Genomic DNA, 57,671 nt, shown 5'->3' with positions numbered 1-57,671 from the left:
AGAAGAGTTTGTACTGACGAAGGGATTGGACGGATGCCTTTCCATTTACCCAAACGACGAATGGGCTGCCTTTGAAGAGAAGCTGAGAGCCTTACCACTTACAAACAAAAACGCCAGAACTTTTTCCCGTTTCTTTGTAGCAGGTGCTACGTCATGTGAACTGGACAAGCAGGGGAGGATTCTCGTACCGGCAACGCTGCGGGAATTTGCTGGTCTGGAAAAAGATGTAGTCCTTACCGGAAATATCAACCGGATTGAAATCTGGAGCAAGGAAAAATGGAACGAAAACAGCAATTATGATGATATGGATGCCATCGCCGAATCAATGGAAGAGATGGGCATTGTGATCTGATCTGTTTCGTTGGGATACAGGAGATGACCATGGAATTTTCGCATACATCAGTATTACTGAAGGAAACCATTGAAAACCTTAAGATAAAACCGGACGGAATCTACGTGGACGGGACGTTGGGAGGCGCTGGACATTCCAGTCATATATGTGAGCGCTTATCTGCCACGGGGAGATTAATAGGCATAGATCAGGACGAAGCTGCGATAGCTGCTGCGGGTAAACGCCTGGAACCATATCAGAACCAGGTCACGATTATCCGCAGCAATTATTGCGATATGGTTCCGCGTCTTGCCGAAATCGGAGTCACCGGGGTAGACGGAATCCTGCTGGATCTTGGAGTTTCATCCTATCAGCTGGATAATGCAGAGCGTGGATTCACATACCGTGAGGATGTTCCGCTGGATATGCGGATGGATCAGAGAAATGCTCTTTCCGCGTACGAAGTCGTGAACGATTACAGTGAAGAGAATCTTTCGCGTATTCTCCATGAATATGGAGAAGAGCGTTTTGCAAGAAAAATTGCACACAATATATGCGTAAGCCGGCAGCAGGCGCCGATTCGAACAACTGGGGAGTTAATCGAAATCATCAAGCGCTCGATTCCGGCAAAAATAAGGGCGACGGGCGGCCATCCGGCCAAGAGAACCTTTCAGGCAATCCGTATCGAAGTGAACCAGGAACTTACCGTTCTGTCGGAGTCACTGGACGGCATGATTGATCTCTTAAATGACGGTGGAAGACTTTGTGTCATCACCTTTCATTCTCTGGAAGACCGTATCGTAAAAAACATTTTCAGAAAAAACGAGCATCCATGTACGTGTCCGCCGGAATTTCCGGTCTGTGTATGCGGAAAGAAGTCCAAGGGAACCGTAGTAACTCGGAAACCGATCTTGCCGGGAGAAGAGGAAATGGAAACAAATCCCCGTTCCAAGAGCGCAAAACTGCGCGTCTTTGAACGAAAAGTGTGACGGCTCGGCACGAAGGAGACAGAGAAGTTATGGCCAGACGGGCAGATGGAAGGGTAAATTCGACAGATAGAACGAAACGTTATACGCCAGATACGTTTGAGGACGGAAGTGCGGTACGGCGTCTTGCAGCACAGCCGCAGGAAGCACCAAAAGAAGCACGGCCTCTGAAATCGGGTGTGAGCAGCCAGACAAGAAGAAACCGGGCACGGGCGACACAGATCAGCGCGGGCTACGCTGTTTTTCTTGCCATTGTCTGCACACTGTGTATCGCGGCGTGTGTTGCGTATGTCAAGTTGCAGACCGTGGTTACCACGCAGGCGGAAGACATTACCAGCAAAGAAAAAGAATTGAGCGATCTGAAGGCGGACAATGACGCCTATTACAATACAACGGTTGCCTCCGAAGATCTTGAGGCAGTCAAAGAAGCAGCACAGAACCGGCTCGGCATGAAATATGCAGATGAGTCCAGGTAATTTATTTCGATGATTCAGAAAACAGCTATGTGAGACAGTATCAGGATGTTCCGGATGCGAAATAGGTGAAAACGTGAGTAAACAGAAAAAAAATAAAAAACGAAGCGGGGCATTCCGGAGACGGAAGACAAGTGGGCGTATGAGCAGAAAACTGGTAGCACTCTTTTTGGGAGTGATGCTGGTTTTTGTTGCTTTAGCGATTGACATTACGTATGTGAATGCCACAAAGGGAGAAAAATACGAAAGACAGGTTTTAAGCCAGACGCAGCAGTCCTACGACAGCAGGACAATTCCATTCCAGAGGGGAAGTATCACCGACCGGAACGGAACGATTCTGGCAACGAGTGAGAAGGTTTACAACGTTATTCTCGACTGTAAACTTGCCAATACGACGGTAAAAGATGAAGAAAAGAACGATACCCATCCGTACGTCGATCCGACCGTAGCAGCACTGGTTGAATACTTCGGACTCGACGAGACGGATATCCGGGATCGTCTGACCGGCGAAACGACAAAAGAAAGCCAGTACCAGGTTCTCGCCAGAGAGGTCTCGATGGACGCGAAAAAAGCGTTTGAGGCCTATGTGGACGAGTACGCGGACAAAAAGAACAAGGAGCTCGATGAGAACGAGCAGGCGGAAAAAGCATACCGTGCCAACATCCGCGGCGTCTGGTTCGAGGAATCCTACCACAGAACGTATCCGTTAAATTCACTTGCCTGCGATCTGATCGGCTTTACGTATTCAGGAGACACGGCAGACTGGGGAATCGAAGGGTATTATTCCAGTATCTTAAATGGCGTGAATGGCCGCCAGTTCGGCTATTACAACGAAGATGCGGATATGGAACAGACGATCATCGAGCGCAGCCGGGCAAAAACGTGGTTACAACGATTGATGTAAATATTCAGAAGATCATCCGCACGGCGATCGAGAATTACAATGAGCGGATTCATGTCCAGAACGGCGCGGACGAATCGGACACTGAGACGAACCGTCAGACAAAAGCGGCAAAGAATATCGGCGTTGTCGTGATGGATCCGAACAATGGAGAGATTCTTGGTATGGATTCTTCCGACTGGTATGACCTGAACAATCCAAGAGATCTGACACCGTTCTATTCGAAGGAAGAAATTGATGCGATGAACGATAACGAGACAATGGAGGCTTTGAGTGCCATCTGGAAAAACTACTGTATTTCCGATGCATATGAGCCAGGTTCCACGGCAAAACCGATGAACGTGGCGGCGGCATATTCCCTCGATGTAATCGATGATGATACCCTGTTTGACTGTGAGGGGTTTGAGACGATTGCAGGGCAGATGATCCGCTGCGGAGCTTATCCGGGAACACATGGCGTACAGACACCGGCCGATGTACTGAAAAACTCCTGCAACGCTGGTATGATGCAGATCGGACAGAAGATGGGAGCAGCGGAATTTCTCCGCTATCAGGATATTTTCGGTTTCGGCAGTCTGACAGGAATTGACCTGCCGGGTGAGGCGTACGGCCTGGTTCACACGGAGGATACCATGGGACCGACCGAGCTTGCAACGAGTACATTCGGACAGGGCTATACCGTGACGATGGTACAGCAGGCAGCTGCGTTTTCCTCTCTGATCAACGGAGGCAATTATTACCAGCCGCATGTGATGAAGACGATCACGGACAGCACAGGAGCTGTTGTTGAGAGCAATGAGCCGAATCTGGTGCGTCAGACGGTTTCCGCGGAAATCAGCGATAAAATGAGAAGTTTCCTCCAGGGAGTCGTGACCGATGGAAGCGGCCAGAGTGCAAAGGTTGCCGGTTACACGATGGGAGGAAAAACAGGTACTGCACAGAAGTATCCGCGAGGCAATGGAAAATATCTCGTTTCCTTTATCGGATTTGCACCGGTAGAAAACCCGAAAGCTGTTGTTTACGCGATTGTGGACGAGCCGGATGTAGAAAATCAGGCGAACAGTGTGCTGGCACAGGAGATCGTAAAAGAGATCTACACAGAACTGCTGCCGTATTTGAACGTATTCCCGGATGATACGGACGGTGTGACGGGCGAAGGCTCCGAGACCGGAACGGATGATCCAAACGTAGCGGCACCGGTACAGGAAGACGATACGGAAAACAGTGCTGAAAACAGCAATATCGAGAACGGCGGTCTGACAAACGCCGAGCTGGATCTCATCAATGAAGAGTAAAAAAACATAAAAAACAAAAGACATAACCCCATAGCAGTTTCCATATAGTGTTATCATAATGGATTCGGCTATGGGGTATTCTATGCGTAAAAACAAAACGTATCACCGGAAAAAGACGGTTCTTCTGTGGGTACTCTGCATGGGAATGATGGTCGGACTTGCCGGGCGGCTGGTGTATCTGTGTGTGTTCCGGTCCGTCTATTATTCCGAGAAGGCGGATGATCTGCACGAGCGGGAGCGCGGGATCAAGGCGGCGCGCGGCCGGATTCTTGATGCAAACGGGGAAGTTCTCGCGGCAAACCGCACGGTCTGTACGATTTCCGTGATCCACAGCCAGATTGAGGAGCCGGAGGCGGTGATTGCGATGCTGGTAAAAGAGCTTGGAATTTCGGAGGAGACGGCGCGGAAACGCGTGGAGAAGCGGTCTTCAATCGAGCGTGTCAAGACGAATGTGGACAAGGAGACGGGTGATACCATCCGGTCGTACGGATACGCGGGGGTAAAAGTGGATGAGGATTTCAAGCGGTATTACCCCAAAGGGAAGCTGGCGTCGCGCGTTATCGGCTTCACCGGAGGCGATAATCAGGGCATCATCGGACTGGAGGTGGAATATGAGGAAATTTTAAAAGGAATCAACGGAAAAATCCTGACGACAACGGATGCGCGCGGGATTGAGCAGAACGGCATCGGGGAGAGCCGCCAGGAGCCGGTGGCGGGAAGGGACTTAAAGGTCAGCCTGGATGTCAATATCCAGGCGTACTGCCAGCAGGCAGCGGAAAAGGCGATGGCAGAAAAACAGGCGGACAGCGTCTCGATTCTTCTTATGAATCCGCAGAACGGAGAAATCTATGCCTGTGTCAATGTGCCGGAGTTCGACCTCAACGATCCGTTCACGCTGCAGCAGGATACAACGGGACTTTCGGAAAAAGAAATTCAGGATCTGCTGAACCAGATGTGGCGGAATGCCTGCATCAACGATACGTACGAGCCGGGATCTACCTTTAAGATCATCACGATGTCGGCGGGACTTTCGGAGGGCGTTGTGTCGCCGAACGATTCGTTTTTCTGTCCCGGCTACAAAATCGTGGAGGACCGCCGGATCCACTGCCACAAGCGGACGGGACACGGAGCCGAAAACTTCGTGCAGGGCGCGCAGAACTCGTGCAACCCGGTGTTCATTGAAGTGGGGCTGCGGCTCGGTGTGGAAAAGTTCTGTGATTACTTCCGGAATTTCGGCCTGATGGAAAAGACGGGGATCGATCTGCCGGGCGAGGCATCGACGATTATGCACAAGGAGGAAAACATCGGAGAGGTTGAGCTTGCGACGATGGCATTCGGCCAGTCCTTCCAGATCACGCCGATCCGCCTGGCGGCGACGGTCTCTGCGCTCGTCAACGGCGGAAAAATGGTGACGCCGCATGTCGCAACGGATGTGCTCGATGAAGAAGGAAATGTTGTAAAGCATCTGAATTTTCCGGAAAAGAAGGGGTTCTTTCGGAAGAAACTTCCAGGACGGTGCGCGAAATTCTGGAAAGCGTCGTTTCAGAAGGGTCTGGAAAGAATGCGTACCTCGAGGGATATTCCATCGGCGGAAAGACGGCAACTTCGCAGACACTTCCGCGGAGCGCCAACCGCTATATTTCCTCATTCCTCGGCTTCACCCCGGCGGAGCATCCGACGGTGCTGGGGCTTTGCATTATCCGCAATCCGCAGGGCGTCTACTACGGCGGAACGATCTGCGCGCCGGTGATCCGCGATATCTTTTCCAATGTACTTCCGTATCTCGGTATTGGACACAATTCTCAGGAAACCTGAGAATTGTGTCCTTCGCAGCCCTCATTTAAAGTTTTGCTTCGCAAAAGGAGGGCTGCTCACACCTGAATCACTTTCTTACGCAGCGAAACAGCAAGTGTTTCACTGCTGAGCGAACCGTAACTTGGATTATAAAAGAAGGTTGCGAAACAGAACAAAAAGCTATATACTGAATAGGCTGGAGAAAATATTTTGACATGCCTGTTCCGTACACAATCCGTACAAAAAGGAAGAGGTGCGTCTATGAAAAGAGAAATGATCCTGCCGGTTCTTCTTTCCTTTGGCATCAGCCTGGCGCTGGGGCCGGTTCTGATCCCGTTTCTGCGAAAAGTCAAAGCGGGGCAGAAGGAGCGGGAAGAGGGTGTGCCGAGCCACCAGAAAAAAGCGGGAACCCCGACGATGGGCGGCGTGATGTTTCTGGCGGCGTTTACCGCAGTTTCCCTCCTTTTCCGGAAAGAGGGAGCGGAAGTGGTTCCGGTGCTGTTTCTGACGCTTGGTTTTGGCCTGATCGGCTTTCTCGATGACTATCTGAAAGTCGTGCTGCACCGCAGCGACGGGCTGTACCCGAAGCAGAAAATGGCACTGCAGGCAGTGATTACAGCAGTCTTTCTGTGGTATTTGGCGCGTTTTTCCGGAATTTCCCTCCGGATGCGCATTCCGTTCCTTCCAGGCAAAGAGCTGGACGCAGGGATTTTTACGATTCCGTTTCTCGCCTTTGTGATTCTTGGAACGGTCAACGGTGTCAACTTTACCGACGGCCTTGACGGACTGGCGGCGAGTGTGACGATTTTAAATGCTGTTTTCTTTTCCGTGGCATCGATCGGCCTCGGAAACGGTGTTTCCCCGTCCCCGCTTGCGGTTATCGGGAGTCTGCTGGGGTTTCTGGTATTCAATGTATTTCCTGCCCGCGTCTTTATGGGTGATACCGGAAGTCTGGCACTCGGCGGTTTCGTCTCGGGAATGGCGTGTTTCTTACGTCTCCCCTTATTTCTGCCGCTTGTGGGATTCATTTATATGATGGAGATTCTCTCTGTGATCCTGCAGGTGTCATTCTTCAAACTGACGAAGGGAAAACGGATCTTCAAGATGACGCCGATCCATCACCATTTCGAGCTGATGGGCTGGTCGGAGACACAGATTGTGACGGTGTTTGCTACAATCACAGCGATATTATGCCTGATCGCATTGATGGGGCTTTAAAATATGGAGGTAATCAAACATGATTTTCGCAGGAAAAAAAGTACTGGTTTTCGGAACCGGAAAGAGTGGAATTGCAGCGGAGGAGCTGCTGCACAAGAAAGGTGCTTCTGTCGTTCTTTACGATGGAAATGACAAACTCGAAAAAGAAGAAATCTTAAAAAAATTAGAGAGCCGTGACAGCGTGGAAGTTGTCTTAGGCGAGCTCCCGGAGGAGATGCTCGACAGCCTTGATCTTGTCGTTTTAAGCCCGGGCGTTCCGACGGATCTGCCGGTTGTCCTTAAAATGAAAGAAAAAGAGATCCCGGTCATCGGTGAAGTGGAGCTGGCGTATCAGGTAAGCCGCGGAAAAGTGCTTGCGATTACCGGTACCAACGGAAAGACCACCACAACATCGCTGCTCGGCGAGATCATGAAAGCATATCAGCCGGAAGTAAAAGTGGTCGGAAACATCGGAACCCCGTACACATCCGCAGCACTCGACACGACAGATGATACCGTAACGGTTGCCGAGATCAGCAGCTTCCAGCTGGAAACCATCAAAGAGTTCCATCCGGCGGCAAGTGCGATCACAAACATTACCGAGGATCATCTGAACCGCCATCACACGATGGAAGAGTATATCCGCGTGAAAGAGTGTATCACCGAAAATCAGACGATGGATGATCTCTGTGTGCTGAATTATGAGGACGAAATCCTGCGCCCGTTCGGCGAAAAACTGATGGCAGAGAAGAAAGTACAGGTGATGTACTTCTCAAGTCTGCGTGCGTTAAAGGACGGCATCTATTATCAGGACGGCGAAATCCGCATTGCAAAGAACGGCGAGACGGAGCTTCTGACCAGAACCGACGACTTAAAACTGCTCGGCCTACATAATTTTGAAAACGTCATGGTTGCTTCTGCAATGGCACTTCATGCAGGCGTGCCGATGGAAACTGTCCGCAAAGTCATTCAGGAGTTTGCAGGGGTAGAGCACCGCATCGAGTATGTCTGCGAGAAGGACGGCGTGGCATATTACAACGATTCCAAGGGAACGAATCCGGATGCGGCCATCAAAGGCATCCAGGCGATGAACCGCCCGACTCTGCTGATCGGCGGCGGCTACGACAAGCAGTCCACCTACGAAGAGTGGATTCAGGCATTCGATGGAAAGGTACGTTTCCTGGTTTTGATCGGAGATACGAAAGAGAAGATCGCAAAAGCGGCAAGAAGCGTCGGATTCAACGACATTATCATGGCAGACAACTTAAAAGAAGCCGTACAGATCTGCCACGACAAGGCAAATGCAGGGGATGCGGTTCTTCTTTCCCCGGCCTGCGCAAGCTGGGATCAGTTTAAGAGCTACGAGCAGCGCGGTGAGCTGTTTAAGGAGTACGTAAGAGCACTGTAAAAATGGTTACTGTTCACTCAGCAGTAAAACACTTGCTGTTTTACTGCGTAAGAACTGTAACTAAAAACGTCATATCAGGAAACTATCCCGCATAAGCTGAAAAAGAGCGAACGGCGGGTGTGGCGCGGATGCGGAAGGAAAAAGAGAAAAAAATAGATGGGACGCTGCTGGTGACGGTATGGATTCTGCTTGGCCTTGGACTTGTGATTCTGTACAGCGCCAGCGCGTATAACGGCCGGGTCAGATTCCATGACCCGGCTTATTATTTCAAGAAGCAGCTCTTTGCAAGTGCGCTCGGTGTGATCGGTATGTATGCGGTTGCAAAAATAGATTACCGGCGGCTGTTTGCACTGGCACCGTGGTTTTATGCGGCTTCCCTTGCGCTCTCGACGGCGGTGCTCTTTTTCGGAAGTGAGTACAACGGCTCGAAGCGGTGGTTAAAGCTTGGCCCCTTATCGTTCCAGCCCTCGGAATTTGCCAAGATGGCGGTGATTCTCTTCCTGCCCTGGGTGATGGAGCACACGAAAGGCCGGTCCGACAGTCTCTGGTTTATGACAAAGGCGGTGCTGTGCACTCTGCCGATTGCAGCGCTTGTCGGAAGCAATAACTTAAGTACGGCGATTATTTTGCTCGGAATCTGTGCGTTTCTGATCTTTATTTCACATCCGGGCTACCTGCCGTTTCTCGGAATCGGAGGCGCCGGCATCGGGTTTATTGCCGTTTTTCTAATGATAGAGAGCTACCGCCTTGAACGCCTTGCCATCTGGCGCAACCCGGAGGCGTACGAGAAGGGGTTCCAGACCATTCAGGGACTCTATGCGATCGGCAGCGGGAGAATCTTTGGCTGCGGGCTTGGAAAAGGGCTGCAGAAGCTTGGCTTTGTGCCGGAAGCGCAGAATGATATGATCTTTTCGATTATCTGTGAGGAGGGCGGACTGTTCGGCGCCTGCCTGGTGATCGCCGTGTTTGCGGTGCTGATCTGGCGCCTGATGGTCATTTCGATCCATGCGCGGGATCTTGGCGGAGCACTGATTGCGGGCGGAATTATGGGGCATATTGCGCTTCAGGTGATCCTGAACATCGCGGTTGTGACAAATACGATTCCGAATACCGGCATTACGCTGCCTTTTATCAGTTACGGCGGCACCTCCGTGCTGTTTCTGCTCGGCGAGATGGGGCTTGCCCTGTCGGTCTCGAGGGACACCGATTAAAAAGGCGGAAAAGCGCTGCAGAACGGGAACAAAACGGGAGTGTAATGCATACCGTAAAAAGAGAGGCCGGATGGGAGAGAACAGGTGGGAGTATATCAGATTCTCGGCGGAAGGCGGCTTTGCGGAACGGTAACAGTCCAGGGTTCCAAAAATGCCGTTCTTCCCATGATCGCGGCGGCGGTTCTGACAAAAGAGGAGGTCGTGCTGGAAGGCTGCCCGAAGATTTCCGATGTGGAGGATATGGCGGAGATTGTAAGAAGCCTTGGCGGAACAGTCTGGTGGGAGAGGAATGCGCTCCACCTGAACTGTGAAAAGATCGAAAAAAGCCGTGTGGAGGGAGCGCTTTCGAAGAGACTGCGCGCCTCTCTTTTGTTTCTGGGAAGTCTTCTTGCAAGGACAGGGGAGGCATACCTTGCAGGGGCCGGCGGCTGCCGGATCGGAAAGCGGCCGACGGACCTGCATCAGAGGGCAATGGAGCTTCTGGGAGCCGAGGTCTCGAGGAGGGCGGCACCATTCGGGCAAAGGCAGATCATCCGAAAGGAGCCGTGCTCTGCTTTCCGAAAAAGAGCGTCGGGGCGACGGAAAATGCGGTTCTTTTTGCTGTCGGAGCGGAAGGTGCAACAAGGCTGGAGCACTGTGCGCGGGAGCCGGAAGTGGTTCATCTCTGCCGGTTTCTTAAGGCCATGGGAGCGGAGATTACCGGCGAGGGGACGGAGCAGATTACCGTTTACGGAAGGCGGGGAAAGAGACTGCTGTCCGGCTGCCGGTATCGTGTTCCGGGTGACCGGATCGCGGCAGGGACGTATCTTCTGATGGGCGCGGCGACGCGGGGGCACCTGACGCTTTCCGGCGCGCCGCTGGACGAAATGGGGGCGGTTCTGTCCCTCTATCAGAAAATAGGTGGACAATATACAAGGAAGAGTGGTACACTGGTAGCAGACAGCAAAAACGTGCAGCATGCTGTTCCGTACGTGGAGACAGAGGAATATCCCGGTTTTCCGACGGATCTGCAGTCGCTGTATCTGGCGGCAGCGATGACGCTGGAAGGAAAGAGCTGTATCTGTGAAAATGTATTTGAGGACCGCCTCCGGACGGCAGAGGAGCTGCAGAAAATGGGCGGTACGCTGCAGATCTGCGGAAAATGGCTGACGGCCGAAAAAAGCCGTCTGCACGGTGCAGAAGTTGTTTCCCAGGATCTTCGGGGCGGCGCGGCACTCGTATCGGCGGCGCTTGCCGCAGAAGGATTTTCCACAATCCGGCAGACAGAACTGATTGAGCGGGGGTATGAACGGTTTCCAGAAACGCTCCGGGAACTCGGAGCCAAGATTATCGTAGAAAAAGAAATATGAGACAGAAAAAAAACAGAAAAAAGAAGAAAAACAGAAAAATACGGATTCTGACCGGGGTGGTGCTTGGCGTCGGCCTTGCAGGTGCCTTGTTTTTTAATGTGTTCAAAATCCGCAATATCCAGGTGGCGGGGAACACCCGGTATACAAAAGATGAAATCAAAGAGATGGTCGCGGACGACAAGTGGATGAAAAACACGGTGCTTCTTACGACGTTTCATTCGAAGGTTGATATGAGCGATATTCCTTTTATGAACTCCGTGGAGTTTACGTTTGTAAGCTATGACACCATCTGCATCCAGGTAAATGAGAAAAAAGTGGTCGGTTATGTCGAGTACGAGCAGAAGGTCTATTTTGACAAGAACGGCATCGTGCTGGAGTGCGTGGACGAGGAGCAGGAAACACCTGCGGAGGGTGAGCCTTCCGACGGAACCGCCTCCGATGGAACGAGTGCGGATGGATCCCTTACGAGTGAGCCGCTTGCATCCGAAAGCAGTACGTCCGACGGTGCGCTCTCGGCAGATACGATTAAAAGTGCACGTGTGACAACGACAGACTTTCAGCCGACCCTTTCCGATGTTCCGCTTGTAACAGGACTTACGTTTGACTATGTGACCGTGAACAAGCAGCTCCCGGTTGAAAAACCGGCAGTTTTCCGCACCATGCTCGCACTTACGAGAATGACGGAGAAATACAATATCACGCCGGACAGTGTGGAATTTAATGAGAACAGCGAAATTATTCTGCATTACTATGATACCGTGCGGATTCTGCTTGGAACCGATACGGCGTTAGAAGAAAAGATGACGCGCGTAGCAGCAATCCTGCCGAGCCTTTCCGGTCTTTCCGGAGAACTCCATATGGAGGATTACAAGGACGGCGACAGCAGCTTTGTCTTCTCGAAAGATGTATAAGAGGAAAGGAAAGCCGTCAAAAAAACGCAATAATCCTGAATTTTTTATGAAATACGAAAAAAACAGTTGATTATTTTCCGAAGAAATTATATTATATCTTTATGTATGACCATCAGAATATCAGACTATTTTGAGATAGACAGCAGTTCATAATCAAAAGGAGGAAGTTGAAATTGTTAGAGATCATGACAAATGAGGCAGAATCATCTGCAAAGATTATCGTAATCGGTGTAGGTGGTGCAGGAAATAATGCTGTAAATAGAATGGTGGAGGAATCCATCGGCGGCGTTGAATTCGTTGGAATCAACACCGATAAACAGGCGCTGACCCTCTGTAAGGCACCTACCATTCTCCAGATCGGCGAGAAGCTGACCAAGGGACTGGGCGCAGGAGCAAAACCTGAGGTTGGAGAGAAAGCAGCCGAGGAGAGCATCGAAGAGCTCAAACAGATCATGGAAGGCGCTGATATGGTATTCGTCACCTGCGGTATGGGCGGCGGAACCGGAACAGGTGCAGCACCGGTTGTAGCAGGCGTTGCAAAAGAAATGGGCATTCTGACTGTCGGCGTTGTAACAAAACCGTTCAAATTCGAGGCAAGAACCCGTATGAGCAATGCGCTGATGGGAATCGAAAAACTCGAGGAAAACGTAGATACCCTGATCGTGATCCCGAACGACAAACTTCTTGAAATCGTAGACCGCCGGACAACCATGCCGGAGGCATTAAAGAAAGCAGACGAGGTTCTGCAGCAGGCCGTACAGGGCATCACAGACCTGATCAACCTGCCGGCACTCATCAACCTCGACTTCGCAGATGTTCAGACCGTTATGACCGACAAGGGTATCGCCCACATCGGTATCGGCGAGGCAAAGGGCGACGACAAAGCGCTCGAGGCTGTACAGCAGGCTGTTTCCAGTCCGCTGCTTGAGACCACCATCGAGGGTGCAAGCCACGTTATCATCAACATTTCCGGAGATATCTCCCTTATGGATGCAAACGATGCTGCAAGTTACGTACAGAATCTGGCTGGAGAGGATGCAAACATCATCTTCGGTGCTATGTATGATGATTCTGTTACCGATACAGCGAAGATCACCGTTATCGCAACAGGTCTCAACGATGCAACGGCGAAACAGGCAAGCGTATCCCGCAAAGAGCCTGCAGATGCAAGAAAGAGCGCATTTTCCAGCAGCAGCTTCTCTGCACAGGCAGCCGCTCCGGTACACACTGCTCCGAAAGCTTCCGCTCCGGTACAGCCGCAGCCACAGGTTCAGGTGCAGCCGCAGGTACAGGCTCAGCAGACCATGACAAGCAATGTTCCGAAAAAGGACATCCAGATCCCGGATTTCTTAAGAAACCGCAGATAAGCAAAGAATAATAAGCAAATAACGAATTTGCATCGACACGCCGCAGACCGAAAATGTTGCGGCGTGTCGAAGTTTGTTGATCAAAAAAGAAGGTCATTCTTCCGAAAACGACAAAAAATTCACCCCCTTCCGTCTATAATAGGGTCTGTTAGAAATTCAGACCATGCAAAAGGCGCAGGGGGTGTTTTTTTGCACTATGAGATCTTTCTGGATCTTCTCTTTGCAGAGAATCTTCTGCTGAATTATACTATTCTGCGCCTTTCCTCCTTTCTTCTGAAACGATCTGCCACGCGAAGAAGGAGTTTTGCGGCAGCCGCGCTCGGCGCCGGTTATGCGGTGCTGTATGCCGTGTTTGCACGGTATCTGCCGGGTGCGCTGCTCGCCCTGGTCGGAATCGGAATTACAACAGGGATGGTGAAATCTGGCTGCAGAATCACGACAGTACGGGATCTTGTGGTGGGAATGGCAGGCTATATACTGTCCGGTTTTCTGATCGGCAGTGCATACCGCCTGTTCCGGGAGCTGATGCCGGGAAGGGGAATTTTTCTTTTTCTTCTTTCCGGGAGTGCCGCATATGCGGGAACACTCCTCCTGCTGAAGATCCGAAAGGAGATGCTCCTGGAACACGCCAGGCAGGTTACGGTACAGCTTGTGCAGAATGGGAAATGGAAAAAAGTAAAAGGACTGTACGACACGGGCAATACTTTGCGGGATGCCACAACCAAAAAGCCGGTCTCGGTCGTACCGTACACTGTGATACTCGAATTGTTCCCGGACGAAATGCGGACAGGGATTGCGGCGCTTGCAAGGCACGAGACGGTGCCGGAGCCGGAACGGCTTCTTGCGCTGCAGCCCCGTTACATACCGTTTCGCGGACTGGAAGGCCGGGGCTTTCTGCCGGTGATCCGGATCTCGGAAATGATTCTTGTGACAGAACATACAGCCAGGCACATAAGCGGACCGCTGATTGCGCTTGGCGGAGAAAATAGTTCATCTCCCAGGGGCTATGAAATAATTTTGCATCCAGATCTCATGGAAGGACAGGAGGAATGAAGTATGCTGCAGGCTGCACTGCCAAACGGATTCCGGCTTCGTATGCTGCCGCGGTCCGTGCCGGCTGTATTTCGTCAGACAGGGGAAATTTTTTATATCGGGGGCACAGATGTTCTCCCGGCGCCTTTGGAAGGACAGGAGGAGGCCGATGCGATTGCGGGGCTTTCCGATCCGGAAAACGAGACGGCAAGGAGCGAGCTGATCGAACACAACCTGCGTCTCGTCGTCTACATTGCACAGAAATTTGATAATACAGGAGTTGGTGTGGAGGATCTGATTTCGATTGGAACCATCGGCCTCATCAAGGCAATTAACACGTTCAATCCGGAAAAAAAGATCAAGCTTGCCACGTACGCGTCCCGGTGCATTGAGAACGAGATTCTGATGTATCTGCGGAGAAATAACAAGACACGGATGGAGGTCTCGATCGATGAGCCGCTCAATGTAGACTGGGATGGAAATGAGCTTCTTTTGTCGGATATCCTCGGAACGGAGGAGGATGTGATCTATCAGGGGCTCGAGCAGGAGGCGGAACATCGCGTGCTGGGAAGCGCAATCAGCAAGCTCTCTGAGCGGGAGCAGGTGATCGTGAAACTCCGGTTTGGCATCAATATGCCAGAGGGGCGGGAGAAAACGCAGAAAGAAGTCGCGGATCTTCTTGGAATTTCACAGTCGTATATTTCGCGGCTGGAAAAACGGATTATGAAACGGCTGCGGAAAGAGATTGCGCGGTATGAATAAAGAATAGAAAAATTTCCTTTCTCAGGGCGTGTTTTAAAAAAAATTTTTCAAACACGCCCTAAGCAATTGCTTGTCTTTTTCTGATAAGAAAAGTATAATAGAAAGCATAGTGCAAAACAGGAAGACAAACCGGACAGAACGGCAGAACGGTGCCGTTCTGAAATCTGAGTTTTGTACGAAGAAAAAAGGGAGGAAATAAAAGAAATGGAACGAGAGACATTCCAATCGCGCCTTGGCTTTCTTCTGCTTTCGGCAGGCTGTGCCATCGGCATCGGAAATGTATGGAAATTCCCGTACATGGTAGGAAACAACGGAGGCGGCATTTTCGTGCTGTTTTATCTGTTGTTCCTTGCCATTATGGGAGTTCCGATTCTGTCGATGGAGCTTGCCATCGGAAGAGGAAGCAAAAAGAGTACCGTGCGCGCGTATGGGGAACTGGAGAAGAAAGGGCAGAAGTGGCATATCCATGGATACGTTGCCCTCATCGGAAACTATCTGCTGATGATGTTCTATACGGTTGTTGCAGGCTGGATGCTGTATTATTTTTACAGCTTTTTAACCGGAAAATTCAGTGGCCTTAAGGGGGACGCTGTAACTGGAAAATTCAATGAGATGCTTTCATCTCCGTCTATTCTTGTCATCACGATGCTGCTGATCACGATTGCAGGCTTTCTGATCTGCTCTGTTGGTCTGCAGAATGGTGTGGAGCGTGTCACAAAAGTGATGATGATTGTACTGATGGTCGTTATGATTTTCCTTGCGGTTTACAGCTTTACAATGCCAGGCGCAAAAGAGGGTCTGAAATTTTATCTGGTGCCGGACAAGCAGCAGATTGAACAGGTGGGACTGTTCCACATTATCACAAGCGCGATGAGCCAGGCATTCTTTACGTTAAGTCTTGGTATCGGCGCAATGCTGATTTTCGGAAGCTACTTAAACGGAGGAAAATCGCTGCTCGGAGAGGCGATCAATATTGCGGTGCTCGATACGTTTGTAGCCATCACCGCAGGTCTTATTATTTTCCCGGCGTGCTTTTCCTATCACGTACAGCCGGACAGCGGCCCGAAGCTGATCTTTATGACACTGCCGCACATCTTCACCTCGATGAAGGGCGGACGGATTTTCGGAAGCTTTTTCTTCCTGTTTCTGTTCTTTGCGGCACTGTCCACTATCATTGCTGTATTCGAGAACATCATGTGCTGCTTTTCCGAGATTTTCGGTGTTTCCAGAAAACAGTCAGCAGTCATCAACTGCATTCTGATCATTTTAGGATCCCTGCCGTGTGCGCTCGGCTATAACGTGTGGTCCGGCTTCCAGCCGCTTGGCGCAGGAAGCACAGTTCTCGATCTCGAGGACTTTATCGTCAGCAATCTGCTGCTACCGGTCGGTTCACTGATCTATCTTTTATTCTGTACATCAAAGTGGGGATGGGGATTTAAAAATTACCAGGCAGAGGCAAGTAAGGGCGATGGTCTGAAAGTGCCGGACTGGATGCGATTATACCTTACGTATATCCTTCCGCTGCTGCTTCTTGTATTAATTGTCCAGGGACTGATTGGATAAGCAAAAAGAGAAGAAAAAAGGTCAATATCAGATAGAAAAAAGATAAGAAAAGAACTGGAAAAAAAGCAGAAAATACGAGATAATAAAAGACAGGAAGCCAGTCATGTGCCGGAACCCGGGATTTCCTTTGGGTGTTCCGCACATGTTGGATAGAAAAGTATGCAGGAGAAAGGGGAACAATATGGGAAAATTTACACCATTGGATTTCGAAGATACGTAGCGCTTGCCCGTCAGGCAGCAGCAGAGGGATGTGTCCTTCTGAAAAATGACAACGAGGCGCTTCCGCTTCGCAAGGGGGATAAAGTAGCCGTTTTCGGAAGAATTGCATTCCATTATTATAAGAGCGGACTGGGCTCCGGCGGACTCGTCAACACCAAATATGTGGTTGGCATTCTGGATGCCTTAAAGAAGAAAAAGACATCACGCTCGATGAGAATCTTCTTGGAACATATGAGAAATGGATCGAGGAAAATCCATACGACGAAGGCCAGGGCTGGGGAAAAGTGCCGTGGTCCCAGAAAGAGATGGAGCTCACCGACGAGATTGTGGAGAGCGCAAAAGGCGCCGATGCAGCTATTGTTGTTGTAGGCCGTACCGCAGGTGAGGACCAGGACAACAAAAGCGAGGCGGGCAGTTATCTCTTGACAGATACCGAGCGTGAGATGGTAGAGAAAGTCAGCAAAGCGTTTGCAAGAACGATCGTTGTGCTGAATGTCGGAAATATCATCGACATGAAATGGGTGAAAGAGTGCAATCCTGCAGCTGTTCTCTACGTATGGCAGGGCGGTCAGGAAGGTGGAAACGGCGTTGCCGATGTGCTGATGGGAAGAGTCAGCCCGTGCGGTAAACTGACGGATACCATCGCAGAAAATATTGAGGATTATCCGTCGACCAGCTGCTTTGGCGATCTGGTAAGAAACGAATACAAAGAGGATATCTATGTAGGATACCGCTACTTTGAGACTTTTGCAAAAGACAAAGTATTATATCCGTTCGGATTTGGTCTTTCCTACACAACCTTTGCAGTAACCGCAGAGGCGAAAGAGAAAGACGTCGATCAGGTAACCGTAACGGCAACCGTAGAGAATACAGGAAAAACGGCCGGTAAAGAAGTTGTTCAGGTATACGTAAAAGCTCCACAGGGCGTTCTTGGAAAACCAGCCCGCGCACTCGTCGGCTTTGCAAAGACCGGTATTTTAGCTCCTGGAGCAAAAGAGACCGTGACCATCAATGTGGCAAAAGAAAGCTTCGCATCCTATGATGACAGCGGTGCAACGGGACACAAATCCTGCTACGTACTCGAAGAGGGCAGCTATGAGTTTTATGTCGGAAGCGATGTCAGAAGTGCAGCTTTCGCAGGCGCTTACGAGCAGCCGTTTAAAGTGGTTGAGACGCTGACCGAGGCAATGGCGCCGGTCGAAGCGTTTGAGCGTATGAAAGCCGTTGCAGGTGAGGACGGCACATTAAAACCGGGATACGAGGCAGCCCCGCTGCGCACCGTAGATCCGGCAAAACGCATGAAAGAGAACCGTATGGAGCCGATTCCGTACACCGGAGACAAAGGCTATAAGCTGGGCGATGTGCTGGATAAGAAAGTAACCATGGAAGAATTCGTGGCACAGCTTTCCGATGATGATCTGATCTGCATGTTCCGCGGCGAGGGTATGTGCAGCCCGAAAGTAACGCCTGGAACCGCAGCTGCTTTTGGCGGTCTGACACCGGAATTACAGGAGTTTGGCATTCCGGCATCCTGCTGTACCGACGGTCCTTCCGGACTTCGTTTTGACTGCGGAACAAAAGCCTTCTCCATGCCAAACGGTACGCTGCTTGGCTGTACGTTCGATCTTCCGCTGGTAGAAGACCTGTACGAGATGGCAGGACGCGAAATGAGACAGAACCGTGTCGATGCGCTTCTTGGACCTGGTATGAATATTCACAGAAATCCGTTAAACGGACGTAACTTTGAGTATATTTCCGAGGATCCGTACCTGACCGGATGGATCAGTGCTGTACAGATTCTTGGTATGGAAAAATCCGATGTAACCGGAACCATCAAACACTTCTGCGGTAATAACCAGGAGTCGAAGCGCCACACCGTAAATGCGGTTGTTTCCGAGCGTGCACTGCGTGAGATCTATCTGAAAGGATATGAAATTGCAGTCAAAGAAGGCGGCGCAAGATCCATTATGAGTACATACGGACCGGTCAATGGTATCTGGACTGCAGGAAATTACGACTTGCTGACGACTATCCTGCGCGGGGAGTGGAACTACGACGGCTTTGTAATGACCGACTGGTGGGCAATGTCGAACCGAGAGGGTTATGAGGCAACAAGAACCACACATGCACCGATGGTATCCGCCGGAAATGATGTCTTCATGGTATGCAATGACTGCACTGATATGAGCCAGGATGATGTGAAAGAAGCACTGGAAAAAGGTGAGATCACAAGAGGTGATCTGCAGAGAAATGCCATGAATGTCCTTCACTTCATTCTTGGAACACCATGTATTTTACGTTTCCTTGACCGCATCAGCGAGGAAGAAAAAGAAGCACAGGAGCAGCAGGGAGATAACGATTTTGTTGCAGCAGACCTGGTAACGTATGAGGCAGATCCGGAAACAGGTGATGTTGTCATTGACGCTTCCGCATGGGAAAATAAAAAAGGAACAAGCGAAGTCTGCGGTGTTTCCATTCTGGCAGATAAAATGGGAACTTATGATATCGAGATGGAAATGAAAGCAGACCTCGAAGACCTGGCACAGCTTTCCGTTACAGTATATATCGACAATATTGTAAAAACCGTTATCAGCATCCGTGGAACAAAAGGCGAGTGGATCAAAGAGACCAGAGATCTTGGCTTCTTCTTTGGATCCAATCACTATCTGAAACTGTATTTCGGTGCAAACGGCATGCAGCTTGGCAAGATTCGTCTGAAATTAAGAGAAGGCATGGAAGCGCTGAGCAAACACGAGGAATAAATAAAAAAAGAAATACAGAGAAAAACCGGAACCCGGGAGCCGCTGTTTGAAAGCGGTGCCGGGTTCCGGTTTTTCGTATGAAAGAAGATTTTTATGGAAGAAGCTGTTTTTTAGTGAAGTTCGTCCTCATCCACATCAATCACATTGTCATCGTGCAGGATTTTCTGCTGGTTGATCTCGGTCTGGATGACATTTTTGATCCGGCGTTTTGCGCGGCCCATGTAGTAGGTGGTGACAAGATCGGAAATGCCGCTGTAGATAAGGCAGATACCGATGAAAATGTTGGTAGTGGCAACAGCATCGAACGGATTCGTGCAGATGATGATGCCGAGAACGCTGGTTAACAGAGCCAGCAGAAATTCGAGCCACCATTTTTCCAGACCTGCTTTTTTGAGGTTGAATGCTTTCTGAATGCTGAGCAGTCCGTTTGCCAGAAGGATGATACCGATGACAACCGGAATGAATGCGATCACAAGGTCACTCTCAAAGATAACAAAGCAGCCGAACAGAATCAGCACCAGGGCAACGAACAGATCGTAGCGGAAGAAAAACGGTTCGCCGCGGCTTGCAATGTAGCGGATCAGCGCAACAACGCCGCCGAACAGGAGCAACGTTCCGGCGATATAACAGATCAGCAAACTCGTTTTTACGGGGTAGACGATCAGCACGATACCTAGTATAATAGAGACAGCGGCTGAAAGCAGGAAACTGTTTTTCACATCCTGAAAAAATTGTTTCATAAGGATTCTCCTTTCCACTTGAATGTGGTTTTTCGTTTGCTTTTATAGTAGCTTTTCAAAGCAGAAAAAGCAATGGACAAATTGAAAAAAATGTACGAAGAAATGGAATCGTGAAACGGAAGAAAGAGAGGGTAAAAAAGATGCAGGACGAACAGAAAAAGTTCCAGGAGAAGCTCTCCGAATTGCTGTCCTACGCCAGAGACCATGAAAATAAAGTAACGATGAAAGAAGTCAGAGACTTTTTTGAAGACTTTGCACTGGATGAGCAGAAAGTCACCTTTGTCTGCGAATATCTGACGATGGAGCAGGTCGATGTGGCAGATTATGAGCCGGGCGTCGTGCCGGAGGAGACCGAAAAAGAAAAGAAAAAACCGGAGTTTTCCGAGGAGGAGCTGCGTGCCTTACAGCAGTATCTTGACGAACTGCCGGAGACAGAAACACCGTCGGAGGAAGAAACGGCAGAGCTTTACCGGAAAGCGGCAGAGGGCGATTCCCTTGCAAAGAGCATGCTCGTGCAGCTCTGGCTTCCGAAAGTTATTGAGACCGCAAAAGAAATGCACACCCGCGATTTCTTCCTGATGGATCTGGTGCAGGAGGGAAATGTCGGACTTTTAGTAGCGCTGGAGTCCGTTGTAAAAGCTGAGACGGCGGAGCAGGCGATTGATGCGGCTGTGCGTGAGACGATCAGCGATTTCATGGAAGAACACAGAGTTCAGAAACACAAGGACAATACTGTAGTCAATAAAGTAAACCGCTTAAAAGACGCCATCGAGGAACTCTCCGACGGCGATGACATGGATTTCAGTGTGGCAGAGCTTTCCGCGTATCTTGACATGTCCGTGGAAGAGATTGAGGATATTCTGCGGATTGCAGGCGAAGAGCCGTAACAAAAGGCTGGTATTTGCACAGAAACTGTGTGAATTGGCAATAAAACAAAAGCAAAGGAGAAAAATACAATGGTACATCATATTGTTATGTGGAAATTCAAACCGGAAGTAGAGGATGCAAAGAAACCGGAGCTGAAAAAAGCGATGGCAGAGAACCTGAAAAGCCTGGTCGGCAAAGTGCCGGGACTGTTGACGGTTGACTTTGTAGAAGCACCGCTTGCATCTTCCACCCATGATATGGCACTTGTCACAACCCTGGAAAAAGCAGAGGATGTAGCTGTATATGCAAAACATCCAGAGCACGTAAAAGTAGCAGACACCTATGTACGTCCGTACACAACGGAGCGTGCGGCACTCGATTACGAAGAGTAAAAACAAGCACGGACTTTAGCTCGTTGCCCGTGTAAATAAAAAAGTATCCCGCTTCCCCAAAAGGAACGGGATACTTTTTTTGTGCCGAGAAGATCAATTCCTGATCTGGTGAATACGTTTCATTTAAGTGTTTTTCTGTTCTTCCTTCTGCAGTTCGTCAATTGTAAGCAGCAGCTCATCGATGGAAACCTCTTCGTCCTTCGGATCTTCCGTAAATTCTCTGACCAGTTCTTCGTACGTTCTTCTTCTGTGTTCCAGCGCTTTCCGCGACCGCTCCCGCCGGATGCGGCGGACATACCGCAGGCGGAGGACAAAGAGCAGAATCAGAACGAGAAGGACAAACGGCATCGCCAGAAAAACAGGATCTGCCTTCCGGATACGGGCAAAAAGGGATGCACCGGCCGAGGCAAGATGGCGGAACCAGGAAGCGGCATGCACAGTGCCTTTCCAGAACGCTGCGAAATGGGAAGCCACAGATGAGAAGGAAACCGTGGATGATGCCGGTGCTTTGGAAACGGCCGGTTCCGGTGTCTGGGTTATGGCCGGTGTTTCGGTCGGCGTCGCAGTGGCAGTCGGCGTCGGTGTCGCCGTCGGAACCGGTTCAAACGTTACGGCAAGGGTATGATCCTTCTGGATATCGGAAAATGTGTAGCTGTCCGGATATTCCGTCACCGGCAGATACAAGCCGTCCACCGAGAGCTTCGCGAGCCGGAAGCCTTCGTCTGCCGTGTAGGAAACGGTTTTTTCCTCTCCGCGGGAAACTTCCCCGCCCTCGGACACCGAGCCATGCTCCGCCGCGGAAGTGGAAACCGTGAACAGATACGGCACCCGGGTGCGGTAGAACTGCACGTACCGTCCACCATCTGCCTTTGTTACGTTTACAATCGCAATAAATTCCCCAGGATTTGTCTCGCAGAGACCCTCTGGTTCATTGATGGTGATATCGTCGGAAAAGCCAAAATCAACCGTGTCGTCCGCAAGCAGTGTTTTCTGCGAGAGCGAGTATGTCTGGATAAAGTTTCCGATTCCGAGATGCATCGTCAGCGGAAAAAGAAAAAAGAGATCGCCGGAAACACAGAGATCCTGAAAGTTTTCCATGTAAAAATCGAAGGGATACGTGCCCCAGTCATCCACCACCTGAAGTGAGGCATCGAGGAGTTTAAAGCCGTAGCCGCCGTCCGCATCGGTCTGGATCAGATAGCCGCCGGTGGAGGGAAGATAATCAATACCGAGAATATTGTAGCTTGTCGAGAGCTGGATCCGCTCTTTCTGCTCGAGAGTATCCGGGTCGAGGCGGAAGATACATCCGTAATTGGAAGCATCCGGGCTGCTGTAGCCGCTCACGAGGATTTCATGTGTGACGGGATTGTATGCCATACCGTTTGCGTGAGCAAAGTCTGCGTCCCTTACCTGATGCGCGAGGGAATACTGCGTAACGGGATTTCCGTCTGCGTCTGTATCATTTTTATAGTAGGCAGAGACTACGTCCGGCTCTGTCGTCAGATCATTAAAATTTTCGATGCAGATGATATAATCTTCCGTCGCACAGACGGACTGCACCGCGCCGTTGCTGCCGAGAATCGGATATTCCCCGACCAGTTCCCAGGAGGCACCGGTAAACGGCGTACTGGAGGCAAAACCAGCCTGACAGAGTATGGGATGAGCGAGGAAGAGAAAAATACCCAGAAAAAGGGCAAGAAAAAAACGACCGGATTTCTTGCCAGTGGGAGATTTTATCGAAAAATTTGTAAATGCAAGCCGCATATGATGTGTAGGTCCTTTCTTACAGAAAAAAGGTGAACTTTTTCTGTCATCCTATCTTACCACGGAACCGGCGGAAAGTAAATGAAGGAGGGATGGAGATTTTCTTACATATCGTTTAAGAAAATGTAATAATTTTGTAGTGTTTGCCGATGCAAAGTAGTTGTAAACATTTTGCCGTCTTGGTAAAATAAACATAACAGAATTCAGAAAATTGTGAAGAAAAAGGAAAGGCAGAGAACCGATGATTAGAATCAAAGATATTGCAGACCGCGCAGGGGTCAGCCCGACGACGGTTTCGAATGTAATACACGGAAAGACAGGGCGCGTCTCAAAGGCGACGGTCGAGAAAATCAACCGGATTTTAAAGGAGATGGAGTACGTGCCGAGTATCAGCGCGCGCATGCTGGCGAACAACAGCTCCGGTCTCATTGGTGTGGCGCTTGGTTTCATGAAGAAAGGAAATGCATCTTCCTTTGAGGATCCCTTTGTGTCGGCAATGCTCGGAAATCTGGAGTATCAGATCCGGGAACACGGCTACTATATGATGCTGGTTGCGCGCCATGAGCAGGATGATCTTATGCAGCAGGCGCTCGGCTGGAATTTTGACGGCATGATTGCGATGGCTCTGAAGGAAAAGGAGATTGCAGAGCTCTCGGAACGTCTCGGAAAACCGCTGGTAACCATTGATCAGTATCTCCCGCCGGAACTTGGAGTCCGCTCCATTACGATGGATGACCGCGGCGGTGCGTACCAGATGAGTCAGTACCTGATTGGAAAGGGACATAAAAAATTTCTCTTTTTATCCGACTGCGATCTCGGTGTTGACCACTATCGGTGGCTCGGTGTGCGTCAGGCGATGGAGGAGGCGGGAATTGAGGACTTTGAAAGCCGCCATATTGTGATCCCGTGGAATCCAGAGCAGAGGGAGAAGGCATATGAGGAGATGCTTCCGTTCTTCAAAAAACAGACAGCGCTCTTTTTTTCATCGGATTACTATGCACTTGAAGCATCCAACTTTCTGCAGAACAGGGGAATAAAGGTTCCGGAGGAAATTTCAATTGCGGGCTTTGATGATGTTACTTATGCGACACTTGCGCGGCCGAAGCTGACTACCGTGCATCAGATGGTGGATGGAAAAGCACGCCGTGCCGTAGAGGTCCTGATGCACCTGATCCAGGATGAGCCGGTACAAAAAGATATTCCGCCATTGCCGACAACGCTGGTGGAACGGGAGTCGGTAAGAGATCTGACGAAGTAAATAGTTACCAAAATTACAGAAAAACTCTTGTAGAAACTGCTGGTTTTGCGCAAAACTATTGAAAAATCACCGTGAAGTATGGTAAACTGTGCTTGCAAACGACAGAATCAAAGAACCAGACACGTTCTGGGGATGAAATAAAGGAGGTAAAAAAATGGACAAAAAATGGTGGAAAGAAGCCGTAGTGTATCAGATTTATCCGCGCAGCTTCATGGACAGCAACGGAGACGGTATCGGCGATTTAAATGGTATCACATCCCGTCTGGATTATCTGAAGGATCTTGGCGTGGATGTTATCTGGCTGTCTCCGGTGTACCAGTCACCAAACGATGACAATGGATATGATATCAGCGATTACCAGGCAATCATGCAGGAATTCGGAACAATGGAGGATTTTGACCGCATGCTTTCGGAGATGCATAAAAGAGGCATCAAGCTGGTCATGGACCTTGTTGTCAATCATACTTCAGATGAACACAAATGGTTCGTGGAGAGCCGCAAATCGAAAGACAACCCGTACCGCGATTATTACATCTGGCGTGATGCAAAAGAAGGAAAAGAGCCAAACAACTGGGGAAGCTGCTTCTCCGGTTCTGCATGGAAATACGATCCGCAGACCGAGATGTATTACCTGCATCTGTTCTCAACAAAACAGCCGGATCTGAACTGGGAGAATCCAACGGTTCGAAAAGAAGTTTTCGATATGATGAACTGGTGGTGTGAAAAAGGCATTGACGGTTTCCGGATGGATGTCATCAGCATGATCTCCAAACCGGAAGGGCTGCCGGACGGAAAAATTCCGGAGGGCGGACTCTACGGTGATTCCGGCTGCGTAAACGGACCGCATGTTCATGAGTATCTGCAGGAGATGAACAAGGAAGTCCTTTCCAAATATGATCTGATGACGGTCGGTGAGTGTGCCGGTGTCACGATCGAGGAGGCAGAAAAATATGCATCCGCAGACGGCAAAGAGCTCAGCATGGTATTCCAGTTCGAGCTGGTTGAGCTGGCAAGCGGAAAATACGGCAAATGGACGGACAAACGCGTACCGCTCAAAGATTTCAAACGCGTCATGACAGCATGGCAGACGGAGCTTGAGGGCAAGGCATGGAACAGCCTCTTCCTTGGAAACCACGACCAGCCGCGCTGCCTGTCCCGTTTCGGCGATGATTCACCGGAATATCGCGTAGTCAGTGCCAAAATGCTTGCAACCTGCCTTCATATGATGCAGGGTACCCCGTACGTATACCAGGGCGATGAGCTCGGCATGAAGAACGTTCCGTTCCACGATCTGTCCGAATTCCGCGATATTGAGAGCATCAACGCGTTTCACGAGCTGACCGGAGCCGGAAAAGTAGCGCCGGACGATATGATGCGCTACCTGAACCTGCGCGGAAGAGACAATGCAAGAACTCCGATGCAGTGGGATGATACCGCTTCTGCAGGATTTACCACAGGAACCCCGTGGATCAAAGTCGGACCGGATTACGAGACCGTCAATGCAAAAAATGAGATGGCGGATCCGGATTCTGTATACAATTATTACAAGAAACTGATTCATCTCCGGAAAGAGAAGGATATCATGGTTTACGGAACGTACGAGCTGCTCGATCCGGAAGACGAGGCACTGTATGTATATACCAGAACCTTAGGCGATCAGAAACTCCTCGTGATGTGCAATTTTACAAAAGAGGAGCAGGAGTACACGGTTCCGGAAACCTTTGCAGGAGCAGAGGTACTGATCAGCAACTATCCGCAGGACGGCGCGGCAGCAGGGACACGAAAACTGCGTGCGTATGAGGCAGTTGTTCTGGAAACCAAATAAAAAATGCAGAGGAACCTGTGGCAGAACGGATTTTTGCCACAGGTTCCCGTTCTCAAAATACGGCAAAAACCGGTAAGAGTAAGAAAGGGGAAAATAAAACATGAAATCATATCTGAAAATGGAGACACATCCGCTTGCAGATCCGAAGAATGTAGTAAAGGGCGATAAATATCGTATCACGGTGCTGACGGAGCATCTTCTTCGGCTGGAATACAGTGAGGACGGTGAATTTATCGATGCGGCATCCCAGACGGTTGTAAACCGTGATTTTCCAGCAGTGGAATTTTCCGTCAAAGACACAGGCGATGAGCTGGAGCTGCGTACAAAGTATCTGCAGCTGAATTACAACAAAAAGGCATTCTCTGCAAACGGACTTTCCTGCAAAACAACGGCAGTCGGCATCAGTTCTGTACCGGCATGGCATTACGGAGATCCGACACAGGATCTTGGAGGAACGGCCCGTACGCTTGATCAGGTCAACGGAGCATGCGAACTGGAACCTGGTATCATGTCCTGGTTTGGTTCCGCTGTTCTGGATGATTCGAAGTCGCTTCTGATGACAGAGGACGGTTGGGTGACCCCGAGAAAGAAAGGGGTGCAGGATCTGTACTTCTTCGGCTATGGCTGGAATTTCCGCCTGGCATTAAAGGATTTCTACCACCTTTGCGGCAAAACTCCGATGCTTCCGAGATTTGCACTTGGAAACTGGTGGAGCCGTTACTGGCGTTACAGTGAAGCATCTTATATGAAACTGATGGAAGACTTCGACAAAGAGAACGTTCCATTCTCGGTTGCTGTTATCGATATGGACTGGCACCGTGTAGACGATGTGGATCCGAAATACGGCAGCGGCTGGACCGGATACAGCTGGAACAAAAAACTCTTCCCGGATCCGGAGCGTTTTCTTGGAAAACTCCATGCACGTGGCATGAAGACAACACTGAACGTCCATCCTGCAGACGGAATTCGTGCGTATGAGGACTGCTATCCGGAAGTAGCAGAAGCTATGGGAGTGGATGCAAAAAAAGAAGAGCCGGTCAATTTTGACATTGCGGATCCGAAATTTGTTGATGTATATTTCGACAAAGTCCATCATCCGATGGAAAAAGAGGGTGTCGATTTCTGGTGGATTGACTGGCAGCAGGGACAAAGTACCAAGATCGAGGGTCTTGATCCGCTGTGGATGCTGAATCACTATCATTTCCTTGATAGTGGAAGAGACGGAAAACGTCCGATGACCTTCTCCCGCTACGCAGGACCCGGCTCCCACCGCTATCCGGTCGGATTTTCCGGAGACACTCACATCACCTGGGAATCACTGGATTTCCAGCCATACTTTACCAGCACAGCCTCCAACATCGGCTATGGATGGTGGAGTCATGATATCGGCGGCCATATGCTTGGCTACCGTGACGATGAGCTTGAAGCAAGATGGTATCAGTACGGAGTCTTTTCTCCGATCAATCGTCTGCACAGCTCTAACAGTGCCTTCAGTGGAAAAGAGCCTTGGAACTTCAGTATGGAAGTGCGCAGCACGATGGATGATTTCCTCCGTCTGCGTCATAAACTGGTGCCGTATCTGTATACGATGAACTACCGTGCATGGAAAGAGGACACACCGATCGTTGTTCCGATGTATTATGATTACCCGGAGACGGTTTTCTGGGGCAAAAATCAGGCACCGAATCAGTACTTCTTCGGAAGCGAGCTGATGGTAACACCGGTGACAACGAAATGCATTCCGGAGCTGAAGCGTGCAAAAACAAAGGTGTGGCTGCCGGAAGGTACGTGGTTTGATTTCTTCAACGGAATGATTTACGAGGGTGGCAGAAGTATGGATCTGTACCGTACGCTCGAGGAGATCCCGGTTCTTGCTAAAGCAGGTGCGATTATCCCGATGACAGAGAAGATCAGTGCGCTGGATGTAGAATCCAACCCGGATGAGCTGACGGTACGCGTTTATGCGGGTGCAGATAATACATTTATCCTGTACGAGGATGATAATACTTCCATGGCGTATGAGAAGAATGACTGTGCAAAAACGCCGATGACGCTCGAATGGGGTGCACGAAAATTTACAATTGCACCGGTTGAGGGCAATCAGAGCCTTGTTCCGGAAAGCAGAACATATTGCGTAGAATTCGGTGGAAGTAGTGCAAAAGAGGCAAAGGTCTTTGTAAACGGCGTGGAAGCGGATGCAGAAGTCAGAGAGAAAGACGGACTTCTTGCTATCGCAGTGGCAGATGTAAAACCGCAGGATACCGTGACAATCTGTCTGCCGGAAGATACGGAGATTGCAAAGAACGATGTCATGACACGTGCGATGGATCTGCTGCTGCACGCCGAAATCAGCTACATCACCAAAGAGCAGATCGCAAATCTTCTTCACAAAGCAGACGGAAAGGTAGCAATTCTGGCTGCAGAGCTGCAGAGCATGGAACTTTCAAATGATCTGCGCGGTGCGCTGCTGGAGATCATTACGGCATAAATTGCTGCAGAAAAACACGATTTGATTTACAGAAAAAGAATTCTGTGATACGATACATACAAAGAAAAGGAAGAGAGCGTGGCAGTGGATTCTGTCAGGCTCTCTTCTTGAAATGTGAGACAGGAGGATTTTTAAACGTGGGAAAATACATCATGGCACTTGATGCCGGCACAACGAGCAACCGCTGTATTCTGTTTGATCAGAAAGGACAGATCGTAAGCCTTGCGCAGAAGGAGTTTACCCAGCGTTTCCCGAAACCGGGCTGGGTGGAGCACGATGCCAATGAAATCTGGTCCACGATGCTCGGTGTAGCCGTGGAGGCAATGCAGAAAGCGGGTGCGTCCTACGAGGATATCGCGGCAATCGGCATCACAAACCAGAGAGAGACGACGATCGTCTGGGACAAAAAGACGGGAGAGCCGGTCTACAATGCAATTGTATGGCAGTGCCGCAGAACATCGGAATACTGCGATTCCCTGATGGAGCGCGGACTGGTTGACCGTTTCCGGGAGAAAACAGGTCTTGTGATCGATGCGTATTTTTCAGCCACGAAGCTGAAATGGATTCTAGATGAAGTTCCGGGCGTGCGCGAGCGGGCGGAGCGAGGCGATCTCTATTTCGGAACGGTGGAGACGTGGCTGATCTGGAAGATGACAAAGGGAAAGGTACATGTCACCGATTACACCAACGCGTCCCGTACAATGCTGTTCAATATCCATACCCTGAAATGGGATGAGGATATCTTAAAAGAGCTGAACATTCCGCTCTGTATGCTGCCGGAAGTCCGCCCGTCGAGCTGTGTCTACGGGGAGACGGCATCCACATATTTCGGCGGCCCGATTCCGATTGCGGGAGCAGCGGGAGACCAGCAGGCGGCGCTGTTCGGCCAGACCTGCTATGCGCCGGGCGAAGCGAAAAATACATACGGAACAGGCTGCTTCCTGCTGATGAACACGGGAGAAAAGCCGGTTTCTTCGACACACGGTCTTGTTACCACGATTGCATGGGGCATCGGGGACAAGATTACGTATGCGCTCGAGGGATCCATTTTCGTCGGCGGAGCCGCAATCCAGTGGCTGCGCGATGAGATGAAGCTGATCGAGTCCTCGGCGGATTCCGAGTACATGGCGCAGAAGGTGAACGACACGAACGGCTGCTACGTCGTGCCGGCGTTTACCGGCCTTGGCGCACCGTACTGGGATCAGTATGCGAGAGGAACCATTCTCGGCCTGACCCGCGGCGTCAACAAATACCATGTGATCCGCGCAACACTGGAGTCGATCACGTATCAGGTGGATGATGTCTTAAAAGCGATGGAGGCAGATTCCGGCATGAAGCTCTCTGCACTGCGTGTGGACGGCGGAGCAAGCGCCAACAATTTCCTGATGCAGTGCCAGGCGGACATCAGCCAGGCGCCGGTGGAGCGGCCATGCTGCATCGAGACGACCGCGATGGGAGCAGCTTATCTTGCGGGACTCGCCGTCGGCTACTGGCCGGATCAGGAGACAGTAAAACAGAACGGAGCCATTGACCGTACGTTTGAGCCGGAGCTCTCGAAAGAGGAGCGCGATGAGAAGATGAACGGATGGCACAAAGCAGTCCGTTACGCCGAAGGATGGGCGAAATAGAAAAAGATTTTGGAAATGCAGAAAAGGAACGGCTTCGTAATGAAAACCGTTCCTTTTCGCGTACTGTGACTTCTTGTCTACTGACGTTAAAGAATGTCGATATGTTCGCCGTTTAAAGCTTTGTTCATGCTTCGCACGGCACAGAATTTACCGCACATCGAGCAGGTATCTTCCTGTTCCGGCGAGCGGTCAGCACGGATGGCTTTTGCAGTCTCCGGGTCCAGTGCGCAGTCCCACTGTGCTTCCCAGTCGAGCACGCGGCGGGCATCGCCCATCTTGTCGTCAATATCACGCGCATGCGGAACACCTTTGGCGATGTCGGCAGCGTGTGCGGCGATTTTGCTTGCGATGATGCCCTGTTTTACATCATCCAGGTTCGGAAGAGCCAGATGCTCTGCCGGCGTTACGTAGCACAGGAAAGCAGCGCCGTTCATGGCCGCAATCGCGCCTCCGATGGCAGCGGTGATGTGGTCGTAGCCCGGTGCAATATCGGTCACAAGAGGGCCGAGGACATAGAACGGAGCGCCCATGCAGATGGTCTGCTGTACTTTCATGTTGGCCGCAATCTGATCCATCGGAACGTGGCCCGGTCCCTCAACCATAACCTGAACGTCTTTTTCCCAGGCACGTTTGGTGAGTTCGCCGAGGCGCACCAGCTCCTCAATCTGGCAGACATCCGTTGCGTCGGCAAGGCAGCCAGGACGGCAGGCGTCGCCGAGAGAAATGGTCACATCGTATTCACGGCAGATATCGAGAATCTCATCGTAATACTCGTAGAACGGATTCTCCTCGCCGGTCATGCACATCCAGGCGAACACGAGGGAGCCGCCGCGGGAAACAATATTCATTTTCCGTTTGTGTTTGCGGATCTGATCGATGGTTTTTCTGGTGATGCCGCAGTGCAGGGTGACGAAATCGACACCGTCCTCGGCATGGAGGCGGATGACGTCAATAAAATCTTTGGCGGTCAGCGTATCCAGGTCTCTCTGGTAATGGATCACACTGTCATATACCGGCACGGTGCCGATCATGGCCGGACATTCGGAGGTCAGTTTCCGCCGGAACGGCTGCGTATTGCCGTGGCTCGACAGGTCCATGATGCTTCTGCGCCCATATTGACCGCGGAGAGTACCTTCTGCATCTCCACATCGTAATCTTTACAGTCTTTCGAAACACCGAGATTTACATTGATTTTCGTGCGCAGCATCGAGCCGATGCCCTCCGGATCGATGCAGGTGTGCAGTTTATTGGCCGGAATGGCAACCTTTCCGCTGGCAACGAGCGGCATCAGTCTTCCACGGCCATATACTCTTTTTCTGCGACTTTTTTCAGCTCCGGTGTTACAATGCCGCGGCGTGCGGCGTCCATCTGTGTTGCGTAATTGCGTTCCATCTGTTGTTCTCCTTTATTTTCAAAATCAGATCCGGTAAGCGTGGTTCAGCGGTCCCGAGCCGTGGCCGAGATCCATCATGCTCGCGAGTGCGCCCGAAATATACTCTTTTGCGGCGGAAATGGCATCCGGAAGGGAAAGCCCCTTTGCGAGCCCCGATGCGATGGCGCTGGAGAGTGTACAGCCGGTGCCGTGTGTGTTCGGATTGTCGATGCGTTTTCCGGTGAACCAGGTAAATGTGCCGTTGTGATATAAAAGATCGTTGGCATCATTGATACTGTGGCCGCCCTTTAATAGAACGGCACAGCCGCAGGAATCCCCGATCTCTTTTGCGGCGCGTTCCATATCGCTTTCCGACTGGATTTTGATGCCGGAGAGAACTTCTCCCTCTGGAATATTCGGTGTGATGACTTCGGCCAGAGGAAAGAGCAGTTTTTTCATCAGGTCAGGCACGCCGCCCGAAGCGAGCGCGGAACCGCTTGTAGCGACGAGGACCGGGTCCACAACGATGTGTTTGGCCTGGTAGAAGCGAAGCCGTTCGGAGATGACTTCGATCAGTGCCGGGGAGGATACCATACCGATTTTGACGGCGTCCGGGAAGATGTCCGTAAAGACGGCGTCAAGCTGTGCGGCCAGAAACTCCGGTGTTACATCGAAAATACCGGAAACTCCGGTGGTGTTCTGGGCGGTGAGTGCGGTAATTGCCGACATGGCGTAAACTCCGTTTGTGATCATGGTTTTGATGTCTGCCTGAATGCCGGCGCCTCCGCTGGAATCACTTCCCGCGATTGTTAATGCTGTTTTCATGTTTTTCGCGTCCATGAGAATTACTCCTTTGCATTACTTTTCTTTTTGGACAGGCGACAAAGAAAGTGGTGCCCCCAGTCTGCCGCCTGGTGTGAGGATGAATGGTTACGTAAAATTATTTGTTTTCCAGCATGCGCAGAGTCTGTTCTTTCAGATCCTTCGTTGCGGAAACAATGTCTTTCTGTGCAAAAATGGCACTGATGACGGCGATGCCGCAGATGCCGCTGCCGGAAAGCTCCGTCACGTTATCGCGTGTGATGCCGCCGATGGCGATGACAGGGATTTTAACGGCATTGCAGATAGCAGTCAGCGTTTCGTGGCTGACATCCTCCGCATCCGCCTTGGAACCGGTGTGGAAGACCGCGCCGACGCCGAGGTAATCTGCCCCGCGCTGCTCGGCGAGAATGGCCTGTTCCACGGTCTGCGCCGAAACGCCGATGATCTTGTCCGGGCCAAGCTTAGCACGGACATCGCCGGCCTCCATATCGCTCTGGCCGACATGAACGCCGTCCGCATCCATCTTAGCTGCGATTTCCACGTTATCGTTGATGACGAAAGGAACATGGTATGCGGCACAGAGTTTTTTCAGTTCCAGTGCCTCTTCCATAAAGTGATCCTGGTCAAGATTTTTTTCGCGGAGCTGGATAAACGTTGCGCCGCCCTGCAGAGCCTTTTCCACCTGGCTGTACAGTGTCTCGCCGTTCAGCCAGCTGCGGTCTGTCACAGCATATAAAAGCAGGCCTTTTTTATCGCACTTCATACTTTGCACCTTTCTCCAGCGTCTCGCCGTCCATGTGGTAGATGGCGTCGATGATGCGGTTCCGGTAGGTGGAGTTGCCGTCTTCCGGTTTCATATGGCTCCAGCCGATCTCGCCGGCAAGTCCCATCGCGCAGACAGCGGCAGCAGCGGCTTTTAACGGCTCGTCCGGGTTGGCAACGAGGTAAGCGGTCATCATGCCGGAGAGCTGGCAGCCTGTTCCGGTGATGCTTCCCATCTCGGCGCGTCCGTTGCGGATCACGTAGCAGGTGTCAGCATCGGCAACGAGGTCGATCGCTCCTGTGATGGCGACAACACAGTTGTGGTCTTTCGCAAAGTTTTTTGCAAAAGCAACGGCGCTGTCGAGGTTTTCGTCTGTTACTTTATCGGCAACGTCTGCATCAACACCCTTTGTCGTTCCACTTCCGAGTGCCAGTGTTTTGATTTCGGAAATATTTCCGCGGATGACGGTGAACGGGATTTTTTCCATCAGCCGACTGCGGTCGAAGTACGTAAGTGGCTTGCGCCTGCGCCGACTGGATCGAGCAGGATTTTGTGACCGAGCGAAGCTGCTTTTGCACCGGCACGGTACATGCCGTCGATGCTCGTTCTGTGCAGCGTTCCGATGTTGATGTTCAGACCGCCGCAGATGGAGGTGATATCCTCGACATCCTCCGGTTCATCGGACATGATCGGGCTTGCGCCGCATGCCAGCAGAATATTGGCGACATCGTTTACTGTAACGTAATTTGTGATGTTGTGTACGAGAGGGGTTGTTTTTCTGACATTGTCAAGACAAGTGCCTAACATAATTTTTTGTTCCTCCTGTGTGAGTATTTTTGCAGAAGCAAATTCCCTTGTGGTACTGGAAGAACCTGTTGATGATGTGTTCATAGAGATTAAAAAAGCAGATATACGTGGAGGTATATCTGCAGAAAATGTGCATATCGTATCTCCCTACGTTGGCATTACCCAAATCAGGTTCAGGGTCTAGGAGATGCATCCTACTCTCAGCCCGCTTCGCACGCGAGCTCCCCTTTGCTTTCTGCAGACAATTATATACGCATAAAAACAATTGTGCAAGAGAAAAACGGAAGATTTAAAAAAATTTCAGAAAAATAAAAAAGACATGCAAAATATTGGAAATGTAATGTTATTTGGGTTGACAGAGAAAATAATATCAGCGTAAAATGAAGTATAAAATATGCGTGGAAGACGGGTGAAACGATGGAAGAACAAAGAAGCTTGAACTCTACCAGGACAGCCCGGAATACACCTTCGACCTGATCCTCGTGGACGTACATATCGCAAAGCCGATTGATGCGGAATTACTGAAAAAGAAAATTGCAGAGTATTGCAGGTGAAAAGAAGTGCCCCTGCCCGGCATCTGATGTGTGCCGGGCAGGGGCTTTTGATGTGCGAATCTTATTTTTCTTCCTCCGGGTACGTATAGCCCCAGGTTCTGCGGAAGGAGGTCATCAGATCCATGACGTCCTCGTGTAGTCGAGGTGCATGGCAGATGCATCTCCATTGATGGCGCGTTCCATGTCGGCGAGCTCATAGGCGAGTGCATCGGCGTTGTCACCGGCTTTGATGATTTCGGATTCGCCGGTGGAAGCGTCTGTGATTTTTGCTTCCCAGGCACGCGGGTACTCCATGATCTCGATAAATCCGTTCTCACAGGAAACCATGCCGCGTTTCGGCTGTTTGGAGTGGAGAGAGAGCATCACACTTGCCATCTGCCTTCCTGATTGGTGAGAAGGAGGCCGGCCTGCTCGTCCACACCGGTCGGAGCGGGCTTTACCTGGGAAAGGAGCTGATCCGGCTTAGAGTCGAAGAACCAGCGGATGAAGGAGAGTGCGTATACGCCGATATCAAGCATCGCGCCGCCTGCGAGATTCCGGTTGAAGAAGCGGTTCTTCATGTTGTACTCTTTGAAACTGCCGAAGTTCATCGTGATCAGATTGACTCTGCCGAGACTGCCGGAGTCGAGAAGTTTTTTCAGCTCTTTGTAGATCGGCATATGGTAAATCGTCATTGCCTCTCCGATGATGACACCTTTTTCTTTTGCAAGCGCTATGGCCTCGTCGAGCTCGTCGCTGTTCAGCGTAATCGATTTCTCAACGAGAATGTGTTTTCCATTGGCAATCGCCTCTTTCATAAAGCCAAGATGCGTGTTGTGCGGCGTCGTGATATAAATGACATCGACCTCCGGATCGGTAAACATCTCATGGAAATCATCGTAAACTTTTCCAATTCCATATTTCTCCGCAAAAGCAGCCGCCTTCTCATGGGTCCGGTTGCCGACTGCGTAAATATTCTTTCCGTTTTTCTGCAGTGCGACCGCCATTTCATTTGCAATCACACCGCATCCGAGTACAGCCCATTTGATTTCTTTCATCGTGAGATTCTCCTATCGTATCTATTTCGCCCAGAGCGGTTCTTCGCTTCCGCTGTAGTCAAACCGTCCGTCGTTTTTCTCTTCCAGTGCTTTGATCATATGGTACGTAAATTCATTGTAAGGCGTTGGAATTCCAAGCTCTTTTCCCATGCGGATCAGCGCACCCGAGAACATATCAATTTCCGTATGGCGTCCCGCATCGAGATCCTGGAGCGTCGAGTAGCGCGCCGTCGGCGGAACCGCACTTCCGCGTCCCGAGGAGACATCCGCCTTGCTGATATTAATTCCCTTTGCCTCCGCAATCGCCATCAGTTCTGCGCGGAGTCCGTCGCTGATCGCCTTCATATGTACACTGTCGCGGTAGCAGCCGACCCCGGCACCGAGAATAGCCTGCGGCAGGTTATTGCAGACATTCAGCCGGAATTTGCTCCATAGTTCCTCTAAAATACAATCGGTTGCCCGGTAATGCAGCCCTGTGCCGGAGAACAGATCCAGAACAGCCTGCACACGCTCACTGTCGTACGGCGCCGAAACTTCGCCGAAAATGATGCCGAGCGTCGCCTCAGGGTTGAAAACGTAGCCGTCATTCTCTTTATGAGAAGCTACTTTGATAACAGCATGAAGCAGATGCTCCGCACCGACTTTTTCCGCGATGATCTCCTCACTGTCCACGCCGTTCATCAGACTCATGATCACAGTATTCTCGCCGGTAACGGCAGTAATATTGTCAAGAGCCCCCGGCAGTGCGCCGTATTTGAGCGAGACGATCAGAAAATCCACGCCGTGTGCCTCTTCCGGTGTCCATACCTCCGGGTGATAAACCGTATCGTTAATTTTGCATCCTTTGTTTTTCAGACGCTTCGCCCGTTCCCCGGACGCGATAACGCCAAGCCGGATGTCCTTTTTCTCCGAAAGCCCCCAGATTACATAAGACCCAACCGCTCCGGCGCCCAGAACAGCAACTGATTTTATTATCATAATAGCCTCCTTTGTAACTATTTGAATTACCCTTACTATAACAAATTTTGCGGAGATCCTCAATTTGTTTTTCAAAATAGAAAATTTCGGAAAAGGAAGCCTAAATGTGTTGACGGAAGCTATTGGACCGCGGAGCAGAATAACTGGATGGTGACAGACGATCTGAAAAAGGTCAACGATACGCTGGGCCACGAGATGGGCGACATCATGATCCTGAACTTTGCAAAGCTCCTGCGGAAGGTCGTTCCGCCTCCGACCTGCTGCACGAGGCAGATCTGAAAATGTACGAAGACAAAATCCGGACGAAAGAAGAACAGAAGGCAAAAGAAAAACAAGAGAAGAAATAAGAAACGAAGGAGAAACGAAATTCGAACATTTCTCCTTTGTTTTTTGCGCGCATTTTTACCGGGAAATCATATTCTAAGGTTAGAATGAAAAAACAGGAGAATCTGTTGATGAAAGGAAAATGGCTGACAGGTGCGCTTGTACTGGCAATGGCGGCAGTGACGCTGGCGGGATGCGGGGCAAAAGATGAGACAAAAGAAAAAGTGGAGCAGGTGACATTAAATGAGGTTGCCCACTCCATTTTTTACGCCCCGCAGTACGTGGCAATTGAGGAGGGGTATTTTGCGGACGAGGGCATTGATCTGACGCTGATAACAGGATTTGGTGCAGATAAAGTGCTGACGGCGATGATTTCCGGCGAGGCGGATATCGGGTTTATGGGGGCGGAGGCAACCGTCTACGCGTACCTCGAGGGAACCGCAGACCCGGTTGTGAACTTCGCGCAGCTGACGCAGCGGGCGGGAAACTTTGTTGTGGGAAGAGAGAAAGACAATTCGTTTACCTGGGAGAAATTGAAAAACAAAGAGGTATTAGGGGGAAGAAAAGGCGGTATGCCGGAAATGGTCTTTGAGTATGTTCTGGCGCAGAAAGGGATTGATAAAAAAGACGTAAACATTAACCAGAGCATCGATTTTGGTTCCACAGCTGCCGCGTTCTCCGGCGGGCAGGGGGATTATACGATTGAATTTGAACCGTCCGCGACACTGCTCGAGCAGAAGGGCGACGGCTATGTCGTGGCATCGGTCGGAACGGAATCCGGGTATGTGCCGTATACGTCGTACAGCGTCAAACAGAGTTATCTGAAAACGCACGGCGCAACCGTAGAAAAATTCACGAAGGCACTGCAGAAGGGAATGGACTTCGTGCAGACGCACACACCGGAGGAGATTGCAGAAGTGATTGCGCCGCAGTTTGCAGAAACCGAGCTGGAAACCATCACCGCGATCGTGCGCCGCTACTATGAGCAGGATACGTGGAAAGAAAATCTGATCTTTGAGGAAGAAAGTTTTGATCTTCTGCAGGAGATTCTGGAGCAGGCGGGAGAGCTGGAGAAAAAGGCACCGTACAAGACACTCGTGACAACAAAATACGCCGAAGAGGCCGCCGCCAAAGGCTGATTCCGGCGGAATAGAAAAGCGAAAAAAGACAGAAAAAGACACTTTTCGACATTCGTCGACAAACAGCGACATTTCATTCGAAAAAAATAAAGAAAATTGCAAAAGAAAAGAAGAAAAATAGAGAAAAAGTATTGCAAAAAAGTAAATTTTGTTGCATACTATGGATGTCGCATATATTTTTTACAACACAGGCATACGGAGGCGAACAGACATGAAAGTAGGTTTTATCGGCGGCGGCAACATGGCGAGTGCCATGATTGGCGGAATGATTCAAAAAGGAGTTGTATCTGCAGATGACATTCTGGTATCGGTCCGCACGGAGAAAAGTGTGGAACGCTTGACCAACCAGTTTGGAGTCCAGGCGACTACGGAGAACGAAGCGGTCGTAGCCGGATCCGATCTTGTATTCCTGGCAGTAAAGCCAAACCAAATAAAAAATATAATAAACCTCGTCAAAAACTTCATCTCACCCGAGAAGATTATCGTATCGATTCTTCCCGGTAAGTCTTTACAATGGCTGGGTACAGAAATCGGAAAACCAACAAAGTTAATTCGCACCATGCCAAACACACCAGCACTCGTCGGAGAAGGAATGACCGGCGTCTGTGCCAATGATCTCGTGACGGAGGAAGAGCTGCAGCTCGTTTTAACCCTCCTGAAAAGCTTTGGCCGCGCAGAAGTTGTTCCGGAGTATCTGATGGATACCGTCACAGGTGTCAGCGGAAGCTCGCCGGCGTACGTATTTCTTTTCCTGGAGGCTCTTGCAGATGCGGCCGTAGCCGAAGGAATGCCGAGAAAACAGGCATATGAATTTGCTGCACAGTCTGTCCTTGGAAGCGCCAAAATGCTTCTCGAGACAGGAATGCACCCGGGAGAATTAAAAGACATGGTCTGCTCGCCAGGCGGAACCACCATCGAAGCGGTTGCCGTACTGGAGCGGGAGAAACTGAGAAGTGCTGTTATTGATGCAACACGAGCCTGCATCCGGAAATCAAAGGGAGTGGATTAGAAGGAGCAGCACCGCCGCTTTGACAGAATGACGCTAATGTGAAAGCAGCAAAATAAAGAATGTATGCACAAAAAAACAAACCAAAACAAGCAAAAAGCAAGCACAAAAAAGAGTAAAAAAACAAACGAGCGGAAAAATCCCGGCAGCCGTGGAAAAGGCACCGGGATTTTTTCTGGTAATTTATAGTTTTTTTCCTTTACTGAGCGTACTGTTGTGATAATCGGAAGAATAGGTTACATCCTTTCCAAACCATACCGGAGGAACAAAGGCGTTTGCGGATGCTTCGTCCGGAAACTCCACCTCTGCGAGGTAAAGGCCTTCATACGGCGCATCAAAGACATCGAGCTCGATCGTCAGATCCGTTCCGGTAAGCGGCAGCAGATAGCGTGTTTTTGAGATGAGAACGCCGTCTGCCTTTTCCCGCAGATGAAGGTAGGATTCCTTTGTGAGCGGAAGATTATACTCTTCACGCACCATCAGCCTTTTGACTTGTAGGTCAGATAATATTCGTCGTCAGAGCGGCGGATGCGGACAACCGGTTCGGTGGAAAGATAGCCCTGCTCGATTTTTTTACATGGATAGCTTGTAAGATTTTCCGGAAGCTGATCCAGAAGGTATTTGCGTTCGATTTCCATAAAAGAGACTCCTTCTCGTGATTGCATCACTGCTTTTTTCAAGAGTTTACCATGCTTTTCCCGTGATGTTAAGCGAAATCCGGCTTTTTGCGAAAAAAGTCCTGAAATTTTTATGAAATGCAAGCATTCTGCGGAAAAATGTGGTATAATAGCGGCGGTTTGTTACAAAGAAAAGCAGAGAATATCACGTGACAAAACACACGAGACTGATCATACAACACAGGAGGACAAAACCATGGCAAAGATTTATGTATTTCTGGCAGACGGATGTGAAGAGATTGAGGCACTGACCCCGGTGGATCTGCTGCGCAGAGCCGGAGAAGACGTATGCACCGTTTCTATTATGGGAAGAAAAGAAGTAACAGGATCCCACAAAATCACCATTCTTGCAGATGAAACCATCGAAGAGGGAGAGTTTGATGACGGAGACATGCTGGTACTTCCGGGCGGAATGCCGGGTACATTAAATCTGGCCGGAAACGAGACGCTCGCAGCGCTGATTCGTTCCTATGACGATCAGGGAAAGAAACTGGCAGCCATCTGCGCAGCGCCGAGCATCCTTGGTGTGATGGGCATCTTAAAAGATAAAAACGCTGTCTGCTTCCCGGGATTTGAAGAAAAGCTGGCAGGCGCAAACGTACTCGATGTACCGGCAGTCACCAACAAAAATGTGACCACCGGCCGCGGCATGGGAGCAGCCACTGACTTCGCACTGGAGCTGATCCGTGTTCTGCAGGGAGAGGACAAAGCAAAAGAAATGGCGGAAAAAATCGTATTTCATTGCTAAAAAAAAGCCTAAAAACCACAGAAATATAAAAAAATCACTGGCGTTTTTGAAAAGAGTATGCTATACTCGATAAATGACTGTAGAATGGAGAGGTGTGCAGGTTTTCTGCCGCTTTTCAGATAAATCAAGGAGGAAATTGATAAAATGAGTGTACAGGTCGAAAATTTAGAAAAGAATATGGCCAAACTTACCATTGAGGTTCCGGCTGAAGAATTAGAGAAAGCACTGGAGAAAGCTTACCAGAAACAGAAAAAGAACATCAGCGTTCCGGGCTTCCGTAAAGGAAAAGTTCCGAGAGCTATGGTAGAAAAAATGTATGGCCCGGCAGTATTCTATGAGGATGCTGTAAACAGCCTTGTTCCGGAAGAGTATTCCAAAGCAGCAGAAGAGAGCAAACTGGACATCGTATCCCGTCCGGAGATCAACGTAGAGCAGATCGAAAAAGGCAAAGCTTTCATCTTTACCGCAACTGTAGCAGTAAAACCGGAAGTTACCCTTGGCGAGTACAAAGGTCTGGAAGTAGCAAAAGCTGACACAACCGTTACAGATGAAGAAGTAGAAGCTGAGCTGAAAAAAGAGCAGGAGAAAAATGCAAGAACCATCAATGTAGAGGATCGTCCGGCAGCAGACGGAGATACCGTTACACTTGACTTCGAAGGTTCTGTAGACGGCGTTCCGTTCGACGGCGGCGCTGGAAAAGATTATCCGCTGACCCTTGGCTCCCATTCCTTCATTCCGGGATTCGAAGAGCAGCTCGTTGGCGCAGCTCTGGAAGAGGAGAAGGAAGTAAACGTTACTTTCCCAGAGGATTATCAGGCAGAAGAGCTTGCTGGAAAAGCAGCAGTATTTAAATGCACCATCCACAAAATCGAAGCAAAAGAGCTTCCGGCACTTGATGACGACTTCGCAAAAGACGTTTCCGAGTTCGATACTCTGGATGAGTACAAAAAAGAAATCAAAGACAACCTGACCAAGAAAAAAGAAGAGCAGGCTAAGACAGAAAAAGAGAACGCTGTCGTAGATAAAGCAGTAGAGAACGCAACAATGGAGATTCCGGAGCTATGATCGATACGCAGGTAGAGAACATGGTTGACGATTTCGCAAGAAGAATCCAGTCCCAGGGTCTGTCCATGGAGCAGTACATGCAGTTTACAGGCGCTACCGTTGATTCCTTAAAAGAGCAGATGAAACCGCAGGCTGTTAAGAGAATCGAGAGCAGACTGGTACTTGAGAAAGTTGCAGAAGCAGAGAACATCCAGATCAGCGATGAGAAGCTGGACGAAGAGCTGGCTAAAATGGCTGAAATGTACAAAATGGAGCTGGATAAATTCAAAGAGCTCGTTGGCGAATATGAGAAAGAGCAGATGAAGAAAGATCTCGCTGTTCAGGAAGCAGTAACTCTCATGGCCGACAGCGCAAAAGAGGCGTAAGACCTCGGAAAGAGAGGCAATTGAATGAGTTTTGTACCTTATGTCATCGAGCAGACAAGCAGGGGAGAGAGAAGTTACGATATTTATTCAAGACTGCTGAACGACCGTATTATTTTTCTGGGAGAGGAAGTCACTGACGTATCGGCAAACCTGATCGTTGCACAGCTTCTTTTCTTGGAGTCTGAAGATCCGGGAAAAGATATCCACATGTATATCAACAGTCCGGGAGGTTCTGTAAGCGCAGGACTTGCTATCTACGATACGATGCAGTACATCAAATGTGATGTATCCACGATCTGTATCGGTATGGCTGCCAGCATGGGAGCATTCCTTCTTGCCGGCGGTACCAAAGGAAAGAGAATGGCTCTGCCAAACTCTGAAATCATGATTCATCAGCCATCCGGCGGTGCACAGGGTCAGGCAACCGAGATCAAAATCGTTGCAGAACAGATTCTGAAAACCAAACGGAAATTAAATGAAATTCTGGCGGCAAATACAGGAAAACCGCTGGAACAGATTGAGATCGATACCGAGCGTGACAACTATATGTCCGCAGAGGAAGCAAAAGCATACGGTCTGATTGATAATGTAATTACGAACCGATAAGAGAGGAAAGGTGTCCAAAAGCGTAGTTCCGGCAATGAGGCTTTTGTGGCACCTTTTGCCTTATCCGGCGATAAGGTTTAGTTGTAATATGTTGAAAGGAAGAAAACGATGGCTATAAAAGGGAATGATACCAAGATCCGCTGCTCTTTCTGCGGAAAGACAGAAGACCAGGTACGCAAGCTGATCGCAGGCCCGGACGGGGCATACATCTGTGATGACTGCGTGGCAATCTGCTCGGAGATCATTCAGGAAGAATTTGAGGATCTGTACGGCGAGCAGGATACCGACGAGATCAACCTGATCAAACCAAAGGAAATCAAAGCATTTCTGGATGACTACGTAATCGGACAGGATGAGGCGAAAAAAGTGCTCTCCGTTGCTGTTTACAACCATTACAAACGAGTGCTTTCCGGTGCATCCTCCGACATCGAACTGCAGAAGAGCAACATTCTGATGCTCGGACCGACCGGTTCCGGAAAAACGTATCTGGCACAGACACTGGCCAAACTGATCAACGTTCCGTTTGCAATTGCAGACGCAACGGCACTCACCGAGGCAGGTTATGTCGGCGAGGACGTAGAAAACATTCTGCTCCGCCTCATTCAGGCAGCAGACTATGATATCGAGCGCGCTGAGCACGGCATCATCTACATCGATGAGATCGATAAAATCACAAGAAAATCCGAAAACGCTTCGATCACACGAGATGTTTCCGGCGAGGGTGTACAGCAGGCACTGCTGAAAATCCTGGAGGGAACTGTAGCTTCCGTTCCGCCGCAGGGCGGAAGAAAGCATCCGCATCAGGAGTTTATTCAGATTGATACGACGAATATCCTCTTTATCTGCGGCGGTGCATTCGAAGGACTCGAGAAGATCATCGAGACGAGACAGGATACGAAATCCATCGGATTCAACAATCCGATCGGCCATGCAAAAGATGAGAATGTCGGAGATCTGCTCCGTCAGGTCATGCCGCAGGATCTGACCAAGTTCGGCCTGATTCCGGAGTTTGTCGGACGTGTGCCGATTGTCGTTACGTTAAATTCTCTGGATGAGACGGCCCTGATGAAGATTCTGGTTGAGCCGAAGAATTCTCTGGTCAAACAGTACAAGAAGCTGTTTGAGCTGGACGGCGTACAGCTTGACTTCAAAGAAGATGCACTCGAAGCGATTGCAAAGAAATCCCTGGAGCGGAAAACAGGCGCCAGAGGTCTCCGCGCAATCATGGAAGATACGATGATGGATCTGATGTATGAGATCCCGTCGGACAATACGACAAAAGAATGCGTCATCACCAAGGACGCTGTAGAAAAGAAGGCGGAGCCGGAGATTATTCACGGCGAACCGGCCCCTGTTCCACGGCGGAATATGGGAAGAAGATCCGGAAGACCGGAAACCGCCTGAAAAACGCAGGAGGAAACTTAAATGGAAGAAGTGACAAAAGTATTACCGGCGATTGCGCTGCGTGGAACAACGATTTTGCCGGATATGATTGTACATTTTGATATCAGCAGACCTAAATCGGTCCGTGCGGTCGAGGAGGCGATGCTGGGAGACCAGAAAATTTTCCTGATTACACAGAAAGACCCGGATACGGAAGTACCGGGTCTGCTTGATGTGTATAAAATTGGAACAATTGCGGTCATCAAACAGGTTGTGAGAATGCCAAAGGATGTTCTTCGGATTCTCGTAGAAGCAGAAAGACGCGCAGAACTGCTGAACTTCGAGGAAGAGGAGAGCGAGTATCTCCGCGCCGAGGTGGCGCTGTTTACCGGCTCGGACGAAATGCAGTTTTCCGATATCGAGCAGGAGGCAATGCTGCGCAACTTAAAAGAGCTGTTTGCCGTCTACTGCGAGCAGACGCAGAAAGTCAGCAAGGAACTGGCAGGCCAGATCCTCGGAACCGAAGAAGTTGGAAAGCTGGTGGACCAGATCTGCATGAATCTGCCCCTCGACTACGTAAACCGCCAGAAACTGCTGGAGGCTGTGGAGCTTTCCGAGCGGTATGATACGCTCTGCGTCATGATCGCCAACGAGATTCAGATTCAGGAGATCCGTTCGGAGATTCAGGGAAAAATCAAAGAGCGGATCGATAAGAACCAGCGTGATTATATTCTGCGCGAGCAGCTTAAAGTCATCCGCGAGGAACTCGGCGAGGACAATTCCCGGACCGAGATTGAAAATTATAAGAAGCAGCTTGAGAAGCTCAAAGCCTCCAAAGAGGTAAAAGAGCGGATTTCCGAGGAGATTCACCGTCTGGAAAATTCGGCCAACAATCCGTCCGAGGCAGGCGTGATCCGCGGCTATATCGAGACACTGCTGGGGCTTCCGTGGGATAAGGCATCCCGTGACAATCAAGATCTGGCAAGAGCACGCGAGATTCTGGAGGAAGATCACTACGGTCTTTCGAAAGTAAAAGAGAGAATCCTCGAATTCCTGGCCGTACGCACCCTGACGAAGAAAGGCGAGAGCCCGATTCTCTGCCTGGCAGGCCCTCCGGGAACCGGTAAGACCTCGATTGCGAGAAGCGTGGCGCGAGCCTGAATAAAAAATACGTCCGCATCTGTCTCGGCGGTGTGCGGGATGAGGCGGAGATCCGCGGCCACAGAAGAACCTACATCGGCGCGATGCCGGGACGCATTGCGGCGGGACTCCATCAGGCGAAGGTGAAAAATCCGTTGATGCTGCTCGACGAGATCGACAAAGTAAGTGCAGATTACAAGGGAGATACCTCTTCCGCACTTCTTGAGGTCCTCGATTCCGAGCAGAATAATAAATTTGCCGATCATTACGTAGAGCTTCCGATCGACCTTTCGGAGGTGCTCTTTATTGCAACCGCAAATGATATTCAGAACATTCCGCGTCCGTTGCTGGACCGTATGGAAGTGATTGAAATTTCAAGCTATACGGAAAACGAGAAGTTCCATATCGCAAAAGAACATCTCGTTCCGAAGCAGAAGAAGGCGAACGGTCTGAAAGAAGCACAGCTTGTGATCGAGGATGAGGCGCTGATGGAAGTGATCAGCGGCTACACCAGAGAGGCCGGTGTCCGCTCCCTGGAGCGCCAGATCGGCAGAATCTGCAGAAAGAGCGCGAGAAAGATTCTCGAGGAACAGGTAAAAGAGGTTGTTGTGACGAAAAAAAACCTGGAAGAGTTCCTCGGAAAAGAGAGGTATGAGTTCCAGCCGGCCAACGAAAAACCGGAGATTGGTATTGTGCGCGGTCTTGCCTGGACGGCAGTCGGCGGCGATACGCTGCAGATCGAGGTCAATGTGATGCCGGGAAAAGGAGAGTTTCTGCTGACCGGCCAGCTCGGCGATGTGATGAAGGAGTCTGCGCAGGCGGGCATCAGCTTTATTCGTTCCGTGGCAGAGCAGTATGAGATTCCGAAAGAATTTTTCGAGAAACACGACATCCACATTCACATTCCGGAGGGAGCCGTTCCAAAAGATGGCCCGTCTGCCGGTATTACGATGGCGACGGCGATGGTTTCCGCGATCACAAAGGTTCCGGTAAAAGCAGACGTTGCGATGACCGGAGAGATTACGCTCCGCGGCCGTGTGCTTCCGATCGGTGGCTTAAAAGAGAAGCTGCTGGCGGCAAAGAAAGCCGGTATCCATATGGTTCTCGTTCCGGAGAAAAATGAGCCGGATGTAAGAGAACTGGATGCGGAGATCACAGACGGACTGCAGATCGAATTTGTCGGCAGCATGGAACAGGTATTAAAACTGGCACTTGTGGAAAAGAAGTAAGGCCAGAAGATGCAAAAAACAGGAGAAGAAAAGTATGGTAATTAAACAGGTAGAGCTGCAGCATGTCTGCGGAATCACCAGTAAACTGCCGGATACCGGTCAGGTGGAAGTGGCATTTGCGGGAAAATCCAATGTTGGAAAATCTTCTCTCATCAATGCCCTGATGAATCGGAAATCACTGGCGCGTACCAGTGCGCAGCCGGGAAAAACACAGACGATCAACTACTACCACATCAATGAGGAAATGTATCTGGTGGATTTGCCGGGATACGGTTTTGCGAGAGCCTCCGAGGAGGTTAAAGCAAAATGGGGCAAGCTGATCGAGGATTATCTGCATCAGTCAAAAATGCTGCACGCAGTATTTCTTCTGATTGATATCCGTCATGCACCGTCCAACAACGATCGCATCATGTACAACTGGATTCTTCGAAACGGCTATCAGCCGATCATCATTGCGACGAAGCTGGACAAGATCAAGCGCAGCCAGCTTCAGAAACAGATCAAGCTGATCCGCGAGACGCTGGAGGTTGAGAAAGATACGATTGTGATTCCGTTTTCTGCAGAGACAAAACAGGGACGCGAGGAGATCTGGAATCTGATTGATGAAATCCGCTCGGATGCAGAAGAAAGCGGGGAATAATGTCATGGGTATGATACGTGCTGCAGGCCTTGGGTATGAATACCTCCGTTACGAGGAGGAAGGACAGGAGCCGGAAGTAACAAAAGCGATCGAGGACGTCAGTCTGGAAATCCAGAAAGGTCAGTTTATCGCGGTGCTCGGGCATAACGGAAGCGGAAAATCAACGCTTGCGAAACATATCAACGCTCTGCTGGTGCCTACAGAAGGCACCATGTGGTGGATGATATGAAGACGACAGATGAGGAGGATGTCTGGAAGATCCGCCAGAAAGCCGGTATGGTATTCCAGAACCCGGATAACCAGATCATCGGAAATGTGGTGGAAGAGGATGTCGGCTTTGGACCGGAAAATCTGGGTGTCCCGACCGATGAAATCTGGAAACGGGTGGAGGAGAGCCTTACGGCGACCGGGATGATTTCATACCGGGCCCACTCTCCGAATAAGCTCTCGGGAGGTCAGAAACAGAGGGTTGCAATTGCAGGAGTGATGGCTATGCAGCCGGAATGTATTGTTCTTGATGAACCAACCGCGATGCTGGATCCGAACGGACGAAAAGAGGTTCTTCGCGCTGTGCGTAAGCTGAATGAAGAAAAGGGCGTTACGGTTATTCTGATTACGCATTACATGGAAGAGGTTGTTTTTGCGGACCGTGTGTTCGTTATGGACAGCGGCAGACTGGTAATGCAGGGGACACCACGGGAGATTTTCTCCGAGGTGGAAAAATTAAAAGAGCTCCGTCTCGATGTACCCCAAGTGACACTGTTGGCTTATGAATTGAGAAAAAGTGGTGTAGATCTCCCGGAGGGAATTCTGACCATTGAAGAACTGGTGAATGCATTATGTCATTGAAACTTGAAGATGTAACGTACACATACAGCCCGGGAACGGCATATGAAATGCACGCCCTGGAGCATATCAATCTTGAAATTCCGAATGGCCAGTTTGTTGGGATTATCGGCCATACGGGAAGCGGAAAATCGACGCTTGTGCAGCATTTGAACGGTCTGATCCGACCGACTGCCGGACGGGTGCTGTATAACGGAGAGGATATCTGGAAAGAAGGATATCCGCTAAGAGAGCTTCGAAGCCATGTGGGACTGGTTTTCCAGTACCCGGAGCATCAGCTTTTTGAGACGGATGTGATCACAGATGTCTGCTTCGGACCGAAAAACCAGGGACTTTCACCGGAGGAATGCAGAAAACGGGCGGAAGAGGCACTGGATCATGTCGGATTTCCAAAGGAAATGTATGAAAAATCGCCGTTTGAACTCTCCGGAGGTCAGAAACGTCGTGTTGCGATTGCCGGTGTGCTTGCCATGAACCCGGATTTTCTGGTGCTTGACGAGCCGACTGCAGGCCTTGATCCGAAGGGACGCGATGAAATCCTCGATCAGCTTGCATTGCTGCATAAGACGCGCGGCATTTCGGTCGTGCTCGTATCGCACAGCATGGAGGATATTGCAAAATATGTAGAGCGGATTATTGTCATGAACCACGGTCATGTGGCGTTTGACGATACACCGAAGAAAGTCTTCGCTCACTATAAAGAGCTCGAGAAAATCGGTCTTGCGGCGCCGCAGATGACGTATATTATGCATGCGCTAAAGGAACACGGCATGGACGTGGACGTAACGGCGACGACGGTTGAGGAGGCACGCGATACGATTCTTGCGGCACTGGAAAGTCAGAAGAAAAACGGGAAAAAAGGAGCAGAAGTATGTTAAGAGATATTACTCTGGGACAGTATTACCCGGCAGATTCTATTCTGCACCGGCTTGACCCGCGTGTGAAATTTGTAGGAACGATCGTTTATGTCGTTTCCCTCTTTTTGTTCCACAATTGGGGCTATCTGCTTGGAACCGTATTCCTTGCGGTGATGATTAAACTGTCGAAGGTACCGTTCAAATTTATCACGAAGGGTCTGAAATCAATTTTTGTGCTGCTTGCGATTACGATGGTGTTTAACATCTTATTTACGCCGGGTGAGGTGCTCGTCCGTATCTGGAAAATTACGATCACCCACGAGGGTGTGGCCATGGCATGCCGTATGTCGGTGCGTCTGATTTTCCTGATGATCGGCTCTTCGCTGATGACGCTGACGACAACGCCGAACCAGCTGACGGATGCACTCGAAAGCCTGCTCGGACCATTGAAAAAAATCCATGTGCCGGTGCATGAGATTTCCATGATGATGTCAATCGCACTCCGTTTTATCCCGATTCTCCTGGAAGAGACAGACAAGATTATGAAAGCGCAGATGGCGCGCGGCGCGGATTTTGAGAGCGGAAATATTATCCAGAGAGTAAAGAACATGGTGCCGCTTCTGGTGCCGCTGTTTATTTCAGCCTTCCGCCGTGCAAATGATCTGGCGCTGGCAATGGAAGCACGCTGCTACCACGGAGGAGAGGGAAGAACACAGATGAAGCCGCTTCGGTATCAGACGCGCGATTATGCGGCGTATGGCATCCTTATGGCATACCTTGTGTGCAGTATCGGCCTTCGCGTGTGTGGACTCTGATTTTGGCGAAAACGGAGGAGAAGAATGCGCAGAATTAAGCTGATTGTAGCGTATGACGGCACAAATTACTGTGGATGGCAGGTGCAGCCAAACGGCATTACAGTACAGGAAGTATTAAACCAGGCTCTTTCCGATCTTTTTGCGAAGAAAACGGCCTGCATCGGCGCAAGCCGGACCGACGCAGGGGTACATGCCCTTGGCAATGTGGCGGTGTTTGACACGGATGCGAGAATGCCGGCAGACCGCATCGCATTTGCGCTGAACACACGGCTTCCGGCGGATATCCGTATTCAGGGATCATCCGAAGTGCCGCCGGACTTTCACCCGCGTTTTACCGCAACAGTAAAACGTATGAATATCGGATTTTGAACCGCACCTTTGCAGATCCGACGCGGAGACTGAATTCCTATTTCTGGTACGGCCCGCTGGATGTGGATGCGATGCGGCAGGCAGCATCGTATCTGGTTGGCATGCATGATTTTAAAAGCTTTGCAACAGCCAAACCGGAGGTGACCGACACGGTCCGTACGATCTATGAAACGAGTTTGGAAAAAGAAGACGATCTGATCCGCTTCCGGATCACCGGAAACGGTTTTCTCTACAATATGGTGCGGATTATCACCGGAACACTGCTTGAGGTTGGAAAGGGTGATTATCCGCCGGAGAAAGTAAAAGAAATCCTTGCGGCGAAGGATCGAAAAATGGCGGGAGCAACGGCAAGGCCGGAGGGGCTGACCCTGGTGCAGATCCGGTATCCCGAATGGGATTTCGAGTAAAGACATAAGTGGTCTGTATTTTCCGCAAAACGGGACTCGCAGTTTGCGAAAAAATGCAAAATATGGGTAAAAAACAGTTGACATTCCAAAATCCGTATAATATAATTACTAAATGTGTGACGTAGTTTGAAAACGCCGATGCCATAAGCCCCGGTAAGGCGGTTTCCTATATACATGAAACAGTAAATTGAATTTTTCACAGGAGGTATATCCATGAACACCTTTATGGCAAATCCAGATAAGATTGAAAGAAAATGGTATGTTGTTGATGCAGAAGGATGTACATTAGGACGTCTGGCATCTGAAGTAGCAAAAGTATTACGTGGAAAAAACAAACCGGAGTACACTCCGCACGTAGATACTGGTGATTACGTAATCGTAATCAACGCTGATAAAGTAGCAGTAACCGGTAAAAAACTGGATCAGAAGATCTATTACAGCCACTCCGATTATGTAGGCGGAATGAAAGAAGCTACTCTTCGTGAGATGATGGCTAAGAAACCGGAGAAGGTTGTTGAACTTGCAGTGAAAGGCATGCTTCCAAAAGGACCTCTTGGAAGACAGATGTTCACAAAACTTCACGTATACGCTGGTGCAGAGCACGCTCATGCAGCTCAGAAACCAGAAGTATTAACATTTTAATAGGGAGGTAAAGAACATTGGCTAGCGCAAAATATTACGGAACCGGAAGAAGAAAAAAATCTATCGCAAGAGTATATCTTGTACCGGGAACTGGTAAAGTTACCATCAATAAAAGAGACATCGATGAGTATTTTGGTCTGGAGACCCTGAAAGTTATCGTTCGTCAGCCTCTGGCAGCTACAGAGACCGCTGATAAATTTGACGTGATCGTAAACGTTCATGGCGGCGGATACACAGGACAGGCAGGAGCAATCCGTCACGGTGTTGCACGCGCCCTTCTGACTGTAGACAACGACTACAGACCAGTTCTGAAAAAAGCAGGATTCCTGACTCGTGATCCTAGAATGAAAGAGCGTAAGAAGTACGGTCTCAAAGCAGCTCGTCGCGCTCCGCAGTTCAGCAAGCGATAATCGACTGCTCAGGCTATATCAAAATGGTTCAAAAAGCCCGGAAAATCAAGGTTTTCCGGGCTTTTGCTATATCTAAACGGGCTGATATGGTTTGACCAAATTTGGCAAAACGAGAGCCGATTTCACCCAATTTTTAGTGGTCCGCAAGTGGTTAACTGGCCAAAAAGAGGGCGAAAAGAGGGGTAAGTGGTTCCCAAAGTGGTTAACCGAGAGCCGATTTTAGGGGTGCTTTTCAGCCCTCCTTCCCCTCGTTTTTTGACTGTGGCAGTTTGGCATAGTTTGAGCTAATTTGAATAATTGAATATGAATTTGATGTAGCACACAGATCATAAATGACTGGGTGCTTTTTTCATTTCAGGAACTCGTATTCCGGCGATAGAAAGAGCCGTCACTTCACTTTTTATTTTGGAGTGGCGGCTTTTTCTATTTCCAGAAGCAATAGCAACAATTAGAAATGAGGTGAAGTCAATGAACACACAGATCATTGCCATTGCCAACCAGAAAGGCGGCGTTGGCAAAACAACAACCTGTGCCAACTTGGGAATCGGGCTGGCACAGGCTGGGAAGAAGGTCCTGCTGATCGACGGAGATCCGCAAGGGAGTCTGACGATTAGCTTGGGCAATCCACAGCCTGACAAGCTGCCCTTTACGCTGTCGGACGCTATGGGGCGTATCCTGATGGATGAGCCGCTTCGTCCCGGCGAGGGTATCCTGCACCACCCAGAGGGTGTAGACCTGATGCCTGCGGACATCCAGTTATCCGGTATGGAGGTATCCCTGGTAAACGCCATGAGCCGTGAGATTATCTTGCGGCAATATCTGGACACGCTGAAGGGGCAATACTCCCATATCCTCATCGACTGCCAGCCCTCCCTGGGTATGCTCACAGTCAATGCGCTGGCCGCTGCGAACAGGATCATCATTCCCGTTCAGGCGGAGTACCTGCCCGCCAAAGGGCTGGAACAGCTGCTCTCCACGGTAAACAAGGTAAAGCGGCAGATCAACCCCAAGCTCCAGATAGACGGTATCCTGCTGACGATGGTGGACAGCCGAACCAACTTTGCCAAAGAGATCTCCGCGCTCCTGCGTGAGACCTATGGCAGCAAGATCAAAGTATTCGGCACAGAGATTCCCCATTCTGTCCGGGCAAAGGAAATCAGCGCCGAGGGAAAAAGTATTTTTGCCCATGACCCTGGCGGCAAGGTGGCAGAGGGGTATCGAAATCTGACGAAGGAGGTGTTGAAACTTGAAAAGCAGCGCGAAAAAAATAGAGCTGGCCTCGGTAGATGATCTGTTCTCCACCGAAGAAGGCCGTCAGGATGCAAAGCTGGAAAAGATTCAGGAGATTCCGCTGTCTGAACTGCATCCCTTTAAGAACCACCCATTCAAAGTCAAGGATGACGAAGCCATGATGGAGACCGCTGACAGTATCAAGCAGTATGGCGTTCTGGTTCCGGCGATTGCTCGACCGGACCCGGAGGGCGGTTATGAGCTGGTAGCCGGACACAGGCGGCACAGAGCCAGTGAGCTGGCAGAAAAGGAGACTATGCCGGTCATTGTTCGGGATTTGGATGATGATGCCGCCACGATCATTATGGTTGACAGCAACTTACAACGAGAAAGTCTGCTCCCCAGTGAAAGAGCATTTGCTTATAAAATGAAACTGGAGGCCATGAAACATCAAGGAGATCGAGTGGATTTAACTTGTTCCCAAGTTGGGAACAAGTTAGAGGGCAAGAAGTCCAGTGAGATTTTGGCAGAGCAAGTAGGTCAGAGTAAAAACCAGATTTTTCGCTATATCCGTCTGACAGAGCTGATTCCCGAATTGATAGATATGGTGGATGAAAAGAAGATTGCCCTGAACCCTGCCTATGAGCTGTCCTTTCTCAAAAAGGAGGAACAGGTAGACCTGTTGGACGCGATGGACAGCGAACAGGCTACCCCTTCTCTTTCTCAAGCCCAGCGGCTCAAGAAATACAGTCAGGAGGGGCATCTGACCCTCGATATGATGCGTGTCATCATGGGTGAGGAAAAGAAAAGCGATCTGGATCGAGTGACATTTACCTCTGACACCTTGCGGAAGTATTTCCCTAAAAGCTATACGCCCCAGCGGATGCAGGAAACTATTATCAAGCTGCTGGAACAGTGGCAGAAAAAACGCCAGAGAGATCAGGAACGATGAAAGGAGCCGCCTATGAGGGATATTTCAGCCCGCGAGCTGAAAGGACACAACATTCTCGCCGTAGAGAGGTTTTGGGATGACACACGCTGGATGATTGAGTTTTCCGTCCTGCGTCCCAGCACAGCTTACGGCAGTCCCGGAGAGGAAATGCGGCTGTTTTTGACCGAGGACGGGTATCAGGCCGCCCTGCAAAGCCAGCAGCGTCGGGAGATCAAGATCAAGCGTTACGCTCGTGTGATTGAGGGACATATCCTCGATTTCAAACCGGGAAAACACCGCCGCCACTCATAAACAAATCATTACTGCGAAAGGAAAGGATTGAAATGTGTACTGTAAAGGAAATCCGGGAAGCAATCCGGGAGGATTGCCATTCCCAGCATGGTATGGAATTTATAGAGATTGACCGTGTTCTGCAAACTCTGCCATTCTCTCAGGGAAATGACCTGTTGGACAGACCGCCCATTCCCAAGCGCCCCTACCGGCGCAGAAAAAGTGAACAAAACAGCTGACTGCCACAATTCTTTTTACAGGATTGTGGCTTTTTTCATACCCTGAGAAATTTGGAAGGAGTGAGGTCAATGGCCGTATTTCGCATTGAACGAACCAGAGATTATACCGTGATGAGCAATCACCATTTACGCAACGGGAAACTGTCCCTGAAAGCCAAGGGGCTGCTTTCCATGATGCTGTCCTTACCGGAAGACTGGAACTATACCACCAGAGGGCTTGCCGCCATCTGCAAAGAGGGCGTGGACGCTATCGGCGGCGCGCTGCGGGAGCTGGAAACTGCCGGGTACATTGTCCGCCATCAGCTGCGAGACCGGCAGGGTCGGATCAGCGATACCGAGTATGTTATCTACGAGCAACCACAGCCGAAGAACCCGGATACGCCCCAGCCGGATACGGCTTCACCAGATACGGAAAACCCGGATATGGTAAAACCGGATACGGAAAAGCCCGCAGAATTAAATATAGAGAAATCAAATACAGAAAAAACAATTACTTATGGATCAAGTACCGATTCTATTCCCTTCCGGGAGCCAGCGGCAGCACAGCTGCCGGAACGGAAAGGAAGGGATGCGATGTCTGTCTCAGAGATGGAAAATTATCGGGATTTGATTCTGGAGAACATCGAGTATGACCACCTGTGCCGGGAGTTTACCACCTACCGGGAGGACCTGGACGAGATTGTGGAGCTGATGGTGGAGACCGTCTGCGCCAAGCGGAAAACCACCCGGATCGCTGGCAGCGACTTCCCCCATGAGGTGGTCCGCTCCCGTTTTTTGAAGCTGGATTGCTCCCACATCGAGTTTGTCATGGAATGCCTGCGGAACAATACCACCGAAATCCGCAACATGAAGCAGTATCTGCTTGCGGTGCTGTTTAATGCGCCGACCACGATCAGCAACCACTACACCGCACAAGTTAACCACGATATGTACGCAGGCGGCTGGTAAGCAGCCGCTTTTCTGCTGCCCGAAAACACCGGGAGAAAGGATTTTGCCATGAAACGACCTCTTGCCTACATTACGGCTCCATGGAGCAACAGCCAGTATGAGAACGCCGAGAACGCTGCGGCCTACTGCCGTCAGGTGTACGATGCCGGGTATTCGCCCATCTGCCCGGTGCTGTTCCTGCCTACCTTCCTCAAAGACGAGATTCCACAGGAACACAAGGACGGGCTGGATATGGCGCGGGACTACCTGCGCCGGTCCCATGTGCTGGTGGTCTGCGGCCACGGCATCGACGAGACCGTGAAGAATGACATTGCCACCGCCGAGCGCCTGCGGATCACCGCCACCACCCTGGACGGTATCCTGGCCGTGAAGGGCCAGGGACGCGGGAAAGGAGGCGCACGCCATGCCTGAGCGTAAGACCGTGGGCCAGCTGATGGAGGAAATGCGCCTCAAAGCCGGGGCGCAGAACTACCACGGCCATGAGTACATGGATTTGGAGCGGTTTGCCGAGGACACCCGGCACATGATTATCTTCGATGTGCTGACCGACGATTCCCCGGTGGGCTGGAAAGGTGAACGGACCCGCCTGTTTCTGACGGAGGCCGGATACCAGAAAAGCCTGGAGAACCAGGAAAAGGGCCACATCAAGATTCTCAGCCATGCCAAAGTGCGCCAGGGCCATCTGTACTATGACCGCTCCGACCAGCTGCGCTGAAAGGAGCCTGCCATGCTGAAATACCTGCTGCGGCGGCTGGTGGTCCCGCCTTAGTATCAAGTGCCACCCCTGCAAAATCCGTGGAAAGGAGGCGATGACCTATGCAGGAGGAAGTGGAAAACAGGACTTTGACGCTGGTAGTCAGCGGAACAAAGTTTACCGGGCGGTTGATGAAAGCCGCCATCACCAAGTACCTTGCCCACCGCAAGGAAAAGAAGCTGCAAAAACAGAAAAGCCGGGATACCCCCGTGATTCCCCACGGCAAGCAGACGGTGAAACAGCTGATCGGCCAGAATCAGGGCGTTTCCAACATCGAGATCACCGACCCCTCCATCAAGGAGTTTGAGAAGATCGCGCGGAAATACGGCGTGGACTATGCGGTGAAGAAGGACCGCAGCAGCTCCCCACCCAAGTACCTGATCTTTTTCAAGGGTCGGGACGCGGATGCCCTGACCGCTGCTTTTACCGAGTACACCGGGAAAAAGGTCAGGAAGGCGGAGAAATCCGAGCGCCCGTCCGTGCTGGCAAAGCTGAGCCAGTTCAAAGAACTGGTAAAACACGCCGTCGTGGACCGGAACAAGCGGAAGGAGCTGGAACGATGAAAAAGCAGCTGAACATCAAAAAGCTCATTTTGCTGAATCTGCCGTATATCCTGATGGGGCTTTTCTCCACCAACTTCGGTGAAGCGTGGCGGATGGCCGTGGGTGCGGACGCTTCGGCAAAAATGCTCTCGTTCTTCTCCACGCTGCCGGTGGCGCTGGCCAGCTGGTGGCCCAGCCTGCACCCGCTGGACCTGCTGGTGGGCCTGTGCTGCGGCGGCGGCCTGCGTCTGGCGGTGTATCTCAAAAGTAAAAACGCCAAGAAGTACCGTCATGGCATGGAGTATGGTTCTGCCCGTTGGGGAACCAGTGAGGATATTGCTCCCTACATCGACCCGGTGTTCCAGAACAATGTCATTCTCACAAAAACCGAAAGCCTGACCATGAACAGCCGCCCCAAGGACCCAAAGACCGCCAGAAACAAAAATGTGCTGGTGATCGGCGGCTCCGGTTCCGGTAAGACCCGTTTCTGGCTCAAACCAAATCTGATGCAGATGCACAGTTCTTATGTGGTCACAGACCCGAAGGGAACCATTTTGGTGGAGTGCGGGAAAATGCTCCAAAGGGGCGCACCCAAACTGGGAAAGGACGGAAAGCCCATGAAGGATAAGCACGGCAAGGTCATTTATGAGCCGTACCGCATCAAGGTTCTAAATACCATCAACTTCCGAAAATCAATGCACTATAACCCTTTCGCCTATATCCATAGCGAAAAGGACATCTTGAAGCTGGTCACAACGCTGATCGCCAATACCAAAGGCGAAGGCAAGGCCGGGGACGATTTTTGGGTCAAAGCAGAGACCTTGCTGTATTGCGCGCTGATTGGGTATATCCACTATGAGGCTCCGGTAGAGGAGCAGAATTTCTCTACCCTCATCGAGTTCATCAACGCCATGGAGGTTCGGGAGGATGACGAGGAGTTCAAAAATCCGGTAGACCTGATGTTTGATGCACTGGAATCGGAAAAGCCAAACCACTTCGCAGTGCGGCAGTATAAGAAATATAAGCTGGCAGCCGGTGATATATGCTCTAAGTGACTTCTTAATCATGATTTTGTCATGGTTAGTGAAGCAATCACTTAGAGCATTTTTGGTTTGCGCGCCATGGGCGCGCTCTAATGGGTGAAAGTCCCGAACACGCCTAGGCAACGAGGAAGTGTATAGCAGAACAGCAAGGGTGTCCATCGTGAGGTGG

The 57,671-nt window shown here is 50.3% G+C and carries 44 protein-coding genes, 12 pseudogenes and 1 riboswitch (1 of these 57 running past the window's edge); of the genes and pseudogenes, 47 read left to right on the top strand and 9 right to left on the bottom strand.

Going from position 1 to position 57,671, the window contains the following annotated elements; translation table 11 throughout:
* The 18 genes and pseudogenes from mraZ to DWZ60_RS21020 all read left to right on the top strand — a co-directional run.
* Window positions 1-352: the 3' portion of a division/cell wall cluster transcriptional repressor MraZ gene (mraZ, locus tag DWZ60_RS00280; RefSeq protein WP_022461070.1), read on the top strand. The gene continues 80 nt to the left of window position 1, outside the view; only the last 352 of its 432 coding nucleotides appear in the window; its start codon lies beyond the left edge, outside the window; the stop codon is at window positions 350-352.
* Between the two features lie 29 nt (window positions 353-381).
* The gene (rsmH, locus tag DWZ60_RS00275) at window positions 382-1,320 is read left to right on the top strand and encodes a 16S rRNA (cytosine(1402)-N(4))-methyltransferase RsmH (RefSeq protein ID WP_119221108.1); all 939 of its coding nucleotides are present in this window, start codon (window positions 382-384) and stop codon (window positions 1,318-1,320) included.
* A gap of 29 nt (window positions 1,321-1,349) precedes the next feature.
* Complete coding sequence (locus DWZ60_RS00270) at window positions 1,350-1,793, top strand: hypothetical protein (protein WP_117814326.1); 444 nt, start codon at window positions 1,350-1,352, stop codon at window positions 1,791-1,793.
* Window positions 1,794-1,932: 139 nt separating this feature from the next.
* The gene (locus tag DWZ60_RS17655) at window positions 1,933-2,694 is read left to right on the top strand and encodes a hypothetical protein (RefSeq protein ID WP_243038155.1); all 762 of its coding nucleotides are present in this window, start codon (window positions 1,933-1,935) and stop codon (window positions 2,692-2,694) included.
* Window positions 2,673-3,986, top strand: a complete 1,314-nt coding sequence (locus DWZ60_RS17650) for a peptidoglycan D,D-transpeptidase FtsI family protein (protein ID WP_243036620.1) — start codon at window positions 2,673-2,675, stop codon at window positions 3,984-3,986. The genes DWZ60_RS17655 and DWZ60_RS17650 overlap by 22 nt, the downstream gene beginning before the upstream one ends.
* 82 nt (window positions 3,987-4,068) lie before the next feature.
* Window positions 4,069-5,801 (top strand): annotated as a pseudogene (locus tag DWZ60_RS00260) (peptidoglycan D,D-transpeptidase FtsI family protein).
* A 240-nt stretch (window positions 5,802-6,041) separates the two neighbouring features.
* Window positions 6,042-6,998: a phospho-N-acetylmuramoyl-pentapeptide-transferase gene (gene mraY / locus DWZ60_RS00255; RefSeq protein ID WP_055226954.1), complete on the top strand. Its 957-nt coding sequence runs from the start codon at window positions 6,042-6,044 to the stop codon at window positions 6,996-6,998.
* A 19-nt stretch (window positions 6,999-7,017) separates the two neighbouring features.
* A complete protein-coding gene (gene murD / locus DWZ60_RS00250; RefSeq protein ID WP_117509642.1) occupies window positions 7,018-8,385 on the top strand; it encodes a UDP-N-acetylmuramoyl-L-alanine--D-glutamate ligase in 1,368 nt (455 codons plus the stop codon).
* A 128-nt stretch (window positions 8,386-8,513) separates the two neighbouring features.
* Window positions 8,514-9,596 (top strand): FtsW/RodA/SpoVE family cell cycle protein, encoded by a 1,083-nt coding sequence (locus DWZ60_RS00245; RefSeq protein WP_119221107.1) that lies wholly within the window; start codon window positions 8,514-8,516, stop codon window positions 9,594-9,596.
* An 84-nt stretch (window positions 9,597-9,680) separates the two neighbouring features.
* A pseudogene (locus DWZ60_RS18560) lies at window positions 9,681-10,088 on the top strand (UDP-N-acetylglucosamine 1-carboxyvinyltransferase); the annotation flags it as partial.
* A gap of 53 nt (window positions 10,089-10,141) precedes the next feature.
* Complete coding sequence (locus tag DWZ60_RS17645) at window positions 10,142-10,945, top strand: hypothetical protein (RefSeq protein ID WP_158576256.1); 804 nt, start codon at window positions 10,142-10,144, stop codon at window positions 10,943-10,945.
* Window positions 10,942-11,856: a cell division protein FtsQ/DivIB gene (locus tag DWZ60_RS00230; protein WP_119221104.1), complete on the top strand. Its 915-nt coding sequence runs from the start codon at window positions 10,942-10,944 to the stop codon at window positions 11,854-11,856. The genes DWZ60_RS17645 and DWZ60_RS00230 overlap by 4 nt, the downstream gene beginning before the upstream one ends.
* Before the next feature lie 185 nt (window positions 11,857-12,041).
* A complete protein-coding gene (gene ftsZ / locus DWZ60_RS00225; RefSeq protein WP_055219889.1) occupies window positions 12,042-13,223 on the top strand; it encodes a cell division protein FtsZ in 1,182 nt (393 codons plus the stop codon).
* 189 nt (window positions 13,224-13,412) lie between these two features.
* A complete protein-coding gene (locus DWZ60_RS00220) occupies window positions 13,413-14,276 on the top strand; it encodes a sigma-E processing peptidase SpoIIGA (protein ID WP_158554986.1) in 864 nt (287 codons plus the stop codon).
* 42 nt (window positions 14,277-14,318) lie between these two features.
* A complete protein-coding gene (gene sigE, locus DWZ60_RS00215) occupies window positions 14,319-15,017 on the top strand; it encodes an RNA polymerase sporulation sigma factor SigE (protein ID WP_330377007.1) in 699 nt (232 codons plus the stop codon).
* 204 nt (window positions 15,018-15,221) lie between these two features.
* The gene (locus DWZ60_RS00210; RefSeq protein ID WP_055265757.1) at window positions 15,222-16,580 is read left to right on the top strand and encodes a sodium-dependent transporter; all 1,359 of its coding nucleotides are present in this window, start codon (window positions 15,222-15,224) and stop codon (window positions 16,578-16,580) included.
* Between the two features lie 159 nt (window positions 16,581-16,739).
* Window positions 16,740-17,857, top strand: a pseudogene (locus tag DWZ60_RS21025) (glycoside hydrolase family 3 C-terminal domain-containing protein); the annotation flags it as partial.
* Between the two features lie 129 nt (window positions 17,858-17,986).
* Window positions 17,987-19,561, top strand: coding sequence for a glycoside hydrolase family 3 protein (locus DWZ60_RS21020; protein ID WP_442857783.1), 1,575 nt, complete (start codon window positions 17,987-17,989; stop codon window positions 19,559-19,561).
* A 110-nt stretch (window positions 19,562-19,671) separates the two neighbouring features.
* On the opposite strand, the gene DWZ60_RS00200 is transcribed toward DWZ60_RS21020, so the two are convergent.
* On the bottom strand, window positions 19,672-20,301 hold the full coding sequence (locus DWZ60_RS00200) for an HdeD family acid-resistance protein (protein WP_119221102.1): 630 nt from the start codon (window positions 20,299-20,301) through the stop codon (window positions 19,672-19,674).
* A gap of 140 nt (window positions 20,302-20,441) precedes the next feature.
* On the opposite strand from DWZ60_RS00200, the gene DWZ60_RS00195 reads away from it, so the two are divergent.
* Complete coding sequence (locus DWZ60_RS00195; RefSeq protein ID WP_147342020.1) at window positions 20,442-21,188, top strand: RNA polymerase sigma factor region1.1 domain-containing protein; 747 nt, start codon at window positions 20,442-20,444, stop codon at window positions 21,186-21,188.
* Between the two features lie 69 nt (window positions 21,189-21,257).
* Window positions 21,258-21,560: a Dabb family protein gene (locus DWZ60_RS00190; protein ID WP_022462610.1), complete on the top strand. Its 303-nt coding sequence runs from the start codon at window positions 21,258-21,260 to the stop codon at window positions 21,558-21,560.
* 123 nt (window positions 21,561-21,683) lie between these two features.
* On the opposite strand, the gene DWZ60_RS00185 is transcribed toward DWZ60_RS00190, so the two are convergent.
* Window positions 21,684-23,324 (bottom strand): InlB B-repeat-containing protein, encoded by a 1,641-nt coding sequence (locus tag DWZ60_RS00185; protein ID WP_117801961.1) that lies wholly within the window; start codon window positions 23,322-23,324, stop codon window positions 21,684-21,686.
* A 241-nt stretch (window positions 23,325-23,565) separates the two neighbouring features.
* Between DWZ60_RS00185 and DWZ60_RS00180 the strand changes: the two genes are divergently transcribed.
* The 4 genes from DWZ60_RS00180 to glpK all read left to right on the top strand — a co-directional run bounded on the left by DWZ60_RS00180 (window position 23,566) and on the right by glpK (window position 30,523).
* Window positions 23,566-24,582, top strand: coding sequence for a LacI family DNA-binding transcriptional regulator (locus tag DWZ60_RS00180; protein ID WP_117814334.1), 1,017 nt, complete (start codon window positions 23,566-23,568; stop codon window positions 24,580-24,582).
* Between the two features lie 154 nt (window positions 24,583-24,736).
* Window positions 24,737-26,407: a glycoside hydrolase family 13 protein gene (locus tag DWZ60_RS00175; protein ID WP_117509631.1), complete on the top strand. Its 1,671-nt coding sequence runs from the start codon at window positions 24,737-24,739 to the stop codon at window positions 26,405-26,407.
* Window positions 26,408-26,507: 100 nt separating this feature from the next.
* On the top strand, window positions 26,508-28,895 hold the full coding sequence (locus DWZ60_RS00170) for a glycoside hydrolase family 31 protein (protein WP_118660211.1): 2,388 nt from the start codon (window positions 26,508-26,510) through the stop codon (window positions 28,893-28,895).
* A gap of 137 nt (window positions 28,896-29,032) precedes the next feature.
* Window positions 29,033-30,523: a glycerol kinase GlpK gene (glpK, locus tag DWZ60_RS00165; RefSeq protein WP_055219824.1), complete on the top strand. Its 1,491-nt coding sequence runs from the start codon at window positions 29,033-29,035 to the stop codon at window positions 30,521-30,523.
* 86 nt (window positions 30,524-30,609) lie between these two features.
* Here the strand turns inward: glpK and thiC are convergent.
* The 6 genes and pseudogenes from thiC to DWZ60_RS00135 form a co-directional block, all read right to left on the bottom strand.
* Window positions 30,610-31,915, bottom strand: a pseudogene (thiC, locus tag DWZ60_RS00160) (phosphomethylpyrimidine synthase ThiC).
* A gap of 25 nt (window positions 31,916-31,940) precedes the next feature.
* Window positions 31,941-32,720, bottom strand: a complete 780-nt coding sequence (gene thiD / locus DWZ60_RS00155; protein ID WP_055219891.1) for a bifunctional hydroxymethylpyrimidine kinase/phosphomethylpyrimidine kinase — start codon at window positions 32,718-32,720, stop codon at window positions 31,941-31,943.
* 115 nt (window positions 32,721-32,835) lie between these two features.
* Window positions 32,836-33,480, bottom strand: coding sequence for a thiamine phosphate synthase (gene thiE, locus DWZ60_RS00150; RefSeq protein ID WP_055226936.1), 645 nt, complete (start codon window positions 33,478-33,480; stop codon window positions 32,836-32,838).
* A pseudogene (gene thiM / locus DWZ60_RS20520) lies at window positions 33,467-34,287 on the bottom strand (hydroxyethylthiazole kinase). The gene thiE and the pseudogene thiM overlap by 14 nt, the downstream one beginning before the upstream one ends.
* A 126-nt stretch (window positions 34,288-34,413) precedes the next feature.
* A riboswitch (TPP riboswitch) is annotated at window positions 34,414-34,525 on the bottom strand.
* Between the two features lie 377 nt (window positions 34,526-34,902).
* A pseudogene (locus tag DWZ60_RS00140) lies at window positions 34,903-35,878 on the bottom strand (Gfo/Idh/MocA family protein).
* A gap of 21 nt (window positions 35,879-35,899) precedes the next feature.
* The gene (locus tag DWZ60_RS00135) at window positions 35,900-36,856 is read right to left on the bottom strand and encodes a ketopantoate reductase family protein (RefSeq protein ID WP_117801966.1); all 957 of its coding nucleotides are present in this window, start codon (window positions 36,854-36,856) and stop codon (window positions 35,900-35,902) included.
* Window positions 36,857-37,003: 147 nt separating this feature from the next.
* On the opposite strand from DWZ60_RS00135, the gene DWZ60_RS00130 reads away from it, so the two are divergent.
* From DWZ60_RS00130 to proC, 3 genes are all read left to right on the top strand, one after another.
* The gene (locus tag DWZ60_RS00130) at window positions 37,004-37,135 is read left to right on the top strand and encodes a diguanylate cyclase domain-containing protein (protein ID WP_117801967.1); all 132 of its coding nucleotides are present in this window, start codon (window positions 37,004-37,006) and stop codon (window positions 37,133-37,135) included.
* Between the two features lie 176 nt (window positions 37,136-37,311).
* Window positions 37,312-38,319 carry an ABC transporter substrate-binding protein gene (locus DWZ60_RS00125; RefSeq protein WP_117760473.1) on the top strand — a complete coding sequence of 336 codons (1,008 nt, stop codon included), beginning with the start codon at window positions 37,312-37,314 and terminating at the stop codon, window positions 38,317-38,319.
* A 211-nt stretch (window positions 38,320-38,530) separates the two neighbouring features.
* Window positions 38,531-39,328 (top strand): pyrroline-5-carboxylate reductase, encoded by a 798-nt coding sequence (gene proC, locus DWZ60_RS00120; RefSeq protein ID WP_117760472.1) that lies wholly within the window; start codon window positions 38,531-38,533, stop codon window positions 39,326-39,328.
* 180 nt (window positions 39,329-39,508) lie between these two features.
* On the opposite strand, the pseudogene DWZ60_RS00115 reads toward proC, so the two are convergent.
* Window positions 39,509-39,963, bottom strand: a pseudogene (locus DWZ60_RS00115) (CYTH domain-containing protein).
* A gap of 235 nt (window positions 39,964-40,198) precedes the next feature.
* Here DWZ60_RS00115 and DWZ60_RS00110 point away from each other — a divergent pair.
* The 20 genes and pseudogenes from DWZ60_RS00110 to DWZ60_RS00005 form a co-directional block, all read left to right on the top strand.
* A complete protein-coding gene (locus DWZ60_RS00110; protein WP_117801968.1) occupies window positions 40,199-40,750 on the top strand; it encodes a DJ-1 family glyoxalase III in 552 nt (183 codons plus the stop codon).
* Between the two features lie 144 nt (window positions 40,751-40,894).
* Window positions 40,895-42,180, top strand: a pseudogene (gene tig / locus DWZ60_RS00105) (trigger factor).
* Window positions 42,181-42,204: 24 nt separating this feature from the next.
* Complete coding sequence (gene clpP, locus DWZ60_RS00100; RefSeq protein WP_022461349.1) at window positions 42,205-42,786, top strand: ATP-dependent Clp endopeptidase proteolytic subunit ClpP; 582 nt, start codon at window positions 42,205-42,207, stop codon at window positions 42,784-42,786.
* A 108-nt stretch (window positions 42,787-42,894) separates the two neighbouring features.
* Entirely contained in the window at window positions 42,895-44,190 is a 1,296-nt protein-coding gene (gene clpX, locus DWZ60_RS00095; protein ID WP_117509624.1) for an ATP-dependent Clp protease ATP-binding subunit ClpX, read from the top strand.
* 21 nt (window positions 44,191-44,211) lie between these two features.
* Window positions 44,212-46,538 (top strand): annotated as a pseudogene (gene lon / locus DWZ60_RS20515) (endopeptidase La).
* Window positions 46,539-46,572: 34 nt separating this feature from the next.
* Window positions 46,573-47,178, top strand: a complete 606-nt coding sequence (gene yihA, locus DWZ60_RS00085; protein ID WP_055219842.1) for a ribosome biogenesis GTP-binding protein YihA/YsxC — start codon at window positions 46,573-46,575, stop codon at window positions 47,176-47,178.
* A 4-nt stretch (window positions 47,179-47,182) separates the two neighbouring features.
* Window positions 47,183-48,027, top strand: a pseudogene (locus DWZ60_RS00080) (energy-coupling factor transporter ATPase).
* Entirely contained in the window at window positions 48,018-48,902 is an 885-nt protein-coding gene (locus DWZ60_RS00075; protein WP_117801969.1) for an energy-coupling factor transporter ATPase, read from the top strand. Before DWZ60_RS00080 ends, DWZ60_RS00075 begins: the two are co-directional and overlap by 10 nt.
* The gene (locus tag DWZ60_RS00070; RefSeq protein ID WP_117801970.1) at window positions 48,896-49,696 is read left to right on the top strand and encodes an energy-coupling factor transporter transmembrane component T family protein; all 801 of its coding nucleotides are present in this window, start codon (window positions 48,896-48,898) and stop codon (window positions 49,694-49,696) included. Before DWZ60_RS00075 ends, DWZ60_RS00070 begins: the two co-directional genes overlap by 7 nt.
* Window positions 49,697-49,720: 24 nt before the next feature.
* Window positions 49,721-50,472 (top strand): annotated as a pseudogene (gene truA, locus DWZ60_RS20510) (tRNA pseudouridine(38-40) synthase TruA).
* A 213-nt stretch (window positions 50,473-50,685) separates the two neighbouring features.
* Window positions 50,686-51,114 carry a 50S ribosomal protein L13 gene (rplM, locus tag DWZ60_RS00060; protein WP_055219851.1) on the top strand — a complete coding sequence of 143 codons (429 nt, stop codon included), beginning with the start codon at window positions 50,686-50,688 and terminating at the stop codon, window positions 51,112-51,114.
* Window positions 51,115-51,131: 17 nt separating this feature from the next.
* Window positions 51,132-51,524 (top strand): 30S ribosomal protein S9, encoded by a 393-nt coding sequence (gene rpsI / locus DWZ60_RS00055; RefSeq protein WP_055219853.1) that lies wholly within the window; start codon window positions 51,132-51,134, stop codon window positions 51,522-51,524.
* A 468-nt stretch (window positions 51,525-51,992) separates the two neighbouring features.
* The gene (locus DWZ60_RS00045) at window positions 51,993-52,814 is read left to right on the top strand and encodes a ParA family protein (protein ID WP_119221101.1); all 822 of its coding nucleotides are present in this window, start codon (window positions 51,993-51,995) and stop codon (window positions 52,812-52,814) included.
* Window positions 52,771-53,706, top strand: a complete 936-nt coding sequence (locus DWZ60_RS00040; RefSeq protein ID WP_119221100.1) for a ParB/RepB/Spo0J family partition protein — start codon at window positions 52,771-52,773, stop codon at window positions 53,704-53,706. Before DWZ60_RS00045 ends, DWZ60_RS00040 begins: the two co-directional genes overlap by 44 nt.
* 12 nt (window positions 53,707-53,718) lie before the next feature.
* Window positions 53,719-53,997 carry a DUF5720 family protein gene (locus DWZ60_RS00035; RefSeq protein WP_097770160.1) on the top strand — a complete coding sequence of 93 codons (279 nt, stop codon included), beginning with the start codon at window positions 53,719-53,721 and terminating at the stop codon, window positions 53,995-53,997.
* Window positions 53,998-54,284: 287 nt separating this feature from the next.
* Window positions 54,285-55,163 carry a DUF6017 domain-containing protein gene (locus DWZ60_RS00025; RefSeq protein WP_097770159.1) on the top strand — a complete coding sequence of 293 codons (879 nt, stop codon included), beginning with the start codon at window positions 54,285-54,287 and terminating at the stop codon, window positions 55,161-55,163.
* Between the two features lie 48 nt (window positions 55,164-55,211).
* Window positions 55,212-55,574, top strand: a complete 363-nt coding sequence (locus tag DWZ60_RS00020) for a DUF7768 domain-containing protein (RefSeq protein WP_027644087.1) — start codon at window positions 55,212-55,214, stop codon at window positions 55,572-55,574.
* On the top strand, window positions 55,567-55,878 hold the full coding sequence (locus DWZ60_RS00015; RefSeq protein WP_002592130.1) for a DUF5720 family protein: 312 nt from the start codon (window positions 55,567-55,569) through the stop codon (window positions 55,876-55,878). Before DWZ60_RS00020 ends, DWZ60_RS00015 begins: the two co-directional genes overlap by 8 nt.
* A 101-nt stretch (window positions 55,879-55,979) precedes the next feature.
* A complete protein-coding gene (locus DWZ60_RS00010) occupies window positions 55,980-56,480 on the top strand; it encodes a PcfB family protein (protein ID WP_015518807.1) in 501 nt (166 codons plus the stop codon).
* Window positions 56,477-57,496: pseudogene (locus tag DWZ60_RS00005) on the top strand (type IV secretory system conjugative DNA transfer family protein); the annotation flags it as partial. The gene DWZ60_RS00010 and the pseudogene DWZ60_RS00005, both read left to right, overlap by 4 nt.
* Window positions 57,497-57,671: the final 175 nt, after the last annotated feature.

Origin of the sequence: Blautia sp. AF34-10 (assembly GCF_003477865.1) — a bacterium.
Lineage (GTDB): Bacteria > Bacillota > Clostridia > Lachnospirales > Lachnospiraceae > Fusicatenibacter > Fusicatenibacter saccharivorans.
Note: the sequence above shows the minus strand (reverse complement) of the source record. Positions and strands in the feature narration are given on the sequence as shown.

Bases quoted from the DNA above. Each gene is read 5' to 3' on its own strand.
- DWZ60_RS00180 (WP_117814334.1), top strand. From the start codon at position 23,566: ATGATTAGAATCAAAGATATTGCAGACCGCGCAGGGGTCAGCCCGACG.
- murD (WP_117509642.1), top strand. From the start codon at position 7,018: ATGATTTTCGCAGGAAAAAAAGTACTGGTTTTCGGAACCGGAAAGAGT.
- ftsZ (WP_055219889.1), top strand. From the start codon at position 12,042: ATGACAAATGAGGCAGAATCATCTGCAAAGATTATCGTAATCGGTGTA.
- proC (WP_117760472.1), top strand. From the start codon at position 38,531: ATGAAAGTAGGTTTTATCGGCGGCGGCAACATGGCGAGTGCCATGATT.
- clpX (WP_117509624.1), top strand. From the start codon at position 42,895: ATGGCTATAAAAGGGAATGATACCAAGATCCGCTGCTCTTTCTGCGGA.
- DWZ60_RS00025 (WP_097770159.1), top strand. From the start codon at position 54,285: ATGGCCGTATTTCGCATTGAACGAACCAGAGATTATACCGTGATGAGC.
- DWZ60_RS00175 (WP_117509631.1), top strand. From the start codon at position 24,737: ATGGACAAAAAATGGTGGAAAGAAGCCGTAGTGTATCAGATTTATCCG.
- clpP (WP_022461349.1), top strand. From the start codon at position 42,205: ATGAGTTTTGTACCTTATGTCATCGAGCAGACAAGCAGGGGAGAGAGA.
- DWZ60_RS00195 (WP_147342020.1), top strand. From the start codon at position 20,442: ATGCAGGACGAACAGAAAAAGTTCCAGGAGAAGCTCTCCGAATTGCTG.
- DWZ60_RS00045 (WP_119221101.1), top strand. From the start codon at position 51,993: ATGAACACACAGATCATTGCCATTGCCAACCAGAAAGGCGGCGTTGGC.
- DWZ60_RS00070 (WP_117801970.1), top strand. From the start codon at position 48,896: ATGTTAAGAGATATTACTCTGGGACAGTATTACCCGGCAGATTCTATT.
- DWZ60_RS00110 (WP_117801968.1), top strand. From the start codon at position 40,199: ATGGCAAAGATTTATGTATTTCTGGCAGACGGATGTGAAGAGATTGAG.
- DWZ60_RS00210 (WP_055265757.1), top strand. From the start codon at position 15,222: ATGGAACGAGAGACATTCCAATCGCGCCTTGGCTTTCTTCTGCTTTCG.
- DWZ60_RS00010 (WP_015518807.1), top strand. From the start codon at position 55,980: ATGCAGGAGGAAGTGGAAAACAGGACTTTGACGCTGGTAGTCAGCGGA.
- rplM (WP_055219851.1), top strand. From the start codon at position 50,686: ATGAACACCTTTATGGCAAATCCAGATAAGATTGAAAGAAAATGGTAT.
- sigE (WP_330377007.1), top strand. From the start codon at position 14,319: ATGCTGCCGCGGTCCGTGCCGGCTGTATTTCGTCAGACAGGGGAAATT.
- thiD (WP_055219891.1), bottom strand. From the start codon at position 32,720: ATGAAAACAGCATTAACAATCGCGGGAAGTGATTCCAGCGGAGGCGCC.
- DWZ60_RS00075 (WP_117801969.1), top strand. From the start codon at position 48,018: ATGTCATTGAAACTTGAAGATGTAACGTACACATACAGCCCGGGAACG.
- DWZ60_RS21020 (WP_442857783.1), top strand. From the start codon at position 17,987: ATGGCGCCGGTCGAAGCGTTTGAGCGTATGAAAGCCGTTGCAGGTGAG.
- DWZ60_RS00185 (WP_117801961.1), bottom strand. From the start codon at position 23,324: ATGCGGCTTGCATTTACAAATTTTTCGATAAAATCTCCCACTGGCAAG.
- DWZ60_RS00015 (WP_002592130.1), top strand. From the start codon at position 55,567: ATGCCTGAGCGTAAGACCGTGGGCCAGCTGATGGAGGAAATGCGCCTC.
- thiE (WP_055226936.1), bottom strand. From the start codon at position 33,480: ATGAAGTGCGATAAAAAAGGCCTGCTTTTATATGCTGTGACAGACCGC.
- DWZ60_RS00190 (WP_022462610.1), top strand. From the start codon at position 21,258: ATGGTACATCATATTGTTATGTGGAAATTCAAACCGGAAGTAGAGGAT.
- DWZ60_RS00270 (WP_117814326.1), top strand. From the start codon at position 1,350: ATGGCCAGACGGGCAGATGGAAGGGTAAATTCGACAGATAGAACGAAA.
- rsmH (WP_119221108.1), top strand. From the start codon at position 382: ATGGAATTTTCGCATACATCAGTATTACTGAAGGAAACCATTGAAAAC.
- DWZ60_RS00130 (WP_117801967.1), top strand. From the start codon at position 37,004: ATGGTGACAGACGATCTGAAAAAGGTCAACGATACGCTGGGCCACGAG.
- mraY (WP_055226954.1), top strand. From the start codon at position 6,042: ATGAAAAGAGAAATGATCCTGCCGGTTCTTCTTTCCTTTGGCATCAGC.
- DWZ60_RS00020 (WP_027644087.1), top strand. From the start codon at position 55,212: ATGAAACGACCTCTTGCCTACATTACGGCTCCATGGAGCAACAGCCAG.
- DWZ60_RS00170 (WP_118660211.1), top strand. From the start codon at position 26,508: ATGAAATCATATCTGAAAATGGAGACACATCCGCTTGCAGATCCGAAG.
- DWZ60_RS00135 (WP_117801966.1), bottom strand. From the start codon at position 36,856: ATGATAATAAAATCAGTTGCTGTTCTGGGCGCCGGAGCGGTTGGGTCT.
- DWZ60_RS00125 (WP_117760473.1), top strand. From the start codon at position 37,312: ATGAAAGGAAAATGGCTGACAGGTGCGCTTGTACTGGCAATGGCGGCA.
- DWZ60_RS00200 (WP_119221102.1), bottom strand. From the start codon at position 20,301: ATGAAACAATTTTTTCAGGATGTGAAAAACAGTTTCCTGCTTTCAGCC.
- DWZ60_RS00245 (WP_119221107.1), top strand. From the start codon at position 8,514: ATGCGGAAGGAAAAAGAGAAAAAAATAGATGGGACGCTGCTGGTGACG.
- DWZ60_RS17655 (WP_243038155.1), top strand. From the start codon at position 1,933: ATGAGCAGAAAACTGGTAGCACTCTTTTTGGGAGTGATGCTGGTTTTT.
- yihA (WP_055219842.1), top strand. From the start codon at position 46,573: ATGGTAATTAAACAGGTAGAGCTGCAGCATGTCTGCGGAATCACCAGT.
- DWZ60_RS00035 (WP_097770160.1), top strand. From the start codon at position 53,719: ATGAGGGATATTTCAGCCCGCGAGCTGAAAGGACACAACATTCTCGCC.
- DWZ60_RS00230 (WP_119221104.1), top strand. From the start codon at position 10,942: ATGAGACAGAAAAAAAACAGAAAAAAGAAGAAAAACAGAAAAATACGG.